The organism is Photobacterium damselae subsp. damselae, from assembly GCF_038086725.1.
GTDB classification, from domain to species: domain Bacteria; phylum Pseudomonadota; class Gammaproteobacteria; order Enterobacterales; family Vibrionaceae; genus Photobacterium; species Photobacterium damselae.
Genome location: NZ_CP146971.1, coordinates 461,371 through 519,041, shown reverse-complemented (window position 1 = coordinate 519,041; position 57,671 = coordinate 461,371). Strand labels below are relative to the sequence as shown.

The window sequence follows — 57,671 nt, the reverse complement described above, 5'->3', positions numbered from 1 at the left end:
TTTTGATCCGTTACGTATGCATCCTCAAGTGAATTTGATGCTGGTGGGAAAAGGAGAGCCTTTACCGCCCTGTGATCTGGTTATTATTCCCGGCACGAAAAACGTTCGTGATGATTTAGCGTATTTAAAAGAGCAAGGGTGGGATCAACAAATTCAACGTCATTTACGTCTGGGTGGTAAATTGATGGGTATTTGTGGCGGTTACCAAATGCTAGGACAAACCATTGCAGATCCCCTCGGTATTGAAGGTAAAGCGGGAGAGAGCCAAGGTTTAGGTTATCTTGATGTCACAACTGTTTTAGAACAAGAAAAGCAGCTAAAACAAGTAAGTGGAACATTAACGCTACCTAACCAAGCGAGCGTACCTGTTCGTGGTTATGAGATCCATGCAGGCGTTACAACCGGGGTTCAAGTTGATGCTCCTATTCAATTAGAAAGCGGCTTAGACGGTCAGTTAGGGGTAGATAACCAAGTATTTGGTACTTATCTTCACGGTATTTTTGAACGCCAAGAAGCGTGTGATGCGATTTTATCTTGGGCTGGACTTGAAGCGACACAAACTCCAGATTTTGATCAGATCCGTGAGCAAGGTATTGATCGTGTTGCTGATACGATTGAGCAGTATTTGGATCTAGAAGCGCTTTGGCCTGAGTGGGATCTGTTTAAAAAATAGTGTAATACCTACCATCTACTGATCTTTATGTTTTCAAAAAAGCCCTTACTACATCAGGCTAAATAACTCACTGTTATTGCTGTAGTAAGGGCAATATCGCGGTGAACGAATCGATTATCTTTGTTCTAGTGGGTAAGAACGATAACTCCACATACCATAGGTTCTAAGGGCGTCTCGATATATCCCTAATAATTCACCTTGGCTTGGTTTTGCCAATTCTTCTAAAGGTTTATCTGGTGCACCAATAGTATCAAACGTGATGTTTTGAGGGCCTGTTTGCCACGATGCTATTTCAAATAGAGTTTGGCCGCGGCGAACGTGACTGGCTGAGCTAATGATTGTTGCATGCTCAATTTTATGTCGAGCCAGTGCGTAGCTGCTGTATAAGGCATTCTCTACTGTGCTGCGGGCGTAGTTATCTTCAATCAGGCGATTTGGGTTGATGCCCTGTTTGATTAACCAATCTGCCATAAGTCGGCCTTCAGTTTGATTATTTTGAGGCACACCGCCTGTTAAAATAATCAGCGAATTTGGCTGTTCTTTGGCAATTTTCAACGTCATATTGAGTCGTTCAATGAGGATATCATTCATCGTCCCATCAGGGTTTAAGGCATACCCCAGTGTGATGATGGCTGTATTACCCGCTTTCGGTTCTTTCATCTCTGATTTTAATGGCGTAGCAACAATACGATCTACAGTTTCAAAAATACGTTGGATATCAGCTGCTTTTCCACTGTCTAGTTGTTCTAATTTCTTTAAGTGTTTATTGGCTGCTTGATTATTACCTTTAAAGTGCTGCCACACAGCAAGGTAAGCATTAGCATCGACATCATCAGGCGCAACAGAGAGTACTTGTTCAAACAGTTCAATGGCACGATCGACATTTTTGTTATAGATCTGAGCGTTTGCAGCTGAAATCAATAAATCGGTTCGATAAGGTTCCAGTTGATAAGCTTGTAATAAACGATCGGTAACAATTTCCATATTACTTGGCATTTTAGCTGTAAACCCAGCGTGAGAAATACGGGCAGGGGACTTAAATGCAGTAACGGCTTGTTCTAACAGTTGATCGACAACTTGACGTTTGCTGACCACTTGGGCGTAGTCTGCAGTACTTTGAACAGCACTTTGAGTTTGAGTGAAAGCAAAAGTTGGGGAGACGTACAGGATGCCGCTTAGGGCTAAAGTAATAAGTTTTTTATTCATAAGGTATAACCAATTATTTTTATAATGCCGCATTACTATAAAAATGAATGGTTACAATTGGTGTGATGTACTGAGGATTTTTACTTCTTAAATATATTTATGAATGAATTTGCAATATCGCTCACAATTTATCGTTCTTAAGATCACTGTTATCGTTATGATTAAAGCAAAAACAATAAGACAGACCCATGTTTGTGCACGTATCTGTCTTATTTAAATAAAGCTTGTATGGTTTCAGTGATTATACGCTTGATGTTTTAAATAACGCTTTTCTAGATAACTAAAGAGAATTGAGAGTGACAAGCATAATACGAGATATGCGAGCCCGACTAAAATCCAAATTTCAAATATGTAGCCAGAAGAGTTGGCTATTTCACTACCGACAAAAGTCAGCTCTTGTATTGAGATCAGAGAAATGATCGAAGAATCTTTAACAATAGAGATAAACTGGCCTGCAAGCGGAGGGATAACAGAGGCAAACGCTTGAGGAAAGATAACATAACGAAAACGTTGTAGGGGTGTTAATCCTAAAGAATCTGCTGCTTCCCACTGTCCCTTTTCAATACTATCAATACCTGAGCGGATAATTTCTGCTATGTACGCAGAGGCCAATAAACCAATGCATAACACCCCAGAAAATAGATTTTCCCATAGGTTAGGAGTGCCAAATAAAAACGTTTGTAAGTCATTAGGCGTGCCGTTGTAGTAACGAAATAGTGTTTCGAGTCCCAGCAGTGGCACTAATTGACTTGAGATAAAGAAATAAAAAATAAAAACAAAAACAAGTGGCGGTATATTACGGATCAATTGAATGTACGCTTGAGCTGGCATCCGAATAAACACCAAAGAGGAGCGTCGAGCAAGTCCAAATAATAACCCTAAAATACCCGCAAAAAGCATTCCCCATAAGCTAATACGAATGGTTGTAGCTACGCCTTGGAAGAAATATGGCAGTTCGCCGTTAGGACCTGCGGTAAAAATAAGCTCAAGCGCTTGATGCCAGTGCCATTGATATTGAATACCAACAGCCGAACGGTAAATAAACCAACCCAAAGCACAGGTGATGAGCAGCAATAAGCTCCAATCGAGTCCATTTAAATTGCGGGGAGACAGGCGAGACAGCACCGAGCGTTGACTCGGCGCTGATGATGTCGATTTGTCTAATTTAGGTAGAGACACAGTTTGTTGAGACAAAATTATTGACCTTCTGCTACCTGGTTTTCCCAATCTAGGGTCTTAAACCAGTAATCATGGCGAGATTGTAGCCAACCATCTTCCGTGCGAAGCATAATCCAGTTATTAAAGAAGTTCAGTAAATCGAATTCACCCTGACGGAGCGCAAAGCCTTCTGAGCCGCGGTTTAGGTTTTCTTTAAACGGAATAAATAGCTTATCTTTGTATTGAATAGCCATTTGTTCAGGTTTTGGTGATGAAGCAAGAACTGCATCAGCATTGCCGTTTAACACTTCTTGAAAGGCTTGGGACTCATCATCAAATTGACGTAGTTTCGCTTTAGGGAAGTATTTTTTTGCTGTTTGGACGGTTACTGCGCCACGACGAACCGCTAATGTAACACTGCGTTTGTTGTAATCAGCTATGGTTGTTTTATCTGCAGCAGATTCTTTACTTGCTGCCAGTTGAACGCCCGAGTGAGCATACGGGACTGTAAACAGAACATTTAAGTTACGCTGTGGGGTAATAGATAGACCACCGATGATAACATCAAATTTTCCAGCAAGTAGAGCTGGGATAATGCCATCCCATGCGGTTGGAATAAATTCGATTTTAAGACCTGCATCTTGTGCAACACGCCGTGCTACATCGACCTCAAAGCCAATCAATTCACCTTGTTTATCTCGCATCGCCCAAGGAACAAAGGTAGATAAACCAACACGCAGTGTGCCTCGTTCTTTAATTTGATCTAAAGCTGTTGGCTGCTGATCGGCAAAAGAGTGAGTTGCAGTAAATAATAATGTAATAGCCGTAAGCCAGCTGGCGAGTATTTTTTTCATTGTACTTTCTCCATGTTTATTGTTTTTATAACTAAGTGACTTTTAAGTTAGAGACCTATAATTAAAGGCTTATATTAAAGGTTCAATATGAGCGTCATTTTTGTATATCGCACCTATTTTGCGATAGCGGTGTTAAGTCTGTGTGCCATCCATGCCGCAACAGCAGACAACAATAAGGTAACGCATAGATAAATGGCCGCAACGGTAAACCAAACTTCAAAAGGCATAGCTGTATCGGCGACAATATTTCGGCCTTCGGTGGTGAGATCAAAGATAGCCATAATACTCACAATTGAAGAATTTTTAACGAGCGAGACTGTTTCATTGGTTAGCGGTGGCAATATACGTTTAATCACTTGCGGTAAAATAACAAATCGGTACATCTGCCATTGTGACAAGCCTAAGCTAGCTGCCGCTTCAAATTGACCTTTAGGAATCGCATTTAATCCGGCGCGAAATATTTCAGCAGTGTAAGCGCCTTGAAAAAGTGATAAAGCAAGCACAGCCGTTGTGAATCGCTCTAGATCTAAAATAGGGCCAAGAACAAAATAAAGAATATAGATTTGTACCAATAATGGGGTGTTTCTGATCAGTTCGATATACCCGCGTGCGAGTGCTCGTCCAATAATAGAATCAGATAAACGTAGCAAGGCCGTGATAAGACCTAACCCTAAGGTAAAGATTAAACTTACTGCTGATATTTTTAGGGTAATCAGTAGGCCATCTATTAATTCCCCGCGGTACCACTCGCCATCTTCATGAACAAATAAATACTGAGGAATTTGATGCCATTGCCAGCGATAATTCATTGCATCAGCTCCAGAAGATAAGATCCAGACCAGAACAGCAATAACCAGCCCAATTTGCACTAAAGCGGAGAATGCAGGCTTACAGATTTGCCACCAATTGAGTTTATTGGATTTGGATTTTTGTAATGAGGAATTAGAATGAGTCATCATGGCATCTTTAATAACTTAAGATCTTACGTAAGAACTGTTGAGTTCGAAGATGCTGTGGACGATCAAACAGATCATCTGGAGCGGCGATTTCTAATATTTCCCCTTCATCCATAAAAACTACTCTATCAGCCACTTGGCGGGCAAAACCCATTTCATGAGTAACGCATACCATAGTAATGCCTTCATCAGCCAGTGACTTCATTACATCAAGGACTTCACTGATCATTTCAGGATCCAGCGCCGATGTCGGTTCATCAAACAGTAAAATATCGGGTTTCATGCAGAGTGAGCGGGCAATAGCGACTCGCTGCTGTTGGCCTCCTGATAATTGAGAGGGATATTTATCTGCTTGGTGTGCGATTTGAACTCGGTCAAGAAAATGCAATGCGCGTTGTTCTGCTTCTTTTTTTGTGAGTTTAAGAACTTTTATTGGCGCAAGGGTTAAATTTTCAAGCACCGTCATATGAGGAAAAAGATTAAAGTGTTGAAAAACCATGCCAACTTGGCCACGAATACTATGTAGATGTTGAGGTGTCAATGGTTCTCCAACAACCGTTAAGGTTCCAGAGTCAAATTGTTCAAGGCCATTAATACAGCGGATCAGAGTCGATTTACCCGATCCTGAAGGCCCACATACTACCAACTTTTCACCTTTCTGAATGGATAGGTTTATATTTTTTAAGGCATGGAAATCACCATACCACTTATCAATACTTTCAAAGGCGATAACAGCGTCATTACTACTCAAGACGTTCTCTTTTTATTATTGGCTTATGCATCTATGTTATTGCCTAAAAACAAAAAATACAAAGGCAGTCGAGCTATTTGGTGAAAATTAAAGCATGTTTTATTTATCGATATGTTAAAAAATATCTGGATATATGCTACTGATATCTGTCTGTGGAATATCACATTTGTTCATAATACATGCTGATTTCTTAAAAGTTATACTGGTATTCTAAATGTGCATTATAAGGCTGGTCGTATGTTTTATGTCGAATTATACGATTAAGTAATAATCGTTAATATTTTGTATGGATTGTGGGTGAAAAATGTGAGGTCTAACCAATTAGCGTTTGCACATCAAGCTGATAGACGATAAGTTAACCAAGACCAATGGAGAAATGTATCAAAGTGAAATGATGACCGACACAACTTTGATTATCGAACAGGATAGAACTATGTATAAAACTGATGATGTCCGCATTAGCGAGATCAAACAATTGTTACCACCCGTTGCAATTTTAGAGCGTTTTCCTGCAACTGACCATGCGGCTAAAACAGTTTATGACTCTAGACAAGCTATTCATAAAATTCTTAACGATCAAGATGATCGTCTACTTGTGGTTGTTGGGCCGTGTTCGATTCATGATCCTGACGCTGCGTTAGAGTATGGTAAGAAGTTATTAGCACTACGAGAGCAACTTAAAGGTGAACTCGAAATTGTTATGCGAGTGTATTTTGAGAAGCCTCGTACAACAGTTGGCTGGAAAGGGCTAATCAATGACCCTTATATGGATAACAGTTTCCAACTCAATGATGGATTACGCATTGGCCGTAAGCTGTTATTAGATTTGACGGATATGGGGATGCCAACTGCTGGTGAGTTCCTTGATATGATTACGCCACAATATATGGGCGATCTCATCAGTTGGGGAGCTATTGGTGCGAGGACAACGGAATCGCAAGTACACCGTGAATTGGCTTCAGGTTTGTCATGTCCTGTAGGATTTAAAAATGGTACTGACGGTAATATAAAAATTGCAACTGATGCTATTGGCTCGGCTAGTGCACCACACCATTTTCTATCTGTGACAAAATACGGCCACTCAGCAATTGTATCAACAGCTGGTAATGAAGACTGTCATATTATTCTGCGTGGTGGTAAAGATCCTAATTATAGCGCAGAACATGTTGATGCTATCACTGCACAGCTTGCTAAGGCAGGTCATCGTCAGAAGGTGATGATTGATTTTAGTCACGCCAATAGCTTGAAGCAGTATCAACGCCAGATGTTAGTGGCTGAAGATGTGGGTAGCCAAATAGCGCAAGGGAATAATGCTATTTTTGGGGTAATGATCGAAAGTCATTTAGTTGAAGGACGACAAGATATTATTGATGGTGTTGAGCCTACTTACGGCCAGAGTATTACCGATGCTTGTATTGGCTGGAATGATACAGAAAAAGCATTAACTCAGCTTGCTCAGGATGTAAAAAAACGCAGATCCCTGAAATAATTATTTATTTTTCTAATGCTATAACGCTTTTATAGTATAAAAACTGAGCCTGATGATAACGCTTATTATAAGAATGTCATCAGGCTCTTTTTATGGCGTATATTTTTTACACACTTCTTGATAGACAGATTTTAATAAAAGCATTAAACCTTCATCGGATAGCTCGTCAGGGGTTAATAACGCATTAGTGAGTCGTTCGTGATAGGTTCTTACGACCTCTTTCAATATGATGTCATTACTAAGCTTACAAGATGAGTGTTCCATAGCCGATCATCCAATCAATAAGAAATTATATTCATATTATATTCGATCAATTTTAGAAATACAGACAAATATACGTAATTTATTGTTCTAGATAGATATATTTTGACAATCTATCGTATTTATTTCTTTACACGTATTAATATACTAATTTTGCACTGTTCATTATTTTCTATTGATAAAGATTTATACTGTTGGTTAGTAGGGTGCTATAACCAATGAATATAAGCAGATTTAAGAGGTGAAATATGACGATGCGAAATCACACAATGATCTTCTCGATACTAACTGCGGCAAGTTTATTATCTACACCGTCATTTGCTCGTGATGCTTCTAATCCTTCATTTTCATCACTTATTGCATCGGAACTGACCTCAACCGAGGTGTTTCATCATTCTGTTCGCTCTATTGTTCATCCTACTCTTGGGTATGCCGATTCAACTGCTTTTGCCTGTTTTCAAGAGCAAAGCTTATCGGTGAAGCAATACGAAAAGTTTGTGATAAATCAGTGTGAATCGACTTTGAATGGCACTATGGAAGGGGGATGGTGTCGAGATAAACAAGATTCTCCACTGTTCTTTGTCGAAATTGGCCAAGATGGTTCATACTGTAACAGTGGTCTATCTCGATCTGTGGTTTATATTTTAGAGCCTGTAACAACAAAAAGCTCTCCTAATAGTAATACAGAGACGGGATGGAAAGACGTTTCTCAAGCATTTGGATTTGACCATCATCTCTAGAGCAAGTGTTGTATTTATCGGTGCCATTTGGCTGATCACTATTACTCTTTTTATCGTCTCATTACATGGTACGCATGTTGATGAATACGGGTTATTACCTCGTCATCATTTAAGTAACGCAAATTATCTTATATATCCATTTATTCACGGCTCTTTTAGCCATTTATTAGGTAACTTACTGCCTTTTACCGTATTTGCTCTATTTATTGCGCGAAAAGGGTTGGCTCGCTTGCTCATTGTTTGTTTTCTTTGTTGGGCTGGAGCTACGTTAGGAGTCTGGATCTTTGGCCGTATCAGTTATCATATTGGCTTAAGTGGTATTGTTTATGGTACATGGGCTTACCTACTAAGTTATGCTTTGGTGAAGAAATCTATAAAGTCCGTATTGTTAGCCGTTGTTACATTGATTTTATATGGCTCGATGATATGGGGGATTCTTCCATTACATCCATGGCTCAGTTTTGAAAGCCATTTGTTTGGATTTTTAACTGGCATTCTTGTTGGGTGGTATTATGCTAGTCAAGATAAATTAAAAGATGCTGACGATCATAAGTAAGGAATACGATTATGTTAATTCAATTTAATGCAAGTGTTTGCGGTTCCATTACAATGTTTGGAGAAGTGGGTGAGACCATGATTAAAGCGATGGGCTTTTGTCAAACGATCCCAGGAGCTATTACAGAACTTAATTTAACTGCAGCATTGGAAAACTTGATGAATGCGACGGTTGAAGCAACAGAAAAGGAGCAAAAACTGGCATTATCAGAGGATGAAGAAAATGATGAGGAAGAATCTTTTGTTCCTTTTGCTAATCGAGCTCGACCACTGATTGATATGCTAGAGACCTGCGTAAAAGAAAAATGTCCATTACTGTGGGATAAGGTTTAATAGCCTTCTTTTTGATGTAGCTTCATCTTGTGATCTCTGCTGAAAACATTAGACTATGCCCAACATCACAATAAGATTGAAATCTAATGAATCGTAAGAAAAAAGTTAAACAGACGTTATTGAAAAAGGCTAAGAAGTCGAATGCTAAGATGCACAAGAGTAATAAGCCTAAATATATTTCTAAAGCTGACCGAGAAAAAATGGCTTTAGAAGAGGAGCAAGCTGCAGTTGAGACTCCTATAGAACCATCAGACGTATCTGAATAATTGGTTTAGCTAAATTATGGTTGGGCAGTCTCATCAGTAAGAGGATTGCTCAATCAGCCTATTTTGTAAATATTTGTATAATAAAACACCATCTAGCAATGCTAGAAGCGTATAACTAGAACTCTTATACTTTCCATGTGTCATAATCCCTACGCCTAAATGGGTTTTAAATACTCTAACGCCATATTGATGTACACATGAAGAAAACCACACGTACGCCTTTTCGAGATCATACTGCTGAAGTCCGACTTTTTGGCCGAAGAGCCATTTTCTCTTTCGCGGCAATCATTATTTTAATGGGAGTCTTGATTGGTAACTTGTATCATCTGCAAGTTCAAGACTATAGCGAATATAAAGCTCGCTCAAATGATAACCGCATTAAAATCATTCCTGTTGCACCTAACCGGGGGCGAATTTTTGACCGTAATGGCGTTTTGCTCGCAGAGAATGTACCTATCTATTCCTTGGATCTTTACCCATCAAAAATTAAAGATCTCAAGCAGACATTAGCAGGACTTCAAAAGCTGTTAGGGATAACTGACGAACAAATTGCCGCTTTCTATAAAGAGAAACGTCACACCAGTCACTACAAGCCCGTTACGTTAATTGAGCAGATGACAGAGACGCAAGTGGCCGAATTTTCTGTTAACGAATTCCATTATCCAGGTGTTGATGTTGACGCATATTTAGAACGTTATTACCCATATGGCGCACAATTAACGCACGTACTTGGCTATGTTGCGAAAATTAATGATAGAGATATTCAGCGCCTAAAAGATGAAGGGGTATACAGTAACTACAAAGCAACCCATACGATCGGAAAGTTGGGTGTAGAGCGTTACTATGAAAGTCTTCTGCACGGTAAATCTGGCTATGAAAAAGTCGAAGTGGACAGTCGTGGTCGTGTTGTTCGAACGTTGTCTTATGTTCCTCCTGTATCGGGTAAAGATATTATGCTCAATATCGATCTTGGCCTACAGGAATACGCCAATCAATTACTGACCCAGCAAGTAAAAGATCCTATTACTGGAAAAATGGTAACGAAACCTCGCCGTGGTTCGATTGTTGTTCTTGATCCTAAGGATAACTCGGTGCTGGCTATGGCATCGAGTCCTAGTTACGATCCTAATTTGTTTGTACATGGAATCTCATCTAAAAATTATCGAGCACTATTAAATAACCCTGATCACCCGTTGCTGAACCGAGCCACACTTGGTGTTTATCCTCCAGGCTCTACAGTTAAACCTGAAATTGCAGTAGCGGCATTAACAACTGGGGTAATTACGCCCCAAACGACCTATGATTTCCCTGGCTGGTGGCAGATCCCTAACGCGAAAACCACACGAAAATTCCGTGATGATGTGCGCTGGGGTCATGGTCGCGTAAACATTTATAAAGCCATTGAAGAGTCGGTTGATACTTTCTTCTATCAGGTTGCTTATGATATGGGGATAGACCGATTATCCACTTGGATGAAAAAATTTGGTTATGGTCAACCAACCGGTATTGATATTCGTGAAGAGACCAACGGAAATATGCCAACGAGGGAGTGGAAGCATGCTCGTTTTAAGGTGCCATGGTATCAAGGCGATACGATTCCTGTTGGTATTGGACAAGGCTATTGGACAGCAACACCAATGCAGATTGCAAAAGCCGCGTCAGTTATTGCCGAAAGTGGTGTTGAGCATCGGCCACATCTTCTAAAAGGAATTGTGGAAGAGAATGATAAAGTTGATGATGCAGAGTTTCCTGATTTTCCAAAAGTAGTTGCGCCTAAACAAAATTGGCAGATTGCTCAAGAGGGAATGCATCTGGTAACTGTAAGTGGTACAGCAAGAAGTATATTTAAGAATGTTGCTTATCCTGTTGCTGGTAAAACAGGTACCAGTCAGGTATTTACCTTGGCCGATAACCAGAATTACAACGCGAAAGATATTGCTGAACATCTACGAGATCACGCTTTATTTGTTGGATTTGCTCCTGTTCACAACCCCAAAGTATTAGTTGCAACCGTGCTAGAAAATGGTGGTTGGGGTAAAAATGCGGCGCCACTGGCTAAGAAGATTATGGATTATGTGTTGTTAAAACCAACATTAAATCCAGCATCATCTGATAACACTGCGAACGATAAATCCGTGAAAACAACCACGAGTTGATCCAGTTCACTGTATTTCATGCAATTTATTGTCCTTTCTCATGAAGTAACTACAATGCGCACACGTTTGCGTTGTAGTTACTTTTCATTAGAGGATGTTATGTCAAAGTTGCCTTCATTTACACTACTCAGTTCCCTTCTTATTTCATTAATTCCCATATCTGTTGCTCAAGCTACACCTGTTGAATTTCAAAAAATTCCAGCCGTTATGGAGCAATTTAAACAGGCTGAACTTTATCGTAAAAAGTCGGCGACCTTAGGTCGATTACCATTAGCAACAGAAATTGGTAAACCATTCCCTACTTATGTATCTGATAACAAAGGTGGTTATACTCTTGAAACGGAAAATGTAATCTCAAATAATATTGTGATTGCGAGTATGCCTAAGCCAATTGTTAATAATATTTATAATCAATGGTTAGTACCTAAAAGTACGTGGGTTAAAACATATGGTGAGCTACCGACAGAAACGGAATTTAAGCCATTTCAGCGTATCAAAACAATCAAAGCAATTAAGATTGATGATAGTCTTCTAAAGCTATTGGGAAGTCAGGATGGTAAGACAGCAACTATTCAAGTTAGCTGGGATCCTAAAGGAATGAAGGTTTATAAAGATGGATACTTAGCTGATTATGAATATGGGATTGCACCTGATGAAATGAAAGCTAATTACGAGAAAGTAAAATAATCATAGATATGGATTTAAGGAGAGGTTACCAAGGTAAAACCTCTCCATTATAATCAATAAAAGTTCCGCTCTGTTTCGAGGTTATGCGCTGCAATTGTGTAATGATGGCAGCGGCTGTTTCTGTGCTCGTACGTAATTGGCTCGGTGGAATATTGGCTTGAAAGGGCTCTGAAAGTGAAGTGTTTGTTGTTCCTGGATGGATTGCAAAAATGCATGCATCGGGGATCGTTCTTTGCCATTCAATTGCTATCGTTTTAATGGCCATATTCAGTGCTGCTTTTGAGCAACGATAGCTAATCCATCCACCTAAGTGATTGTCTTCAATACTGCCAACTTTCGCTGATAGAGTACAAAAGCGAGGTGTTGCTGATCGTTTTAAGTGATGTTCGAAATGTTTAGCGATTAATATACTGGGTAAAGCATTCGTTTGGGTCACAGTTAAAAAATGAGAACTATTTAATTGAGATAATGCTTTTTCAGGAACTAAAGCAAGGTCTGTATTATGCAGTAGACCAACAGTATTAATGATGACATCAACTTGAGATAGCGACTGACTCAGTTGTGCTATCTGTGATTCTTTGGTGAGATCCAGTTGAACCCAATGCAGTTGTGGTGAAGATAAATATAACTTGGTGGGATCGGTAAGATGATAGGTTGCCCATATTTGATGCTTAGCTGGCATCATCAATATGTGCTTAATCAGTGCTTGGCCAATGCCTCCTGAGCCTCCGAGTATCAGTATATTCATACTTAGCTTTCCTTTTCCTAACTAATCTAAGTATACCCAAGTAATATCAGGATACGAATCAAGTCTGTTCGTTGTATGAAATAACTCAGGTATAAACTGGAAAGCTAATTTATTATTTTATTTACCTGCAACCTTGGCAGCTAGCAATCCTTGCATTGTGTAGATATTGGTTTTACCGTTAAACTCTAGGCTAATTGGGTCATGCTGACCTGAAATCCATAGCTTAAGTTCAGCATCCATATCAAAGTGACCTTTGGACTCAACAGTAAACATCGTAATTGATTTGTAAGGAATTGAACGATACTCGACTTTCTTACCTGTTAGTCCTTGCTTATCAATCAATAGTAAGCGGTTATCGGTAAGTACGATCATGTCTCGGATCAGTTTATATGCAAGCTCAATAGTCTCATTTGGGCCTAAAATAGGCGCAAGATCTTCAGTTGCTTCGTTAAGATCCATCGCGCCAGCATTGCCGAGTAAAGCGTCAAATAAACCCATACCTGTTTCCCTTTATGATTAATATTGAAATTATACCTAAGCCATTTGTTGGCCCGGTAGTTTACTGTTACTTAATTTTACGCATCTTACAATTAAACATTGTTTTTATAAAGGTGAAACAGTCAAAAGAGTCATTAATATTAAGTCTGCATCTCAGAAATTATTTCTTATGTTTGAAAAGTGAACAAACATTCTTAAATATTAACGCTGAAGTAAGAAAAATAGGCAGAGATATCATTAAAATCAAAGCAATGGCCTCAACATTTAGAAATATAAAAGATTTCAAAACGGTAGGGTTAGCAAGGTCTAACATACAAAACTCCAAACTTGTATTTTTAATGTATGTTAAGGTTTGCTTTCGATAATAGCAAGATTCCTAATTCATAAATGTGTCTAATATATTAAGAATCAGGATTGTTTCTGATACGAACAAAGCGTGCAAATCGAGGTAGTCCTTTATTGGTATAACCATTGAATCGATATTGAATGGTTGAACCGATAGGAGGGGGCGAAATTCTTTGTGTGTCTTTGAAACCTGAGCCAATTTTGAAAATTTGATTATCGATAGTACGAACCCATACTGCTCCAAGCATACCTTGGTATTTACCTTTGCCTTCCTCGTATCCGATAATAACGGCCTCTGCATCTTGATGCTTCTTTAGTTTAAGTAATTGTTTTGTTCGTCCATTGGTGTAGAAATTATTTTTATGATGAAGCATTAGCCCCTCACCAGATTCATTTTCTATAATTTCTAACCATTGCTCTAATTGAGTTAAAGAACTTATTTCTGATTGTTCGACAACGCCAATAAAGGTCGGATCGAACTGCTTACTTATTCGTAAAAGCTCTTGGTAGCGTTCTGAAAATGGAATGGTGAGACTGGGCAAATCAAACAACATATATCGGACTTGCTGCCATTGAATGGAATTGGGTTTAGCATCAAGGACTATCTGACTGAGTTCTTGAAAACGATCTCGTCCTAACCACAGCTCTCCATCAAGTGGTATGGAGGGGAGTTTAGATAAAAACCATGACGGAGCCGATATCGGATTACCTGAGCGGGTTAGCAATTCTTTTCCTGTCCATATAGCTCGGATTCCATCTAATTTTTCCGAGACTAAATAGTCAGTGATCGGGAAATTATTTGTTGTATCGACTTGGCCTTCTAAGGCAATTAGAGCCGTTAAGTGTTCAATCGTGAAACTACTGGCTTTCATGGAGTCAAGCTCTGTCGTAAATGCAGAGGTACTAAAAAGTAGACTGATAGAAGCTGCAACCGCGGTTAGTTGGTTTGTATGATGTAGCAAGGACATAGTCAGTGAGTCTTAATCAATTTGAATGGTATGGCAGCATACAAAATTGATATAGCTAACACATGAACTTGATGCTATTGATTGAGTTATGAAACACAAATATGAATTTTAATTCGGAACGTTGCGTAAATCATGTGATATTTTTCTCATATATCCTATGCATCTGGAGAGTGTTAATAAAAGACTGTTTTAAACTCATAATATTGCTTAATTTAAGTTACAATTTTATCAATTTTTGACTTAATATCGATATCACACATTAGTATGCAATCAATAAATACCCATCCTCCCCATCACCGAATCTCCTCATTTTTAAAACAAAAGAACATCTCATTATCAGCAAAAGTCTATTTAGTTGATGTTATGAGTTACATGGCATTAGGGCTTTTCTCCTCATTACTGATCGGTTCTATTTTTAACTCAATTGGGGTGAAATTTGATATTCCTTTGTTTACCGATACATTGTGGCCTCTAGCCAAGCAAATGACGGGACCCGCAATTGGAGTGGCTGTTGCGTATGCACTTCAAGCTCCGCCATTAGTACTATTTTCAAGTGTTATCAGTGGTGCTGCAGGGGCAATGTTAGGTGGTCCAGTTGGTGCTTATGTGGCGGCTTTAATTGCAGCTGAAAGCGGTAAATTAGTTGCTGGTTCAACTAAGATTGATATTTTGATTACACCTGCGGTTACCATTATTACGGGTATTTTAGTGGGTAACTTCATTGGTCCTCATGTTAATTGGTTGATGTCGTCTTTAGGTGATTTAATTATGGCGGCAACTCAACTTCAGCCTATAGTAATGGGGGCTCTGGTTGCGGTATTGATGGGGATGGCGTTAACGTTACCAATCAGCAGTGCAGCTATTGCAATTATGTTGAGTTTGAATGGTATTTCAGCTGGTGCTGCAACAGTTGGTTGTGCAACACAGATGGTCGGCTTTGCTGTGATGAGTTTTCGTGAAAATGGTTGGGGTGGGTTAGTTGCTCAAGGACTTGGAACATCGATGCTGCAAATGCCAAATATCATTCGAAATTATAAAATTTGGCTGCCTACTATTATAACTTCCGCAATTCTTGGTCCTATTGCTACTACTGTTTTTGAGTTACAAAATACACCACTAGGAGCCGGAATGGGGACCTCTGGTTTTGTCGGACAGATTCAAACCGTGATTGCAATGGATAATACACCGGCCTTTACTCTGTATAGCTTGATCTTATTAATGCACTTTATTTTACCTGCAACTCTTACCCTATTTTTTGCTGAGGTTATGCGCAATAAAGGGTGGATAAAGTCAGGTGATCTAACATTAACGTTGAAATAGCCAGTTAGTGATTTTTTTTTACCATCTGTATGGTTGTGGATGACGGCGGATTGGAGCAAAGAAAGAAAGCTTCAGCCTGACGTTTATCTGCAACAAAGGTAAAGGGATGATCCAATTCTGCTAACTGTAATCGTGTTTTAAATCCATTTCGTTTGAAACTTGACAAGAACTCATCTAATGCATTGTTTTTATTAACCAATGTTGTTTGATAGATAGCATTGGTGTCACTTAATCGTTTGTATAAATTGTGATCGGCCAGATAGGTTTTTTCTGCGTAGGATGCTGTATTACCTATAGTTGATGAACTCAGTAACGATCGCTTAGGTGGATTGACATTTTCTTGATGATAAATACGTATCTTATAATCAGAGGTTTTGTTGGTGGTAATGGTCAGAACAGTATTTTTTTGATGCTGTTCTTCTTGAATATTTAGACGGCAAAGCGTGTCATCAGAGTGAAATGATGAATTTTCTAACAGCGGCAAAGAAAACGCAGAAACAGTCAATAGTATTAAAGATGAGATCATTATTTTATGCCTTTATTTAATCTGCAACGTATTTTGCAAGTTGTTGCAATGTGCCATACAAAAATAGTATTTGCGGGTTCAACCGATACCAAAGTTCTTAGGTATAAAAGGCTATGCACACACTGTGCCGATAAAATGAAGGATTTCTTCTTATATTTTCCGATAGCATGAAGTCTGTTAGAATATTTTAAATATCAGATTATTAGTAAAAATATACTCATGGGTAAGGATTAGGTCATGAAAGACTCATTAAAGAACTGGATGTTACCCCTTTTGGTCGGTGTGTTATTGGGTAGTGGTAGTGCTTCTGGTTATTTTTTATATCAGCAGCAAGGTCATGACGCTCATAGCCAAAAATTAGAACAACAAATTCAGCTAGAGCAACAAAAACAGTTGCAACAACAGCAAGAATTTACGGCAGATCTTGCAAATAAAACATCACAATTCGAGCAACTAGTTGCCAAGCTTAATGATGAGTTAAAAGAGCAAAAAGAGTCTAGTGATAGAGAGTTAGCTAAGTTGCAGCAAAAAATCACTTCGTTACAACAATCGACACAAAAATTAACGGTGACAAAAAAGAAACTTGATACGCGAGTAGTACAATTAAAAACAGAAACCAAGCAGCAACAGCATGTTATATCTAACTCTCAAGCTCTGTTTACTGAAAAAGCCAATTTACAGGGTGAGTTAACACAAATTAAAAGCCAAATTACTCAGTTAAAAGGCCCTTTGGCAAAACAGAAGAAAGCGTGTGATGAGTTTAAATCAGGAACAAGCTGGAACTGGGTATCGCAAGCTGATTGCGACAAATATAATACGATGAATAAAGAAGTGGTCGCTTTAGAGCAGAAGTCTACATTAATCTCTAATCGCCTTGAACAGCTTGAAAAGTTGACAAAATAACGCTGTTTCTTTCATGGTTGTTATCAGTAAAGCGGGCCAGTTAAGTCCGCTTTTTTGTGACTTCAATGGCAGTATTTTAGTCAAGTAGGTGACAGGCTATTCTTTACCATCTAAAAGATTACGGTCTAGTTTTAAGTTTGGTATGGCAGGATGTCAGAGAAAAAAACACGGCAGTTAATTCAACTCTTTTATCGTGAGACTGAGCGCGTTAGGTTAATCGATTTAGATAATTTACCTGAGCTTGATGTTAAGCATCAAGATTATATGAATCAATGGTTAGAATCTAAGCGAAACTTTTCATTAGAAGAAGTTTATCAACAAGTTTGGTTGAAAACCTGCAGTGCAGGATACATCACTGAGCTATACCTTCATGCCGATGGCTCTGTTGATGAATATACTTTGTTTAATCGGCTTCATACACAAGGGTACTGGCAGCTTGTTGATGGGGTGATTGAAGTAACCATTTATAAGAATGACAATACATATCAGTTTGCCATTATTGCCAATCAATTTTCGAATATTCACTCAGCAATAGAGTATAAGAATCAACAGTTACATTCTTATCTTAAAGTTGCTCAGATAAAGCCTATTTGATCATCGCATAATGGCTTGTTTAATTGATGGAATTGATATCTGAAATTCAGTAGACTGATGAAAATTTGTCTACTGAATTATCAAGGATTGATTACATGAGCAGTATTAAGCGTGTCGCTATTGTGGGGGGAACTCACGGTAATGAATTTAGCGGTATTTATCTGTTAAAAAAATGGCAACAACAGCCTCAGTCTATCTCTCGTCCATCATTTTGTTCTGAAATGGTGTTTGCAAACCCTAAAGCTCATCAAGAAAATAAACGCTATTTGGATCACGATCTTAATCGTCAATTTGGCTTGGCTGATCTCAATAACCCAGATTTAATCAGTTATGAGCAGTGCCGCGCAAAGGCCATGAATCAGCAGTTAGGGCCTAAAGGAAACGCTCAGACCGATTTTATTATTGATCTTCATAATACAACCAGCAACATGGGACCATCTTTGATTTTACTTCAGTCCGACGAGTTTAATCGTAAGATGGGGGCCTATGTAAAATGCAAAATGCCAGAGGCTGTCGTTGAATTTGAAGATTACTCATCAGTAGATGAACATCATTTTGTAAGCTCAATAGCAAAACAAGGTGTCATTATTGAAGTTGGGCCTCAACCTCAATCCGTTATTCGACAAGATATTCTCGATTGGATGGAGGCGTTGACTCAACACGTTTTAGACTATGTTCATTTAAGCAACATTAATGCACTGCCTGAGTTGCCTGACACTTATGAAGCATTCCAATACAGTGAAACATTAACACTGCCTGTTAATGAAAAAGGTGAGCGGATTGGCATGGTCCATAAAGATGTTCAGGATGCCGATTTTAAACCTATCTATAATGGCTCTGCTATTTTTACGCTGTTTAATGGTGAGATCATTACCTGGGATGGGGATTACGAAGCTTACCCTCATTTCATTAACGAGGCCGCTTATTATGATAATAACCTTGCGATGTCTTTAGCACGAAAAATCACAGTAAAGACATCCGATGAATAACTAAGTCGTGTGTTTTAGGTGAACTCTTTACGGTAACGAGCCTTGTATATCAGAGTTTTGGAAATTACTTGAATATACATCACCGTAAAGAGTTCGTTTATTAGGAAAGGCCATTTAGGTATTGTGATAACACAATGATGGCTTGTTAGGCGGCTTTTACGATAACAATAGGGTAGTCGTTCATAGGTATAATCTCTGACTCAACCTCAAAAATGTCTTGAATCAATTGTGTAGTAATGATCTCTTTAGGAGCTCCAAATTGAGCTAGCTGACCTTGGTTGAGCGCTGCAACTTTATCTGAGTATTGAATAGCGAGATTTAAATCGTGAACAACCATCAAGACACAGGCTTGGTGATGTTTAGCGTATTTTCTGACATAACTCAGTAGCTTTAACTGATTTTTCATATCTAATGCTGATGTCGGCTCATCTAGAATTAACACTTTAGGCTGGTTAATAACGGCTTGGGCTAATCCTACCATTTGGCTTTCACCACCAGACAATTCAGTACATGTCTTATTGGCTAAGTGTAAAATATCCATCTCATCTAGTAATTGAAGTGCGCGTTCAGCACTATTAGATTGAACAAATAAAGAATTTGAGTGGACGTTTAGTGCCGTGATAAGTAACTCAATAACGGTAATTGCGGCATGAATTCGATGATCTTGTGGCAGATATCCAATTTGTTTAGTATCAAGAGGCTGATTTTGCCATGATATCTTTGATGTTAATAAATTTTTTGGATGGGTCAGATGCTTCAATAGCGTAGACTTACCAGCTCCATTTTTACCGATTAAAGTAACAACTTCACCACAACATATATTGGGTAATGTGAAGTTATCTAAAACGCGGTGTTGTCCATAGATAACGGTAATATTATTAATGGCTAGGCTCATGAAAATTTTCCTCCTTTCTTTATGATTAAAAAGATAAAGAATGGAATACCAACAAAAGACATCACCACTGTAAGCGGTAATATGATTCCAGGCATAATGGCTTTACTGGCAATGGACGCTAGCTCAAGTAAGACTGCACCAATTAAACAGGAAGCTGGAAGAAAGAAACGTTGATCTTCACCTAGTATCATTCGTGCAATATGAGGAGCGACAAGGCCAACAAAACCGACCGCACCAACAAAAGAGACAGAAAGGGCGGTGATAACAGAAACTAGTACAAGTGTTTTGATACGAAGCCGCCGTACATTGATCCCCATTGTCTCTGCTCGTTCATTGCCAATTTTTAGCGTAGAGAGCTTCCAAGAGTCTTTCATCATTAAAAAAATTACGATAGGAAGAACAATCGCTAACGTTATAATTTTCCCCCAGCTACCGCGATCGAGTGAACCCATATGCCAGAATACTAAGGTCTGGAGCTGAGTCTCACTTGCAATATATTGCATCATGGTAAGCAAGCTGTCATAAGCGAACATAACCGCAACGCCAAACAACATAACCCCTTCAATTGAGATTCGTTTTACGGTCGATATTCCCGCAATAAGAAATGTTGTACCTAAACACATGATGAAAGCCATGAAAGCGACTTGATATTGGCTAGGTATCCATGGGATTGCGATAACATTAGTAATAATAAGAGATGCCCCAAAACTGGCAGCAGCTGATATTCCGAAAGTATATGGATCGGCTAATGGGTTATGAAGTGTTGTCTGCATTTGTGCCCCCGCGAGCGCTAAGGCTGCGCCAACTAAAGGAGCCATCAGCGACATTGGCATTCTGATATCCCACACAATAATACGACTAGCGATAGAACTCGACGTCGGATGAAACAGCGCAGAAAGCACTTGATGCAATGTTAGACCTTGAGAGCCAATAAGAATATCGGTAATTAAGAACACTATACTCATAACAAAGAAGGCAGCCAGTGCCACCTTCTTGTTACGATTCCGAGCCTGGTGCACTTTTAGCGCATCGGTAATCGCTGTCACTGATTCATTGCCTCAATGTTATTTTGACCAAATACACCAGAAACCTTGCGATTGGCAAACTTCTGATTCATTTCAATGAAGGTTTTACTAGGATCTAAATTGGTAAATTGAGTTGGATGAATCCATTTTGCAAAATACTCTAGAGCAACAAGGTTATATGGTGAATTGTAAAATGGCATGTAGATAGAGTAGATATTGTTCGTTTGATACGCCTTCACTGCTGGCATCCAGTTTCTATCCATAAGCGTTTTTGTTGCTTGCGCTATAGCTTGGTGATTAACCGGTGAGTAACCAAGTGGAATCCCTCCTGTCGGCTTTCCTTTTTTATCAAGCCAGCCTGTTGTTTGCATAATGTATACGTCTGGTTGGCTTGCTATCACTGTTTCTGGTGACATTTTTCCAGTAACCGCACCATGAAGGGGCTGAGTTGCGATATTCTTTGCTTTGAGGAAAGGGATATAAGCCCCCATATTGCCAGCTGCGAATGTTTGGCAACAGGAATTATCGTAACCTGCTGCTCGTTCAATAAAGACGTTTTTCTGCTCTTCAGATTTAGTTAGATCTGCCAATGCGTGCTTAATATTATTTAGATGTTTTTGATAGTACTGGGTAAAAGCTTCGCCTTGTTTTTCTTTGTTAAGAGCAATAGCCAGATCAGATACTGACTGAACAGTATTTCTAAGTGGGTCTTCGCGAAAATCTATCGCTAATACAGCAATACCTGCTTGTTGAAGTTTCTTTAATAATCCTTTGTCTTGAGCCAGTTTAATATTAGAGAGATCAACCACAAAAAGATCAGGCTTTGGCTTTAGATTAATAAATCGTTCCGCATCAAATTCCCCTGATTTGATCTTGCCAATCACCGGTAGCGAGCTTAGAGATGGAAAGTCTTTTAAATAACTCTTATACATACTTGGTGCTGACATTTTCATATCATCACGCCAAGCCACTAAATGTTTTGCTGCATCTTTTTGATACATGATTTCTAAAAGAGGGAACACTCGCCCTGTAGATAGAGCAATATGTTCAGGCTGATGATCAATCGTCACTTGTCGACCAGATACATCGGTAATAGTAACAGGATACTGAGTTGCCAATGCAGAAAAAGAGCTAATAAGAGTCGTAAGCGCAAGGGCTGTTGTTGAGCACTTCATGTGGTTTGTCTCCATTATGATTATGGCTCGCAATACTAGTGATAATTATTATCAAAAAGAAGAGGTGTATCTGAAATGTAAGATTTAAGCTATGATCTGATAATGAGGATTGTTCTCATTCGTGAGAGTATAAATAGTTATGAACAGGCATGAAAAAATCGATGGTTAAAACGGTTTACACAATGACATTTTAGTAATAACTTACCAAGAAATAGCATCAATAATGAATGTTATTAAATGAATATTATAATTAAGTAACACTATACCCAAGTAACCTCAAGGTGCGAGGTTCAGCGAGAATAATTTGGTTTACAGGCAAGGCAACGATTTGAAGATCTAGTGGCTCTAAATTAAAAATCGTTAACGCAGTATGTGAAGCAAATTAACTCGCCCTTTGGGAGCGTGTCACAGACACAATTTCATCGTCAAACAATTTGGAAATAGCGAGCTATTACACTGCATTGTTTGTCTTGAACTTGAATCAGTGACAACGCTCTGAATCCTGCATCTTGAAGTCACTTGGGTATATGTCTTTAAGGAAGTTTTTGTGTCATTTATCATTTCGATGGTGATTTACATGCAGCAGAATTTAGCTCACAAAGCTGATTACCGTCTTGCTGTTGAATTTGAAGCTCAATCAGGTATTCCTGCCTATGGAGTTAATGAGCAGAATCGTAAGGAAATATTAGAGTCTGCTTTAAAGCATACGCAGATTCAGAGTGAAGATGATTTTGAGAAAGTTGTTCTCTGGCTTGCATCCGGAGAGCATTTAGAAGAACAGCAACTTGCTTTTGATTTTATTGCTCGATTTTCTGATGTGTATCAACAGAAAATGTTAAGTATGTATCCTAAGTTATTACTGGATTCCTCATCTGAGTTTGTTGAGAGAAGTGTAGTTGGCTTGTTGTCTGAAACAGAATTAGTAGCTATTAAGCATGTACCTTCAGATTTTTATTCAGATCAAGCTTATCAATATTTTTGCTTTCTTATTAAATGGCTAAATTGTTTATCAAAGCAAGAAAGTAAAATAACAAATGAAGTGATGCAATTAATTGATAGAGTGGAAGAAAAGGATCATTTAGCCAATCAATTAGTATTTGAAACTAAAGCGTATAATAGAACGATTATGCGATTACAAGATAAGATCAACTTGATGTTATCAACGGTAGCTAAAGCTAGACTCAATGAAATTGAGCTATTTTCGAACGAAACAACTTGAGTAAATACAAAAAAGAGCTGAATTATATCCAGCTCTTTTGTTATCTCATAACGAACAATTTAATACGCAATTAGAAATACAAACGAATTACTGACTCAGCAACACAACCAGGGCGGCGGCAGCCTTCAATTTCCACCGTGATTTCTTGTACAATCTCAAGACCACGTTTAATTGGCGTGACGGATTGAATCTTAGTGCGAGCTCGAACGTTTGACCCTTCTTTTACAGGGTATGGAAAACGTACCTGATTCAAACCATAGTTAACCGTCATTTTAGCTGTTGGAAACTTTTGAGTCTCAGGATCAACACTATCAGTTAATACAGATAGTAGAGAAAGCGTTAAGAAGCCATGTGCAATGGTTGTTTTAAACGGTGACTCCTGCTGTGCACGTTCTGGATCTGTGTGAATCCATTGATGATCATCGGTAACGTCAGCAAACTGATTAATACGAGACTGATCTACCGTTAGCCAATTACCAACATGGATTTCTTCACCTAAAGTATCTAGAAGTTCATTCATCAACTTTTCGGCTTCAGGATGCAGCTCAATTTGGACTGTTTCTTGGATCACTTCACCATTAGAAACAAACTTAAAGTTATGCTCTTTGGCCCAATTTGCCAGTTGGCTATTATTTGCCTTATTGAGAAACTCAATCCAGTAATCGCGGATAGATGGTGATAGCCAATCTTTAAACTCAAACTGATGTCGCGCAAGATCTTCACGCTTTTGCTTGATGAATTCGACTACTTTCATGAATTTGACCTTTATTTAAAAATAACATTCGTCTTATGGCGATATGAGTATTGTAACGATAATCCAGACCAATAAAAATATTTTTGTGTTTTAGATCTCATTTCAAAACAGGTCGGATTTGTTGATTTCACTATTTTTCAACAACTTAACGATTTATAAAAATAGTGTTAAAATTCTATTTTCTAACGTTGTTGCACAAAAAATAGCATATATATATAAATTTTGCATTGTTTTTTATTTTAAAAAATAGAAAACTCAAGTTTTGAAGCTAAATTTGGCTTTTGATTGATATTTTTCCTAGAAACCAAAATAACTCAATGAATAATAACGGATTTATTTGCCATTTTAATATTTTTAGCTTACAGGTGTACGCTGATTAGGTTGATGAATAAGGAATTAAGAATAGACCTTGAATGGGGAAGTATAAATCAGATTATGCTATGGATGTAAAAGGAGAGAATCATGGGCTCTGAAGTAACTCAAGAGCCCATTGAAAGCTTATTGGATATCTTTTGCCATCATCATACGATTTAGCATCGGAGCGGTAACAGCCATAATGATCGCTATCACTAATGTAAACAGACCAATATTTTGGAATACCTCTGTATAAAGAGGCAGTGTTTCTAATGGATTCGTCACATTACCTTTAACCGCAGTAAAAGAGGCAACGTAACCGCCAATGATAAAGGATGCCGCTTGAGTTAAGAACCATGCGCCCATAGTAAATCCCATTAGACGTTGTGGAACTAAACTGGCAACCATCGCAAGGCCTAAACCACTGATCAGTAGCTCTCCAACACTTTGGAAGAAATAGGTAGCAACAACCCACCAGATAGCCACTTTACCATTTGGATCGGCAAACCACATTCCCGCAGCTGCAACGGCTAAAAAGCCTAGTGCACACAAAAACATACCCAGTGTAAATTTAACTGGCATGGTAAAGTCTCGGCCTTTATTACCAAAAGAGGTATAAAGATAAGCCAAGATGGGGCTACAAATGACCACCCAAAATGGATTTAGAGCTTGTAAGCTTACCGGGTTTAAATGAATACCAAATAAATCTGTACGGACATTATAGATCGCAAAGAAATTAAGTGATGTAGGCATCTGTGCGTATAAAACATAAAACACAATAGCTTGTAGCATCAGCACAAAAGCAACTAACATTTTTTGTCTAGTCGCGCCTTTTGCTTTGAAACACTCATATAAGAAGAAGGTCACTACAGCAACACCAATAATGGCGAGTACTGTATTTGCCCAAAAAACATTACGTAGAAGCCAAGCGCAGAAAAATGTGGCGCATACTGTGCCAAGGATAACGACAAACAGACTTTTTATTTTTAGGGGCTGAGAGTCTGGAAATGAACCTATTCCTGCGACCGTTGAGCGAAATAGGGCATAACTAATAAGACTGGCAATTAAGCCTAAACCACAAATCACAAATGCTGTTGTGTAACCAAAATGCTCAGCAATAACCGGTGTTAAAGAGAGCGAAACCAGTGAGCCGATATTGATGGCCATATAATATAGGGTAAACGCACCATCAAGACGACTATCGCCATGTTCATAACACTTAGACAATAAACTCGATGGGTTTGCTTTAAACAGGCCGTTACCAACCGCTATTGCACCAAGAGCATAGAAAATAAAGTGTTTGTGCAAAATGGAAAAACCCATTAAGAAATAGCCTGAAGCTAAAACAATTGCACCTAATACCATTGTTCGTTTTGTGCCAAGAATATGGTCTCCAACGTATCCACCAACAGATACAAGGCCATAAACCAGGGCGGCAAATGCGCCAAACGTAACAAACGATTCCTGTTGAGTGAAACCTAATTGTTTAACAAAATAGACGGCAAGGATACCTTGCACACCGTAATAGCCAAATCGTTCCCATAACTCGATGAAAAAAATCATCTTAAATGGTTTTGGCTGATCAAAAATACTCACATTCGTTTTCATCGCAGTATTCAATCTCTTCCACATTAAGGTTTGTATTAAACCCCTATTTTTTCTAAAGTAAAGGTTATCGTTTGCTATTCCGTATATTAAATGCGTTTCTAGCATTTTGTGTTTAATTACTAATCAGTTTTTCTTATGTTCTTTGAGCATAGCTTATACAAAGATATCAACAATAAGTGGTTTAATAATCTGTTTATACCCAAGTAATTTCTCATCTTGGGAAACTTGGGTATATAGATTCGCTGGTATCACTAATCGCTCATCTTGTTATATGATAAATGCTTATTTTCAACAGAGTGATACTCTTCACGGCAATATATTAATTTGAGTGCATAATAACGTTTTCTTATTATGGATGAGTGAGATGTTATGGCTGAGAACAGACCTCAAATCATGTTGTCGGTTAAAGATGCAAATCGACTTGAAGCATTATTAGAAAGTTTATCTGATGATGTCGTTACTAAAAAAGGGCTTGAAGAAGAGCTTGATCGTGCGGTTATTGTCGATGATGAGATGTTACCGAATGAGGTCGTGACAATGAACTCAACGGTTCAATTTAAAATCTCGTCTTCTAAAGAAGTTTTTTGTCTCAAGCTTGTCTTTCCAAAGGATATGGATGAGAAAGGAAAAACAATCTCTATTTTATCACCGGTTGGCAGTGCGCTATTAGGACTTGCTATAAATGATGAAATTGAATGGCCTGCACCCAATAGCAAACTGATCAAAGTAAAAATCTTGGATGTGATTAAAGAAGAAGTTGCTACTATTTAATTTGATGCTAACGATCTAATCTAAAAAGTTGATTCGGTCTATAAAGAATAAAGAAAAACCGCCTGTTAGATAATATAACAGGCGGTTTTATGATTTTGATAGACTTGCTCAGTCACTAAGTTAGATTATTTGAATCTTATTCGCTTGCCGCTGCAAACTCAGTGAGCAATTCTTTTTGGCGTTCAGTTAAATTAGTCGGAGTTTCAATAACAAGTTCAGCAATTAAGTCACCAGTATGACCTTTACGATCGGTGACCCCTTTACCTGTTAGTTTAAATTTACGACCAGCTTGTGTACCTGCTGGAATAGTTAAATTAAAGCGACTGTCGAGAGTTTGAACTTCAACTTTACCACCGAGAGTGGCGGTAACAAAGTCTGTTTTTACTTTGGTATGAAGGTTATTACCATGACGCGTAAATCGTAGGTGAGGGCGAACTGTAATTTCAATTAAAATATCACCAGCCGGGCCACCATTAATACCTGGTTCACCTTTGCCACCTAATCGAATCTGCTCACCATCTTTGATTCCCATTGGGATCTTGATGTTAAGTTTCTTCGTAGACTGAACATTACCTTCATAGGTTGGAATATCGATAACACGGCTCGTACCTTTTATCGCATCTTCGAAATCCACTTCCATTTTGTAGTGGAGATCGTTGCCTTTGCGTGGACGATTGCCAAAACCACCAAAGCCGCCGCCACCACCAAAGTGGCCTCCACGTGCTTTCGAGAACATATCACCGAAAGCGCCACCAAAAATATCTTCGAAATCTGCGTAGTTGCCGTATTGCTGGTGGCCTTCATAGCCATTACCACCCATACCACCACGTTCAAACGCTTGGTGACCAAATTGATCGTAGGCTGCGCGTTTTTCTTTATCTGTTAGGATCTCGTAGGCTTCTTTAACTTCTTTAAACTTGTCTGCAGCAGATGGATCATCAGGGTTTTTATCTGGATGATATTTCATTGCTAGCTTTTTATAAGCTTTTTTGATCTCTTTTTCAGATGCATTTTTGGTGAGACCAAGCACTTCATAAAAATCTCGTTTCGACATGACTATACCTCTGGCATGTACAACAGAATAAGGGCGTAAAAGAGTGATCCCTTTACGCCCATTAAATATGAATCGATGGAACCACCGTTTCTTTCCCTAACTAAGCGATAGTAGGGAAGAAACCGATGTCTACTTTATTTCATCTCTTCAAATTCTGCATCAATCACGTCATCATCTTTAGCCTTTTGGCCGGCGTCCGTACCTGATTGTGCTTGAGAACTTGCTTGAGCCTGTTCCATCACTTTCTGCATTGCTGCAGTGAGAGTTTGTGTTGCGTTATCAATGCGAGCTTTATCATCGCTTGATTTTGCTTCTTCAAGCTCTTTAATTGCATTTTCTACTGACGTTTTCACATCGGCAGCCAGATTATCACCTGCTTCATCGATTTGTTTACGAGCAGTATGAATTAAATGGTCTGCTTGGTTACGAGCGGTAACTAACTCTTCGAATTTTTTATCCGCTTCTTTGTTAGCTTCTGCTTCTTGCACCATTTTTTCAATTTCTGCTTCTGATAAACCACTAGATGCTTGGATAGTGATTTTCTGCTCTTTACCGGTTGCTTTATCTTTTGCTGATACATTTAGAATACCATCAGCATCAAGGTCAAATGTTACTTCAATTTGAGCCATTCCGCGAGGACCAGCTTGAATTCCTTCTAAGTTGAACTGACCAAGAGATTTGTTATTCATCGCTTGTTTACGTTCACCTTGTAACACATGAATTGTTACCGCGGTTTGGTTATCTTCCGCTGTTGAGAATACTTGATTCGCTTTTGTTGGAATGGTTGTATTTTTCTCAATCAACTTAGTCATTACACCACCCATGGTTTCAATACCAAGAGATAGTGGAGTAACATCTAGGAGTAGAACGTCTTTAACATCACCAGCAAGTACACCGCCTTGAACTGCAGCACCCATCGCAACTGCTTCATCTGGGTTCACATCTTTACGAGGTTCTTTACCAAAGAATTCAGTTACTTTAGCCTGAACTAATGGCATACGTGTTTGACCACCAACTAAGATAACATCGGTAATATCGTTTGCCGTTAAGTTTGCATCTTCTAATGCTGCTTTTAATGGATCCAAAGTACGTTGAACAAGGTCTTCAACTAATGACTCTAATTTCGCACGAGTCATTTTAATGTTCATGTGTTTTGGACCCGTTGCATCCGCGGTGATGTAAGGTAAGTTCACATCAGTTTGTTGCGCTGAAGATAGCTCAATTTTAGCTTTCTCTGCCGCTTCTTTTACACGTTGCATAGCAAGCGGATCGTTACGAAGATCGATACCTTGATCTTTCTTAAACTCATCAACTAGATAGTTAATAACACGGTTATCGAAGTCCTCACCACCTAAGTGGGTATCACCGTTGGTTGCTAATACTTCAAAGGTCTTTTCACCTTCAACTTCGTCGATTTCAATAATTGAGATATCAAAAGTACCACCACCTAGGTCATAAACAGCAATAGTGCGATCGCCACCTTTTTTATCTAAGCCGTAAGCTAATGCAGCAGCAGTTGGTTCGTTAATAATACGTTTAACATCCAGACCTGCGATACGACCCGCATCTTTTGTTGCCTGACGCTGGGCATCATTGAAGTATGCAGGAACAGTAATAACAGCACCGGTTACAGGTTCACCTAAATACTCTTCCGCTGTTTTTTTCATTTTTTTCAATACTTCAGCGGAGATTTGTGGTGCTGCTAGTTTTTGACCTTTTGCTTCAACCCATGCATCACCATTGTCTGCTTTAACAATGTGATAAGGCATAATTTTAAGGTCACGTTGTACTTCTTCATCTTCAAAACGACGACCAATCAAACGCTTAATAGCAAATAGCGTATTTTCTGGGTTAGTAATTGCCTGACGTTTGGCTGGTTGACCAACTAAGGTTTCAGTATCTGTATAACCAATAACAGATGGGGTGGTACGCTCGCCTTCTGCGTTTTCAATAACACGGGCTGTATCACCATCTAATACCGCAACACAAGAGTTAGTTGTACCTAGATCAATACCGATAATTTTACTCATAATTCTTTTCCTTCTTACTTACGCTGATACCGTGTTTTTCTATTAGTACCAGCGCAATAAAATTCTTACGCCCTAGGGCAATGCTGTTTGTCTGGCTGTGGATTAGTCACACAGCCAAGGCTTTATTAATAGGTAATTTGTTACGCTTTTTGACCAATTTCGATCTTTCGCGGTTGGGCTTTTTCAATTTGCTCACGTTCAAGGTCGATATGAAGTAGACCATTTTCCAAGTGTGCGCCTAGTACTTTTACATTATCGGCAAGTTGGAATTTACGTTCGAAATTACGTTCAGCAATACCTTGGTAAATAAAGTTCTTTTTCTCATCAGATGATTGCTCACCTGCAACAATCAGCATGTTCTCTTCTTGAGTAATATCCAGTTGATCTTCAGAAAAACCCGCTACTGCCATTGTGATACAGTAATGGTGCTCATCTTTTTGCTCGATATTATATGGAGGGAAACCGCCTGACTGTGATTTCTTAATGCTAGATTCGATCTGATTGAATAAGCGGTCGAAACCAATCGCACTACGGTATAAAGGTGTTAAATCTACGTTTCTCATAAATACTATCCTCATTAATAAGCAATAGTCTTAGTTCATCATCTCATGTGACAAAACTAAGTGGCATCTAAAGTTCAATACAGTTGAAGATCATCAGATACCGTTTTGTTGCTCCACTTGAACTTCCCTAATAAGGCAAAGAATGTGGAACGATGAATTCCATTTGGCAATTCATGTAATTAATATATGCTTCCGTAATTTATAGGTCAATACCTTCAAGCTATTTTTTTCATGTTTTTTTATCCGTTTTTCATAAATCAATGATTACAAAAAAGAAAAAAACATAAAAATTTAAAACAATGTTCTTTAATTAGCTCGGTAACAACATAGCAATAAACGAAAATTGCGCTATCTGCATAGATTAAAAAGCATAATATCGCTTAGTAATAGATAGGGGCGGTGTTTGGAATTTCAAGGATAAATCATAAAAAATTTACCTTATCTATCTTATAGCTAGAGATGTTCTAAGATTAAAATATGTGACTGAGGCGCTAACCAAGGATGGGGAGGGGCAAATATGTTCAAGAAATTGATGCCATTTGGGATTGTATTGCTCTCTATTGCCATCGCGACACTGTTAATTATTGCCAAGCCAGAGCCAAAACAAAAAGAACCAGAACAACTCATTCCGACCTTAGAAGTCGTCCAAGTTATTAAGCAGGATGTTCCTATTACTATTCGAGCTTATGGTGTTGTAGAGCCCAGTCGCAGCGCTGATCTTGTCTCAGAATTAAAAGGAACGGTTAACTGGTTATCACCGAAATTCGAAGTCGGCCAGTTTGTTAAGCAAGGTGAAGTTTTGCTAACTTTAACCGATGGTGACTATCAAGCGGACTTGATGCAGGCGAAGGCGTCACTTGCTCAAGCAGAAGCGAGCTTAACCGAAGAGATAGCAAGAGGAGAGGTTGCGAGAAAAACATTACGAAATACTCAAAATACCAATGCACTAGGTTTACGAATTCCTCAGAGGCAACAAGAAGAAGCCAATGTTGAATATGCTAAGGCGGCCGTTGCGCGAGCTGAGCGTAATATTGCCAAATCTCAGATAAGGGCACCGTTTTCTGGCTTAATCAGTCAGAAGCGAATACATATTGGCAGCTATATCAATGTGGGCACACAAGTCGGTGAGTTGTTGGGAACAAAAATAGCGCACATTCGATTAGCCATTACCCCAGAATCTTTTTCTTTATTACCTACACCTTGGCCAGAACGTTACCTCGTCACATTAACAACCGAAGTTGCCAGTCATATTCATCATTATTGGCAAGGTGAGTTAATTCGTAGTGAAGGCGTCATTGATAAAAATAGTCGTATGGTCTATCTGCTTGCAGAAGTGCATGACCCTTATCAATTAGAAAAGCAAAGTCCTAACTCGTTGTCTGCTCAGCCTTTGCAATTTGGCACATTTGTTTCAGCTCAAATTAGGGGGAAGACAATACCTAACGTTATCAAACTTCCTCGACATGTAGTTCGTAATCGTACTGTTATTACTATCGATGAAAACAGCAAAGCAAAGCATCAGGCCGTTACGGTTGCAAGAGAAGATCTTAATTACGCCTATATTACAGATGGATTAAAGGATGCAGAGGTTGTTTCGCTAATACGACCAGAGCAAATTGTGGATGGTCTGAAAGTGAATGTGGTGGAAAGCCAAAGTTTTGATCCTAGCATTAACGTCTCTATTGAAGCCGCTTCCGGTAAGTTAGTGCCATCTCTTAATAGTGAGCCACCAAACCAAGAGGTGGTCAAATGAACAGAACATCAAGAGGCTTGATTGCTTGGTTTACCTATAATCATGTGGCTGCCAATCTCTTAATGTTGATTGTTATGGTGGGTGGGGTTATATCAATTGGCTTGATCAATAAAGAAATCTTTCCCTCGTTTGCTCTTAATCGAATCTCTATTACGACCGTCTATTCTGGAGCTGCGCCAGAGGAGATTGAAAAAACAATTAACGGCAAGATTGAGCAGACATTAATAGGGTTAAATGGCATAAAGCGGATGACATCACGCGCAATTGAATCTCAAGGCGTTGTCGTGTTGGAGTTAGAAAAAAATACGGATATTGATGATATCTATCAGAAAGTAAAACAGAGAGTCGATGCGATCACGACGTTTCCATTAGATATCGAACCCCCCATTGTCCTAAAAGATGAGTTTTTAAGTAACGTCATCTATTTATCTGTTTATGGCGATGCTTCTGATAGACAACTAAAAGAATTCGCAAAGCAGCTAAAAGATTCATTGCTATTAAATACCAGTGCAACCAATGCAGAAATTTCAGGTGTTAAAGACTACGAAATAGCAATTGAAATAAATGAATATCAACGTCGAAAACATAATCTTACGCTAAGCCAAATAGCAAAGGCCATTGAACAGCAATCTATTGATTTACCAAGTGGCTCGATTAAAGCTCTCGATGGTGATCTGCTGGTACGAGCAAAAGGGCAGCGCAAATTAGGCGATCAATTCTCTGATGTAGTTGTGAAATACAATGGGGATGGTTCTCGGGTCTATCTTACTGATATCGCAACAATTTCGGATGGTTTTGCAGAGCAAGTGATATTAAATCGCTTTAATCAACAACAAGCAGCAGTTATTCAAATAAGAAACTTAACCTCGGAAGATGCTTCTCAAATTGCTAAAGAAGTTAGTCAGTTTGCAAAAGATGAACAAGCAAAATTACCCGAGGGTATCTACATTGATTCATGGGCGGATATGTCTCATTACCTGGAAGGGCGTCTTAATATGATGCTGTCCAATATGCTATATGGCGGCATACTCGTATTTCTTATTTTAGCGTTATTTTTAGAATTAAGATTGGCTTTTTGGGTCATACTTGGGCTGCCTTTTTGTTTTCTTGGTACCTTGTTGTTAATGCCATTTGAGGGAATAGGCGTATCGATTAATTTAATCTCTCTGTTTGGCTTTATCTTAGTATTGGGTATTGTGGTGGATGATGCCATTGTTGTTGGAGAGAGTGTTTATGCCGAGGTTGAAAAGCGAGGTAATTCAATAGAAACCGTCATTAAAGGGGCAAAACGAGTCGCTATTCCGGCTACGTTCGGTGTACTCACAACCATTGCTGCTTTTCTCCCTATGTTATTGTCTGATAACCCGAGAACAGAGTTTTTTAAATCTATTGGTTGGGTGGTTGTTCTCTGTTTAATTTTTTCATTAATTGAATCGAAATGGATTTTACCCGCTCATTTAGCTCGTTCAAAACTGGTTGATAATACACAAAATAAGGGACGACTTTCACAATGGAAGTTCCAATTTAATCAGCGAGTTTCTCTTTTTATCGACCGTGATTACCGACGGTTTATACGCTTTTGTCTAAGCCACAAATACAGCGTGCTAGCGACGTTTATCGGTGTGCTAATCATCGCATTATCATTAGTTTACAGTGGCCAGTTACGTTGGGTCTTTTTTCCTAAGTTGCCGTCGGATTATATTCAGGTCATGGTCGATATGGAGCGTTCAAGCTCAGAGCAACAGAATAAACGCGTTGCTCTTCAGTTAGAACAAGCGCTATATCAAGTCGATGAACATTATCAGACCGAGTTAGGTTTGTCTGTCGTTAAGCATAGCTTTTTAAATATGAGTGATGATTCAACGATGTTTGTGCTGGTGGAGCTTGAAAAAGGGGAGAATTTACCCGTTAGCAGTTTCGATATTTTAGAACAGTGGAAGAGCGCTATTCCCCCTTTAGTTGGAGTGAAAAAGATTCGTTATGAAGCTTCTATTGGACGTTCAACAGGAGATATCCAGTTTAGTTTGAAAGGAAAGGAATTACGCCAACTCCAACAAGCCGCTCAAGCATTAAAATATGAAATCTCAATGTTTGATGGCACGTATAACATTGAAGATGATCTTGCGAGCCAAAATCAAGAAGCTATTTTAAAGTTAAAACCGATAGGGCAAGCATTGGGGTTAACATTGGCAGATGTTGCGACACAAGTTCGTCATGCTTTCTACGGCTATGAAGTTGATCGCGTTCTACGAGATAAAGAAGAAGTAAAAGTGATGGTTCGTGCGCCTAAAATGGAGAGAACCAGTTTAGGATATTTACAACGCCTGTTTATTTTACTACCTAATGGCAATCAAGTTCCTTTTTCAGAGGTTGCATCTGTTGAGTTGGAGCCAGCGTTTACTCAAGTGAATCGCGTTAATAGTGAACGAGCTGTCGTTGTGAGTGCCAATGTTTTTAAAAACGAAGCCTCGCCAAGCCACATTGTAAAAACATTAAAGCAAGAAGTCATGCCTCGTCTTAAGAATCAATATCCTAATGTTTCGTTCGATCTCGATGGGGAAGCTAAAGATGAACAAGATACACAAAGCTCATTAGCTAGAGATGCGGTGATTGCACTATTTACAATTTATGCGCTAATGGCAATTCCTCTGCGTTCTTATGTTCAACCTTTAATCATCATGTCAGTGATCCCATTTGGCATTATTGGTGCTATCGCGGGTCATTATTTTGCTGGGTTAACGCTAAATTTACTGAGTGTATTTGGCATTCTTGCTTTGGCAGGAGTAGTCGTAAATGATTCTTTGGTTCTGGTAACTTTTATTAATAGAGCAAGAGAACAAGGAATAAAGATAGAGCAAGCAGTTGAAGAAGCTGGGTGCCACCGTTTTCGCGCTATTGTATTAACATCACTTACGACATTTTGTGGTTTGGCTCCAATTTTATTGGAAAAAAGTCTTCAGGCACAAATCGTGATTCCAATGGCAACATCACTGGCATTTGGTATTTTGTTTGCGACAGTTGTTACGCTCGTACTAGTTCCATCGCTGTATTTGATTTTAGTTGATATTAATCGTTGGGGGAAGTTAAGAAGACTTTACACAACATAAGAAAAAGGAGTGTTCAAAACACTCCTTTATATTGTACTTATGCTCTAACTGTAAAATTAGAACGTATCGTCATCGTCTCCGAAGCCACTATCGTCGCCACCGAAGAAGCTATCGTCTCCGCCACCAAACCCATTGTTAGCAAAGGTATCGTCATCACCAAAACCAGAGTTATCTGTGAAGCCGTTATCACCACCAAAGCCGGTATCAGAACCGAAACCACTGTCACCAAAACCGCTGTCGCCAAAGCCACCAGAGAAGCTGTTATTTGCAGTATCGTCTAAGAAGCTTCCGCTATTCGAATTATCATCAAATGCAGGATTTTCAAAATCGTTATCATTGGATGATGTATCGCTATTTTGAGCAGTGTCTTGCTGAGCTGCATCAGCATTATCTGGTGCCGTATTTTGATTGTTATCATCAACAACAACCGTTTCTTCTGGTGTTGCCGTATCCTTATTATCAAACAGCATATCGCTAATTAGATGACCTGCAACCATACCTGCGGCAACGCCTGCTGCTGTTTGCATAAACCCACCAAAAGCGCTCGGTTGACGAACGGGTGGTTGTGGTGGTTGAGGCGCAGCTTGAGAACCTCCAAACATACGGCTGAATGTGCCACGATTATTTTGTTCTTTGTAATACTCTGAGTTCTTTTGTAGATACTCATTCTGTTCTTTTAAGTTCTTCAGAGCCATTTCCTGAACAAGAACGGCTTGAGTTAATTTGTAGATCACATCTGGCTGTGAGGCAATCTCAGTGTTAATTACTGCTTCTGCTTCGCTATCCTTTTTATTATTTGGGCTCTGCTTGAGTTTGTTGGCAACACTCAGAATCAGTTCTTTTTCTTGTGGAGTCATGGTTAATTACCTTCTCAATACCCCAATAACGAGGCTTTTCATCATCATATAGCTTAGCTTATAACGCCAAACTTTTAGTATTTAATACCTAATTCGCATTAATTGCACTTGATTATTGAATGAAACCTGAATATGGCACTTATATTGCTTATTTCTATATCAAATGAGCGAAAATTAAAACATCAGGTATTGTTTGTTAGACTGGGGAACAATCTGTGCCACAGGATAGGTTATAACGGCTATTACAATCTGTAACTTAAAGTAATTAAATGTTTTTTAAGGGAAAGAGGGAAAATGTAAATAAAGTACTGAGGTTAGCATTTAAATGATGATGTTACATTTAGTTTTCATGAAATTGATATATGCTATCAAAAAAGAAAAAACACGATAAATTAATTACTTAAAACCAATAGTAAATGTTTTACAGTAGAAAAAACTGAAATGACATTGATGATTTATGCAACAAGGAATGAAGCAAAATGAATGGGTAGTAAAGACAGTGGACAGTATATTACATACTCACGAAGAGATTGAATGCCACTTAAGTTATGATGAATCTTCAGGGATTTATGTTGCAACTTATCTTGGCTTTATTATGAAGAGTGCTTTTCAGCCCATAATCCATTTAGATGGTAGCTTGATGGGGTATGAAGCTTTACTACGAGTTTATGATGAACAGACTTTTGTAAGATGTGATACAGAACAATTTGTAAAATCTCCTTTTCTTTCTTGCAATGCTCGTCTTAATATCGATACATTAGCTCGAGTGTTACATCTTAAAAACTTTTTCCTCCACATTGCCGAGGGTCATCTATTTCTTAATACCAACCCAGATGCTGTTATTGATTCTGTATCAGTCGATTATTTTAACCAATTTATTCATTGTCGTATTCAGCCAATGGGTACTGCAATCGATCAGATTTATCTTGAACTTCTTGAGTACAAATGCAGTAGCGATCAAGCCCTAACAACATCGATACAAGATCTTAGCAAAAATGGATTTAAGATCGCCTTAGATGATTACGGTTGCAAAGCATCTTCAGAGATCCGTGCGCGTAATGTTAGGCCTGATATTATTAAAATGGATCGTTCCTTATTGGCTCAGTATATGGTTGGAGTGCAAGAGCCGCTATTGAAAGCGATTAGGGTCGCTCGTGAATTAAATGCAGAAGTATTACTAGAAGGGGTCGAAGATTTTAATTTTTATCTCAAAGCAAGAGATTTAGACGTAAATTATCTGCAGGGATACTTTATTGGCCGTCCTGAGCTTGTTCATTATTTATCTCGGCCATTTGAGTTCTTTGATAAAGATTAGGATTAACTATTTGATTTATATCGATATTATATTTATTTAATTATGATATAAGAAACGCGCATATTTTATCCTTCCAATTTGGTATAACATTTTATGTCGACAAAATTTGCTCAACATATAATAAGGATAGCTAATGACTAATCAGTATGTACCACCTCAAGTATGGGCTCCTGACACGAATAATGGAGGACAGTGGGCAAGTATTAACCGTCCTATTTCTGGGGCAACGCATCAAAGAGAACTGCCTGTAGGAGATCATCCAATCCAGCTTTACTCAATGGGGACGCCTAATGGTCAAAAAGTGACAATTATGTTGGAAGAGCTTTTAGCTAAAGGTTTTGCTAATGCTGAATACGATGCTCATTTGATTAAAATAGGAGATGGAGACCAATTCTCATCGGGCTTTGTTGAGATTAACCCTAATTCAAAAATTCCTGCTTTAGTTGACCAATCTGTATCTCCAGCGATCAACATTTTCGAATCTGGTTCCATTCTTTTATACCTTGCCGAGAAGTTTGGCTGTTTTATACCACAAGAGATTGCAGCGAAAACAACGGTTATGAACTGGTTGTTTTGGTTGCAAGGTTCTGCGCCTTATTTAGGTGGTGGCTTTGGTCATTTTTATGCCTATGCCCCAGAAAAGTTTGAATACCCAATTAATCGATTTACCATGGAAACTAAACGTCAACTCGATGTATTGGATAAGCAGTTGGCTAAGCACCGTTATATTGCTGGGGATGAATACAGTATTGCTGATATGGCTATTTGGCCGTGGTATGGAAATCTAGTACTGGGACGCCTATATGATGCAGCCAAGTTTTTAGATGTTGAGGGGTATGTTCATCTTCAGCGTTGGGCTAAAGAGATTGATGCTCGACCAGCGGTTGCAAGAGGGCGGATCGTCAACCGAGCATGGGGTGAAGCGTGGGAACAAGTCCCAGAGCGCCACTGTGCAGATGATATTGATAATATTATGAAATTAAAGCCTTAATTATCTAAATTCAGTTCTAAGCCAGCTTCAGTTTTTTAGCTGGCTTTTCCTGCCTTTGTAAACAATGTAAATCCAATACTAATACGAACTATTATCAATTAGATTACGCTCTGTTATTTACTCAGTGTGTACAGTTGCATGGTGCTTCGTTCCAAGGGCGTTCAGAGTTGGGCGCGTCGATTACATATCTATATTTCAATGGCACTACTTTTTGTTGTGCTGTTTTTCTCGATTACGGGCATTACGCTAAATCGTCCTGATTGGTTTGTCAGTAATAAGCCTACAGTGACAGAGCAAGTGCTTTCTATTCCCTCTGAGGTTGTTTTCGTTAGTGATTCATTTAAGCCAAATCAAGAGGGTATTTTACGCTATTTGCAACAACATGCTGATATTGCAGGTCATCCTTCCGCTCTCGATTCTTATATTGAAAGTGAAGATGGAGAGTTAATTGAAGCTGAGATCTCGTTTGACTATAAGGGACCTGGGTTTAGCTCTTCTGTGTTTATTGAACCTTTAACTCAAAATGTACGAATTGAAACTACGCATTATGGCTTAGTTGCAGTGTTGAATGATTTACACAAAGGTCGCAATACAGGGGAAATATGGAAGTGGTTTATCGATATCACTGCTTTGTTGATGGTTGTGTTTGTTCTAACGGGAGTCTGTCTTTTACTTCCAAAGAGAAAGAGTCTTCAGCTAGCACTTAAGTGGACGGCTTTCGGTAGTGTTATTTCTCTAGCTGTGTTCTTTTTTTTCGTACCGTAATCATGATGAATAAATTTGATATGAAAACGTTAACTCAATTTTTTGGTGCAGGCTTATTACTTTGTGGATCAATGTCACTGAGTGCATCTCCTTTACCTGCTCAAGCAAAGTTGGCTGTTGAATTTGAACTGCCATCCATTGAAACCAGTATGTATGCCCGTCCTTATGTTGCGGTTTGGATTGAAAATGACCAACGACAGCCTGTTCGAACTATGCAATTGTGGGTTGGTAAGGATGAATGGTTAAAAGATTTACGCAGCTGGTGGCGTAAAGTGGGTCGTAATGATCGTGAGCTTGTTGATGCGGTAACTTCGGCAACACGACCAGCAGGCCAGTACCGATTTAGTTGGGATGGGCTTGATGATAAAGGTCAGCGTCTCGACCAAGGTGAGTACACCTTTTATGTTGAAGTGGTTCGTGAACATGGTGGCCGAAATTATTTACGTCAAAAAATCACATTAGCTGACCAAGAACAGAAATATCAATTAGCACCGACCCAAGAAACAGGGTCAATTTCTCTACATTACACAACGCAATAATGCCCATTTTACGGATTGAAATTATGACTTATAACAAACCTTTAAAAGCTTTGTCGTTGGCTTGCTTAATGGCTTCGGGCCTTGCATTGTCTACTGCTGCGACCGCTCATCCTCGTTGGGTATTACCATCTCATTTTACTGTTTCAAAAGAAGGCGGTGATTGGCTAACGTTCGATGTGACCGCATCCCATGGTACTTTTGTCTTTGATAAACCAGCAGGCAGTGAGAGTGCAGAGGTCATTATGCCTGATGGACGTAAAGAGCGCCCAAATTTTGTCGTTCGTGGTAAACGTCGTTCAATGTTCGACTTTTTCTTTGTTGAAGAAGGAACGCATAAAGTTCAGATCAATCAAGTTCCAACCTATTACACTCAGTATAAAGCGGGCCGTCGAGACACAGTGAAGTGGGTGAAGGCTAATAAAGCAGAGCGTGACAATATCTTACCGAACAAATCTCGTGACGTTGTAACGCAAGTGAGTTTTACACGTGCAGAGACTTACATCAATGTCGGTAAACCTTCTGTTAAAGCGATGGAATTGGATGGCCAGCTACTGGAAATGAAGCCACTTGTTCATCCTGCCGATATTATTGAAGGTGAGCCAGTTACGTTCCAATTTTATTTTAATGGAAAGCCTCAAGCCGGAGTTACTGCGGAAATTACTCGCGAAGGAACGCTATACCGAAATCATCAAGAACAGATGGACGTTATCAGTGATGCAGAAGGTAAAGTGACATTTACTCCTTCTATGGCAGGTCGTTATTTGATGAAGGCTAATTACAAAGGGGAACTAGCAAATAACCCGTTAGCCGATACGGTTAGTGCCAATGTTCATTTCACCTTTGAAACCCAATTAAATTAAGGGGGGGAAATGAAACATAAAATTATAACAACTGCGATTCTCGTTTCTGGTTTAAGTATATCGGCTCCAGTTTTGGCTCATTTTCCTCTCATGCAGTGCTGGTTTGAAGCTAAAAATGTAGTGTGTCAGGCTGGGTATAGTGATGGCAGTACTGCCGTTGATTATGATGTGGATATGTTTGATTACGACGATAATTTGATTGCAAAAGTAAAAACAGACAAAGGATCTCGTGCCGTATTTACTCACCCTGAGACGGATTTCTATTTGGTCTTTGATGCGGGCCATGAAAACCCTGTTGAAGTTGATGTTGTCGAGATCAAAGAAAAATGATCACACAATCGGTTCGCTCAGATAATGGCGGTCGAGAAGGTAAGTGGGTGGCATTATCGATTGCCACCATCTTAGCAGTATCGGCTTTACTGTTGCCATATCATCAGGCAGCACAAGAAGAACAGCTTTTAGCGGCTCATCAACAAGCGGTAGCAGATCTTAATACAGAAAATATTGCTATGGTTGCAGAGCTTAGGCTCGCTCATGAAGAAATTCGTAACCTATATACGGATAATCAAATAGATAGCGCATCTTCTAAGCTAGCCTTGTGGCCAGATCTTAAAGGACTCGAAGCGCTTTGGCTTGCTCCTTTTGTTCAAGATCAAAGCTGGGAACGCAAAGGTAAGCATCAATGGGAAAAAGTCACTGATTCTGTTTATTTCGGTATGAATACCCTGCAAAAGGGGGCGAACTCCGTAGTGTTAATATCTGAATATGAAGAGCCAGAGATTTGGTTTGCCCAAGATTTTGATAATGCGATAACAGCCACCTCTTTATCGAGTTTTACCGACCTCAAAACAATCCGAACTAAATTGATTGCTGATAACTGGCAGCAGGTTGTATTTGATTCTCACTCTGCCTCACATCAACATTAGGTTTGCATATTTATGAAGAAATATTTTTTACTGTTGGCTAGTTTTTTAATCGGGATATTCAATGCACATTTTGCCCTAGCTAGCGATAATAAACTGACTATTGGCATTACACTTCAGCCATATTACAGCTACGTTAAAGCGGTAGTCGGCGATAAGGCGACAATTTTACCTTTAGTTGATGCCGGATTTAATCCTCACAATTATCAACCTCAGCCCAATGATCTACGTCGTTTGAAAGAGATGGATGTGATTGTAGTTAATGGGATTGGTCATGATGATTTTGCGTTAAAAGTTATTAAAGCCGCTAATCGTTCAGATCTTAAGGTTATTGAAGCAAATAAAGAGGTTCCACTACTGCCTGCAATGGGTCAATCTGTTGGCCAAGGTGCAGTGAATCCTCATACCTTTGTTGGGTTATCTACCACAATCCAAAAGGTATATACCATTGCCAGCGAACTGTCGAAAATAGATCCTAATAACGCACGTTTTTATCGAGCTAATGCAAGACAATATGCGGCAACATTTCGCAAAATGAAACATGTCGCGATGCAATCATTAGGGGAGTTAAATACAGCTGGAATGACAGTGGCGACCACACATAATGCATATGGTTACCTACTACAAGAATTTGGTGTTGATGTGGCAGCAGTAATTGAGCCTGCCCATGGTGTAGAGCCAAGCGCGAGCCAACTGCAAGAGACAATTGAAAAGATTCAGCGTTCTGGTATCGATGTTCTTTTTTATGAACTTAATATGCCAAATCGTTACGTTGATACCATCGAAAAAGCAACAGGTGTGAAGTTGTATCGTTTTTCTCATATGACTCATGGACCTTACCAGGCTGAGAAAGTCAAAGTCGAGATGCAAGAAAATATTAATACCCTTATGGCGGCGATGAAGTTTGCAGCCACGAAAACGACTGCGGTTACTCCATAATGAAAAAAGTCACTACTTCATCGGTATTGGGGCCGAGTATCGAGTTAAAAAATCTTAACTTACATTATGGTGAAAATACGATTTTAACTGACATCAATCATCGTTTTTCAGCTGGTGAGTGCCATGTCGTGATGGGACCAAATGGCGGCGGAAAAACATCATTATTGCGCTCAATTTTAGGACTTACACCATTTTCGGGACAAATTGATATTCAGTGGGCTTCACAAGAATTGGCAAATAAGTCAGGGGTTATTGGCTATGTACCTCAAAAAGCCATGTTTGAAGCCAGTTTACCGTTAACTGTAATGGATTTTATCTTATTAAATCAGACTCGTTTTCCGTTATTTTGGCGTAAGCGAGGCAAAGAGCAGCAAAATGCATTGGCGCAATTAGAGCGTGTTGGCATGGCATCTCGCGCTGACCGTCGCATGGGACAGCTGTCTGGTGGTGAACAACAGCGAGTGTTATTTGCTCAGGCACTTTTAGATGATCCTGCGCTGTTAGTACTCGATGAGCCAACGACTGGCATGGATGAACAAGGTGTTCGTTACCTTGAAAGCCTAATTAAAGAGTGTGTGAAAGAGGGAAAAACAGTATTAGCTGTGCATCATGATGTAACTGCCGTTCGTCGCTTAGATGCCCATGTTCATGTTGTTAACCGCATCTTAGTAGATTCAGGTCGTCATCAAGATATTTTAGTTCCTGAAAAAATTGAGCGTATTTTTAATCACTATACCAGTTCACCTATGAATAGTTCTTTTAATTCATCAACTTCCAATAAGGTTGCGTAATGGAAATAATACGTCATTGGGCACAATTAGGTGTTGATGCTGGTTGGCTAAGTGAGAGTTTTTCTTATGCCTTTATGGTGAATGCCATTGTTGCTGCGCTTTTGTTAGGGCCATTACTTGGCGGTCTAGGTACGTTAGTTATAGCTAAACGCTTGGCCTTTTTTTCAGAAGCTGTAGGTCATGCTGCTTTAACCGGTATTGCTCTTGGTGTTTTACTCGGCGAGCCACCAGATAATCCGTTTATTGGGTTATTTAGTTTTTGTATGATCTTTGCTCTTTTATTGCATTTCGTGCGAAACCGAACCAACGTGCCTTACGATACTTTAGTTGGAGTTTTTTTAGCTTTGGCGCTCGCTGTTGGTGCCGCATTGCTAATGTATGTTGCACGCAAAATTAATATACATATGCTTGAAAATGTCCTGTTTGGTTCTATTTTAACCGTTACAGATCAGGATTTAATGATACTTGCAGTCAGTTGCGCCATTATCGTTGTGTTACTTATTCCGACCTTTAATCGAATCTTACTGACTTGTATTAGCCCTGATATTGCCCGAGTTCGAGGTCATGCAACGCATTTCTATGATTATCTTTTTGTCATGATGATCACCTTAGTCACGATTGCTGCGGTAAAAATTATTGGTGCAGTATTAGTTGGGGCGTTACTGCTAATTCCTGGTGCAACAGCCCGATTAATGACCAAAAATATGGGAAGTTTTGTACTACTTTCAGCACTGCTAGCGACAATCAGTTGCTTAGTCGGAACCGTGTTACCAATGGAGCTTAAACTACCTGTTCCATCAGGGGCATCGATTATTATTATTTCTGCGCTGTTTTTCTTAATGGCAACCTGTTATCGCATTATTCGCAAAGGATAATTTATGAAAAAGTTTACTCTGTCATTAACTCGAACGGTTGCGATGACAACTGTAGCCTGTTCTGCATTAATGGTATCAGTACAAACCCACGCTGCTGATATATTGACTGCGACACCAGTGACCTATTTATTGGCTAGCGAACTCACACAATCAACGCCACTGACGACAGACTATTTGCCACCTAAGCGCTACGGTGTGACAAGGTTGCCAAATTGGTTTGCATCGAAAGGTGATGTGTTATCGCAACAAGCAGCAAAGAAGGCTCAAGTTGCCGTCACTATTCAAGCTATTTGGCCACAAGACCCACTTTATGTTTATGCTCGTCAGGGTAACATTCGTTTAGTTGAAGTTGATGCATCACAAGCAATCTCTCCAAGAGCTCAAGGTGTTGCAGCTTTAATGTTAGATTCTGGCGAGATCTCACCTTATGCATGGTTAAACCCAACAAATATTTCTCGTATGGCTGCGATAGTTTCTGAAGACCTGCAGAAAGTGTGGCCCGAGCATGCAAAAATCATTGAGAAAAATCAGCAAGACTTAATGATTGAAGTGAGAAAGTTGATTAATCAGCAACAAAATACACTGATGGAAGCGGGAATTGATTCGGTGATATTACTATCGAGTGAGTTGGAAGATTTTGCTTCAGGTAATCAATTATTTGTTGTCGACCGTTTAACTAAACCTGAATTGGAATGGAATAACGAGGATATTCAGCAGTTACAAACGTTACTTACGGATGACCCAAATACTTGGTTATTAACTTCTAAGCGATTAAGTAAAAAAATAAAAGATCTTTTACCTAAAGAGACGAAGATCCTAACGATTGATAGTATTGATCGTTGGGGAGGAAAGGGTATCGATAAAGAAAATCCTTTAGAGCGTTGGTATGTTGAGTTACCAATATCAGCTTAAAAAAGATACCGAATAGACAAGAAACCGCAGCTGAGTTAGCCTCAACTGCGGTTTTTTATTATTTAGCAAAGGAGAAATTTACGGCCTCATATCACATAAATCGAAAAATTTTATCGATATGATGGATATTCCTTTTTGGATATACCCAAGTAACCTCGCATTTTGAAATCACATGGGTATATAAGGTGCAATTTAATAGCTTTAAGGAACCTAAATATTCTGTGAGGTGCTACATTTACCAGTAGGTGATTTATTTATCATATCAAGAGGGTAGGTTTATGCTAGGAGAGAACCATTCATTAGTTCACGAGTTTCCCGATTACATTGATACAATTTCCCATCTCAATCAGACTGATACAGCATTTGCTAAGCAGTCGAAGCTTTATGATAATCTGGATAATGAGATTAGAAAATTAGAGCTTCGGGGGTCACCTATTGATGACCATGAAATGAATCTTATGAAAGCAGAACGAGCAGAGTTAAAAGATCGCCTTTACCAAACGATTATTTCAGCACAGAAGTAAAAAGTAGCGGCTTATTTTTCGTTACTTGAGAGCAAAGCAATGAGGCTCTTAAGATTAAACTAAGAGCCTCAGTGATATGTCAGTTTTTAATACAAGCAAAAATGGCGTTACCGGATTGCTTATCCCAAGGAATGATCTTGTTGTAATCATGCTCAAGGATATGAACTTCAAAGTACGGTTCAAGTAGTGCTTTTAATTCTGGAAAACTTACCGCTACCATCGGATGTTGGTCTTGCCATACTTCCGTTACATTTTCTGTTGTTTTCTCAATGCTTAACTGCAAAGACTGCCTTTCACCTTCACCACAATAGTTCCAACCCGACTGAAAGGTGAAATTGCTATTCTCGAACTCTGCCGAATGACGCATAAAAGAACGGTTATCAATTTTAGTTTTATCAACAGCATTAAAGCAGAACATGCCATTATCATTAAGAGCTGCATGAACACTAGCGATACATTCTTTTAGCTTTGCAATACCATCATTATAGTGGATAGAGTATAAGAAGCAGGTAATCAAGTCTTGCTGTTCATCCAGCTTAAAATCACACATGTTTTGTAGTGTGAAGTTTGCATCTGGACAACGGATTTGAGCCATATCTAGCATAGGTTGGTTAATATCGAGCCCCCAGCTTTGATATCCCCAGCTGGTCAAATGCTCTATATGAGGTCCAGTACCACAAGCAAGATCTAAATGTTTAGTACCTGAGTTGCCAAATAGTTGATGGATTCTGCGGATATTATAACTTTGCTCATAGTAGTTAATATCTGCACACATTAGGTCGTAGTAACCAGAAAGATCGGTGTATAAAGCGTTATATGACATCGATTGTTTATTTTAGATATGGTTTAAGAATAAAGAGCGCGCATCATATAGTAAAGCTCAAAAATAGCGAATGGTTTTTAGGTATAAAAATCAAATACAGGTCATATTTTTTCAATTATTACTAATGATTTAATTTATTTATCGTGAAGAGTTAATTATTTCATTGCTAGGGTTATATTCTATTAATGAATCTATTTGACATGAAATTGATTTTCGTTTTAGTCAAAGTTATTAAAATAGAATAGACTATATCTGAGTTATATTTAATTAATGATTTTATCTCTATTGTGAAAAATTAAGAACAGTATTTCAGAATGTTTTTTAATTGATTTTTAATTTTTTAAGATTATTATGAACACTATTCTATAGCGGATATATCATACAAATATGACATTTAAGAAGTTTTTTACTCAGTTACTGGTTGGTGTGAGTTTATTAGGTTCTGCAACACTTGCTCACGCTGATGATCAATTTACTCTTGGTCGTACCATTTTATTAGAGCATGGAAATCTGGCGGCTAAAATTCCCGTGCCTGCTTGTCGTTATACTAATGCGATTAAAGTTAAAGCAGAGCGTGATGTTCGTTTACGTAAAGTTGTCGTTCATTTTCAGAACGGCGAAAAGCAAACTGTTAAATTTTATCGTGATCTAGATAAAAATGAAAAAACAGCATGGCGTTATTTTGGCTTCCGTCGTTGTGTAACAAGCCTTGATGTCTATGGTAACTCAGAGCGTACCACTGGTGGTATCCGTGTTTACGGTCGTAAAAAAGACTAATATTCAAACTTGTATTTAGTTTTATCAGAGGCAGAGATTGATTCTCTGCCTTTTTGTTATGTTTATCTTACATAAGCACTAGATTACTTAGATTTCACGGTTAGTTAGAGGGTACTTTAAGGTATAATATATGCTTGAGTAACGATATATTACTTGAATATCGAATTTGTTATACCTTTATTGGTACCCATTATACCGTGATTTATTATGAAATATGTTGTGTTTTTGTTGCTGATTATAATATCTTACCTTCTAGCTTTGGGGCTAGATTGTAACGAATATTCGATGCTCTTTTCCGTTAGTTCTTTATTTTTATCCCTTTATCTATTATCAGCGAATAATATTGTAAAATACGGTGTAGTTTTTCCTCTTTTTATCCTTCCTATTTTTTATTTTTCATCTGGGATGCAATATGGGCACCCCAATTTAGGTGTAATTGCTTCTGTTATGGAAACAAATAATCAGGAAATGTTTGAGTTTCTAGGTGATATTCCTGTAATAAACTTGATATTGAACTTATTGTTATTTGTTTTATTTATTTTCTATTTGGTTAAAATTAAAACAGAGTCGAGTAAGTTGAAAATAGCTCTGGGTTTAGTTGTATTAATTTTTTCGCCTATATATGCTTTCTATCATCATATCTATATTAGTGGTGGACACTATATTAAAGAACATCGAAGTCTATTAGCGAGTGAGACGCAAGCACCTAACTGGCAGATTCTTTCTGTTCAACCTAAATATAGAAACTATGTTGTTATCATAGGGGAAAGCATGAGAAAAGATTACCTCTCTGCTTATGGTTACCCCATTGATACCACTCCATTTCTACGGCAAACGAAAGGCCTGCTGGTGGATGGGTATATTTCGACTGCACCTAATACAGCTATTTCTTTGCCTAGAACATTAGCGATAAGTGATGGTCTTCATATTCAACCTGCCGATAATTTTATTACACTGGCTAACAAAGCTGGATTTGAGACCGTTTGGATTTCTAATCAAGGTTTCCTAGGTAAGTATGACACTGCGATTTCTTCTATCGCTGTTAGGAGTGACAAAAAGTTTTTCTTAAAAAAGGGGGGATTTAATAGTTCTGACCATTATGATTCGGAATTATTACCTATCTTCACTGAGCAGCTGGCCCAAAAATCAGAGAAACCAAGATTGTTTGTACTGCATTTAATGGGGTCTCATCCTAAGTTTTGTGATCGTATAAAGCAGGATATTTATCATCTAAAAGATAAACAGCTTTCATGCTATCTATCGAGCTATCATGAAACAGACCATCTAATAGCCCAGGTCGTGAATGATCTAAAGGCGACTCAACAAAGTTTTTCTCTTGTTTATTTTTCGGATCATGGACTTAATGATCATATTAAAGGTCCTGGTTCTAAATTAACTCACGGTAATCAGTTTCGCTCTAACTATGAAGTTCCATTTGTAAGGATATCTAGTGATGATAAGCGCCATCATGTATTGAAAAAAACGATTAGTGCCTATTATTTTCTGCCGTTTTTCTCTCGTTGGATAGGCGTCGAGACTCGGCAACTCAAGCCGTTTAGCTGGAAGCAAGCAGGGAAAAATGTCCGTGTATTCAATTGGAGTAAGATGATTCCTATTAGTCAGTTGAAAGCAGATCCTGCTGATATTGTTAGTCAGAAGTCGTAGTTTACGAGTAAAAAAAAGCTGAGGTTGTGGAGGCCTCAGCTTTTTTTGTGACTTATTTTTGGTGTTGCTGGTTAACTTGCCAATACTTGTGGTTTGCGGCGTACACTTGCAAGCAGCATATAAATAGCAGTAGCCAGTAATACAATAAAGAAGAAATCCATTAATCCGTTTGGTTGTGCCATAAACTGATTTGCGCCGATAGGGCCTAGTGCAGAACCTACACTGTAGCTAAATAACATCACCTGTGTTGCAGCGACAATTTGTGAGGATTCTAATTTGTCGCACGCTAACGTAATTGCAATTGGATAAAGGGCAAAAGAAGACATACCCAATAGCGCCAATGCTGTGATTAGAATATAAAAATCACTGGATAGGTGAGTGATACCCATAGCAAACACACCAAGCAGAGATGCTAGCGCAAGCAAGACAGTTTTACTCATACGAGTTGATAGTTGACCAACAATAGGTTGGATAACCATACCACCTAAGATAATTGCAGCCATTAAAACGCCAACTTGTTCGGTATTTAATTGGCTTTGTTTTAGTGCTAGAGGCATTAATCCGTAGATAGTACCCATAACGACACCAGATGTAATACAACCAATAATTGCCGCTTTGCTGAGACGACTAATTTGTTTCAAAGTTAGCGGTTTATGTTCTGTGCAACTAGGCTGACCTTGACGAACAAAAAGAGGCGGTAGAATAGCTATAAAGAGTAGGCCAAGAATCACACTAAATGGGCCAAATCCTTGAGTACCAAAGATACCTACAGCAAGCTGACCAATCGTTGTACCACCATATAGTGATGTCATATAGATACCCAGACGGCGAGCACGTTCTTTTGCGCTATCACCAATAAGTAACCATGACTCGACAACAACAAAAATACCTGCAACCGCCATACCTGCAATTAAGCGTGCAAATAACCAAAGATCTTTGTTAGGAAACATTGGTAGAGCAACAACGGTAAGTGCTAGTAAACTTAAAAACACAATGAAAGAGATACGGTGACCGATTCTCGCAATGATCGGTTCGATCATCATTGAGCCTATTAGCAGACCAACGTAATAACTACTTGCTAACCAACTTGCATAGCTTGAATCGATTTTAAAGCTTGCAAGTGAAAGCGGCACAAGGCTCATTAAGTAGCCTGATGCAACAGCAAAAATAGTTAGGCCAGCAACTGGCACGAAGATTCCGTTACTTTTACGGCAATCTAAAGTAGTGGTCTGTGTCACTACCGTATCTCCACAAATAAGAGTCATAAATAATAGATATAAACGAAGACAACCCAAACCTGATGCTTTTTTAAAAGAATAAAAAACAACACAGTTTAGGTTATTCAAATCTATCGTTGAGAGTTGGTTTTCGATTGAAAACAGGTGGAATATGACGCTAAAAAAAACATTAGTAAAATGAGAAAAACTAATCCGAAATGCGGTTTTGATTCATTTTATTAATGAAAGCAGAAGATTAATTAGAGCTAATTGTATTGTTATGCTTGTTAGTATTATGCTTTTTTATATTTATCTTTGTTTTTCAGTTGTTTATTCTTGTTTGTTATCATTATAAAACATTGTTTTAAAGTAAAATAGTTAGAGTTATAAACGATGATTTTCTAGCAGAAGCGGCTAAGAAAAGAAAAAATTTATCGTCATAATAAAATTAGATGTGACAGTAGCTCGTAGAATGATTAGCTAAAGTATAAAACTCCAAATAATATGAATTTATCATACCAATTCATAATCCATTCATCTTCTATTGTTATTATATTTTTAAAATTCTGCTTTGAGTTAATATAAATGACTGAACAACCTTTTTTCCCTAAGCTTCATCTCGCTTAATTCACTGGTCATTAGCATTTGCTATTCTTTTTATGCTTTTAACCGTTATCCTAAGATCGACATGGCTAGATAAAAATAGTATGGCGGCTATGATTCAATCAGGGTTGAGTAGTGATAATTTAACGATCACCTCTCAACAAGCGATAACTATTGCTAAGTCAATTCGTAATGAGATGTTTCAGTGGCATTTCATTGTTGGGTATGTCGTTGGCTTGTTATTAGTGGCAAGAGCGTACTATTCAAAAAAAGTGGGCGTTTTTATGCCATCACCGTTTAAAAAGAATACTATTCACGATCGGTTACAAGGCTTGCTCTATATCGCATTTTACTTCTTTATTGCTGCGATTGTAGTAACAGGTTTAGCTATTCATTTTCTTGGTCATGACTTTATTTGGTATGCTCAATTTAAGAGCTTCCATAAATTATCATGGTGGGGAATCTTAGGCTTTATGGTAATCCATATTGGTGGTGTGATTGTCGCAAATGGTAAGCATAATCGAAATACTATTACCAAAATGGTTAATGGTTAATGGTTAACTTAATGTCTTCAACCCGAATTTTCTAATTTAGATACAAAAGAGTTACTTAGACGTATATGCCTAAGTAACTCTTTTTTATGGCAATTAGTTTACACGGGTAAATCGTGATAAATAGCGACCATCTTTAGCAAAAAAGACAATTTCTTTTGTAGTTTCATTATCATTTCTATGTATTCGGATCTTGTTATCAATGCCTTGGGCAAAGAGAGTATTTCTATTTTGAACCATTAGAGGGATACGAAATTGACTGACTTTTGCCACCAGCTCTCCGTCTTGATATACCACTTGTAATGGTACACCTAAACTGTCCATGTAATTACCGATAACATCAACATCATCTTGCCATGGTGCCAAATGCTTGATTGGAGGCATAACCTTATGGATAGGCAATTGCTTATTAAGCAGACGCACGAGGTCAATACTAAATAGCTCAGTATTGGTGTTGCTGAAGTTACTCAGGGCTACAATGGTCATTTGAGATTTAGGCTCATACATCAAAATAGATTTAAAACCATCAATATGTCCACTATGAGTATAGAAATCGGTTTGGCCGATCTCTTTAGCAAATAAGCCATATTGATGTTGATACATTTTATCTAAGCTTTCTTGGCTAATAACTTGCCCACTAGCAAGGGCTCGACTCCATACCAGTAAATCTCGGCTGGTAGAAATCAGCTCACCGGCAGACCAAGCGCAACCTGTTGGAGTAATATGAGCGTTCAGCAACCCAGAAAGTTCATAAGACTTAGCTAACTGAAAAGATAGGGTTAACTTCATTGAACTGTCTTTCATGCCTAGAGGCCGAAGAAATTGCTCTGTAATATATTCGTGATAAGGGAGTCCTGATGCTTTTTCAATGATCCTACCTAATAAATAGTAGCCGTTGTTACTGTAGTTAAACATGAGGGCCGGAGGGTAGGTTTTAGAGCTGCTGATAATAGGATTTATTAAGCTATTTCTACTACAAGATTGAGTTGCATCGTTCCAGTTAAAATCACGACCAATTCCCGCTGTATGATTCATCAACATACCAATCGTAATCTGTTTACTTCGACTCAAATTAGGAAAATAACGTGATATTGGCGTATCAATAGAGAGTTTTTTCTGTTCGTTGAGTTTTAGTATAGCAGCAGCGGTAAGTTGCTTTGTAATATCCCCAACTTTAAAGAGATTATTCTTTTCTATTGGACGTTGCATTTGAACATCAGCATAGCCAACAGCTTGCTCAAATAAGATCTCATTTTCTTGGGCTATGATGACGTTACCACTAAAGCGGCCGTACTTGTTTTGATGTGTTAAATATTCAGATAAAGCTTGATTTGTCGCTGCATCCAGTGGAGTGGCGTAAGAATTAACGCTGGTAAGTACACAAAGAGACAGTGCACATAATCCGATTAAGCGTTTCATGGTTCCCTCAAATTTATAAATCCATTCCGCCAGCAATATAACACTTGTATTTGTAGTGATATTTAATGAGCTGAAAACAAAATAAATAAATGCGAATAATCGTATAAATATGATTAGTCATGTTGTATTTGTTGCATAAAAAATTAGAGAGACTTAAAAGAGCCTTACAAATAAACTGGAATGTTTTGCTTGAAATATAAACAAATCATAGAGATTCGATATGTATTTAAGGTTATATCGCTTGCCAGATTCATATATAATGTGGCGAATAAAAACATTGCTACAATAAAGATCTTGTTGTGATGTGGTGCTATTAACCGTTGAGGTCTGTTTTCTGTGTTAACCGATTATGAATTAACTGCGCTTTTATTAAGTTTGAAAATAGCAGGCGTAGCTATTGTTTTTAGCTTGCCTATGGGCATTTTTTTAGCTTGGTTATTAGCGAGAAAACAGTTTATTGGTAAAAGTGTTCTTGATGGTATTATCCATCTCCCATTAGTCTTGCCTCCAGTGGTTATCGGATATTTACTCTTAATTTCTATGGGGCGCCAAGGTTTTATGGGTAAGTACCTGTATGAGTGGTTTGGGTTCACCTTCAGCTTTAGTTGGCGAGGAGCTGCACTTGCGGTCGCCGTCGTTTCTTTTCCTTTAATGGTTCGTTCTATTCGTTTAGCGATTGAAGGGGTTGATCAGAAACTGGAGCAAGCAGCAAGAACATTAGGTGCAACGCCTCTTAAAGTATTTTTTACTATCACATTACCATTAACGATTCCGGGAATATTAACCGGAGCTCTACTGGCGTTTGCTCGTGCGCTTGGTGAGTTTGGTGCAACCATTACTTTTGTCTCTAATATTCCGGGTCAAACCCAAACGATACCTCTTGCAATGTACTCTTTTATTGAAACCCCAGGAGCAGAAGAGCAGGCTGGGCGTTTATGCGTGATTGCCATTGTGATAGCTCTCTCTTCTCTGTTTGCATCTGAATGGCTAACCCGATTAGCTCGTCGTCGTTTGGAGGCTAGATAATGAATAAGAATGTAACTAGCTTACAAATTAAGATAAAACAACAGTTAGGCGATTTAGCATTAGACGTTGCTGTGAACCTTCCTTTATCGGGAATTACTGCAATTTTTGGCCGTTCAGGAGCGGGTAAAACATCGTTTATTAATGTGCTAAGTGGTTTAACACAACCTGATGAAGGGGCTATTCATCTCGGCTCTCACTGCTTAGTCGATACGGCGAGAAAGGTCTGTCTGCCACCAGAAAAACGCAATATTGGTTATGTATTTCAAGACGCGCGTTTATTTCCTCACTATACGGTAAAGGGGAACTTGAACTACGGTTGCCAAGAAAAAGATCCTAATCACTTTAATGATGTCGTTAAACTATTAGGTATTGAGACCTTATTAAATCGCTATCCTGCATCTCTGTCTGGTGGTGAGAAACAGCGAGTTGCAATTGGTCGAGCACTATTAACCAAACCTGATATGCTGTTAATGGATGAGCCATTAGCGTCACTAGATCTCCCTCGGAAACAAGAGCTTATGCCATATTTAGAACAATTGGCAAAGCAGGTTAATATTCCAATTGTTTATGTTACGCACAGTCTCGATGAAATCCTACGATTGGCTGATCATATGGTGATGCTCAATCAAGGAAAGGTTGTCGCTTCTGGTCATGTTAATTCTGTTTGGGGCTCTCCTGAAATGCGCCCTTGGTTACCGCCGAAAGAACAAAGTTCGTTAATCAGTGCTCGAGTAAACTACAATCATCCTAATTACGCTTTAACGCAAGTGATGTTGAGCCATAATGCTTTTTTATGGGTGAGCCGTTTATCTTTACATCGAGGAGAGTGGGTTCGTGTCCGTATCTATTCTAATGATGTCTCAATCACCCGAGCAAAGCCACAACAAACCAGTATTCGAAATATTCTGCGGGCCCGTGTTGATAAGATCCATCATGCGGAAGATGAAAGGGTGGAAGTAAAACTCCGAGTAGGTGAAACGCATTTATGGGCCAATATTACTCTGTGGGCCATTGACGAGCTGCAATTACAAGTCGGTGATGAGGTTTATGCACAAATTAAAGGGGTGAGTGTAACTAAAGATGATTTAGCCTAATAAACACTTTAAATCACTTATGTTTAAGCTTACACCTTAATATCACTAAGTAATAATGGATGAAAAAATAGCGCTAAGAGTTTTAGGTCTTAGCGCTATTTTTATAGTCCGGATTTGATAGTTCAAATAACCGAATTGAAGAGGTTATGACGTTGATTCTTGAGTGTCATGGGAGACACAAGGCATCAGTTTATGCAAGATGATATGCGTTGCCCATATGGCAATAGACGTTAAGATTACGGCTACAACAATAGAGCTAAAACGATACAGTATCGAGAAAAATGCATCTTTTTGCTCTGGAACCAAAGAGGTTGTTAATGGGACAGAAAGTGCTGACATGGCAGAAAATGCAATACTAGATTTAATACTTCCTTGCGCCAACCAAACACAGAAAAATCCTGCTGCAATGGTATAGGCCATCCAGAATAAAAGCCCATTATCAATCCACGTATATAATCCGAGTTGAATTATCATACCAGCACAACACCCAAGAAATGTACCAATGATACGAATTTTGGCTGCCCCCATACTTCCTATTAGCGTCATTGGGGTTAAAACAATAAAGATAGACGCTTGAGCTGATAGAGAATCACTCAGATCACCAAATTGAAAAACCAAGTAAGCAATCATTGCAACGGTCCATCCCATTGCGGCTTGACGAACCATACCATATTCATCTTTGGTCACTTCATTATTTACCGTAACAGGTTGCGGGGTCGTGCACTCTGGCTCGGGAAACAAAAAGTAGGCTAAAGCAGTAATGGGTGCCGTTGCTAAACCACACATCCAAAGGTTAATACTAAACTCTTCAATATCAAAGAAGTTATAACTGGCGAAGTTTAATAAAATAGAGCCAATTAATAAGCCAGTGAAACCAAATAGATAGGTGCTTTTATGCTGCATAGCGACACATTTAAATAGCATCATAATTGCAACGGCCGTGGTCATCAACAATGGATAAGGTTGGAAGAAGCCAACAAGTAAGCTGACTTGAACCGTGACCCATACAATCCCTAAAACCAACTGAACATGCAGTGGTGTACTCCATCTGTCTGCTTGTACTAGCACAAACATAGGCAATAAGGCGGCAAAAAAACCGTATGACCAGCCGAAGATCATACTAACGGCTAGCCCCATTGAACAGCCAAACCAAATCCGCATTGTTTTCATGTCGGACTCCTTATGCTCTATTGATTAGTAGATGTAGTGGAATACACTCGCAATCCAAATTTCAGCAGAAGCCATAAATTGCCAAATTGGATTTTCAGTTGGATAAATAACAACTGTTGCCCGAGAGCCTACAAATAATTGTTTTGGCATTGGTTCTTCGCTTACTAAATTGACACGAATTCGTTGAGCATCACGAACCCAACGGTTATTGACTTCAACTGTGGTTAATTGGCCATTTGGATTTTGTTGTGCAGAAGAGACACCAAAGTCACGGCTGGCAATTTTGAAATCAAATACTTCGCCTGGTAGAGCATCATAAGTAACGTATGCGGCAGATTTATCATTAATAAGTGCGGTCGCTTTTTCACGAAAATCAGCTGATACCCACATGTTATCTGTCGGTATAAAAGTCAGAATCGGTTTATTGGCACTCGCCATCGTACCTTCATCTAGCTGCATATTGGTGATAACACCATTACTAGGTGCTTTAACTTGAGTATGCGATAAGTCTAATTCTGCTTGCTTTAAAGCATTCTCAGCGGCATGGACCATGGTACTGTTGCCAGGAGTTGAGCCTAGCTTTGCTTGAATAACGAGCAATTGTTGTTTAGCTGCTGCAAGGTTAGAACGTGTTACTTTATCTTGGGCAAAAGCATTGTCACGCATGGACTGTGAAACTAAATTTTTATTAGCTAACTTTTGGATTCGATTATATTCACGATTAGCATTGTTATAAGCTGCTTGCGCTGTGGCAATTTGAGCTTTGGCTGCGTCGGCTTGGGCATATAGCGCCGTTTCTTGTTCGTGAGCTTGGGCTAAGTTTACTTTCGCGCGCTCTACAGCAATCTGATATTTACTGTCATCTATAGTAAATAATAGTTCGCCTTTTTTAACATCCTGATTATTTTTAACTTTTACCGATGTTACATTGCCTGATACTTCTGGGGCTATCTGTACAACATAGCCATGAACACGACTTTCAGTAGTTAAGGGTGCATGGCGATCAGCAACGATGATGTATGCTAAAAAGATTAAAAACAAAATGATAAGACATCGCATCCAACGGCGGAAAGCAGATTCTGCAGTTTGCATAATTAACTCGATTGATAGAGAAAAACATTCCGAACATTATAGAAATTGCTGACTCGATTAAATAGAATGACAAATACAACATATAAGACCTAAAAGTAGGACAATGAAAGTATCATTTGATGATTTGTATCTATTTATGCTGACTGTTCGCCACGGTGGGATCAGTTCTGCTGCGAAAGCGTATTCGATGCAACGTTCAAAGGTAAGTCGGCGATTACAAGAATTAGAAAAATCGATTGGTTGTCAGTTACTTATTCGTACAACACGTCATATTGAATTAACTGAAAATGGTCGAGCATTGTATGAACAAATCAGTCAACCCTTAACATCTGTCAATCAAGCGGTGAATCTATTAGAGAGTCGGCAAAAGGAGCTTCAGGGGGTTTTGCGAGTTGCTGTTCCTGCGGCATTAATCACATCCAGTATGTTTTCTGCACTTATTGAACGTTATGCGCAAGACTTTCCTGGTGTTGCTCTTGAAATAGAACAAAGACAAGACAGTGTTGATTTAAAAAGGGAAAATATTGATCTTCAATTAATTCCAAATAATATCAAAGTGGTTAATTTAGATTATGTTCAACAAACTTTATTACCTTTTCCTTGTGTATTAGTCGCTTCGCCAAACTATCTAGTCTCTAAACCCGAACCAAAACATTTTG

At 38.7% G+C, this 57,671-nt stretch carries 58 protein-coding genes (2 of these 58 only partly in view); 34 read left to right on the top strand and 24 right to left on the bottom strand.

The features are described 5' to 3' along the window. Positions 1–673, top strand: partial view of a cobyric acid synthase gene (locus WAX86_RS17145; protein WP_068969421.1) — the final stretch only. It extends 806 nt beyond the left edge of the window; only the last 673 of its 1,479 coding nucleotides appear in the window; the start codon falls outside the window, past its left edge; its stop codon occupies positions 671–673. Positions 674–787: 114 nt separating this feature from the next. Here WAX86_RS17145 and WAX86_RS17140 read toward each other — a convergent pair whose 3' ends face one another. The 5 genes from WAX86_RS17140 to WAX86_RS17120 all read right to left on the bottom strand — a co-directional run bounded on the left by WAX86_RS17140 (position 788) and on the right by WAX86_RS17120 (position 5,598). After that, on the bottom strand, positions 788–1,879 hold the full coding sequence (locus WAX86_RS17140; RefSeq protein WP_065171880.1) for a YdcF family protein: 1,092 nt from the start codon (positions 1,877–1,879) through the stop codon (positions 788–790). Between the two features lie 234 nt (positions 1,880–2,113). Beyond that, a complete protein-coding gene (locus WAX86_RS17135; protein WP_176715274.1) occupies positions 2,114–3,004 on the bottom strand; it encodes an amino acid ABC transporter permease in 891 nt (296 codons plus the stop codon). 71 nt (positions 3,005–3,075) lie between these two features. Continuing rightward, complete coding sequence (locus WAX86_RS17130) at positions 3,076–3,891, bottom strand: transporter substrate-binding domain-containing protein (protein WP_341489759.1); 816 nt, start codon at positions 3,889–3,891, stop codon at positions 3,076–3,078. 113 nt (positions 3,892–4,004) lie between these two features. After that, a complete protein-coding gene (locus tag WAX86_RS17125) occupies positions 4,005–4,847 on the bottom strand; it encodes an amino acid ABC transporter permease (protein WP_341489801.1) in 843 nt (280 codons plus the stop codon). 10 nt (positions 4,848–4,857) lie between these two features. Continuing rightward, the gene (locus tag WAX86_RS17120; protein WP_005305182.1) at positions 4,858–5,598 is read right to left on the bottom strand and encodes an amino acid ABC transporter ATP-binding protein; all 741 of its coding nucleotides are present in this window, start codon (positions 5,596–5,598) and stop codon (positions 4,858–4,860) included. Positions 5,599–6,031: 433 nt separating this feature from the next. On the opposite strand from WAX86_RS17120, the gene aroG reads away from it, so the two are divergent. Then, on the top strand, positions 6,032–7,087 hold the full coding sequence (gene aroG, locus WAX86_RS17115; RefSeq protein WP_065171981.1) for a 3-deoxy-7-phosphoheptulonate synthase AroG: 1,056 nt from the start codon (positions 6,032–6,034) through the stop codon (positions 7,085–7,087). A gap of 90 nt (positions 7,088–7,177) precedes the next feature. Here aroG and WAX86_RS17110 read toward each other — a convergent pair whose 3' ends face one another. Beyond that, the gene (locus WAX86_RS17110) at positions 7,178–7,351 is read right to left on the bottom strand and encodes a hypothetical protein (RefSeq protein ID WP_153274591.1); all 174 of its coding nucleotides are present in this window, start codon (positions 7,349–7,351) and stop codon (positions 7,178–7,180) included. Positions 7,352–7,596: 245 nt separating this feature from the next. Here WAX86_RS17110 and WAX86_RS17105 point away from each other — a divergent pair, with 245 nt between their 5' ends. The 6 genes from WAX86_RS17105 (at position 7,597) to WAX86_RS17080 (ending at position 12,085) form a co-directional block, all read left to right on the top strand. Then, on the top strand, positions 7,597–8,088 hold the full coding sequence (locus WAX86_RS17105) for a hypothetical protein (protein WP_341489758.1): 492 nt from the start codon (positions 7,597–7,599) through the stop codon (positions 8,086–8,088). Beyond that, positions 8,072–8,644 carry a rhomboid family intramembrane serine protease gene (locus tag WAX86_RS17100; protein WP_217906982.1) on the top strand — a complete coding sequence of 191 codons (573 nt, stop codon included), beginning with the start codon at positions 8,072–8,074 and terminating at the stop codon, positions 8,642–8,644. Before WAX86_RS17105 ends, WAX86_RS17100 begins: the two co-directional genes overlap by 17 nt. A gap of 11 nt (positions 8,645–8,655) precedes the next feature. After that, positions 8,656–8,976: a DUF1840 domain-containing protein gene (locus tag WAX86_RS17095; RefSeq protein WP_065171876.1), complete on the top strand. Its 321-nt coding sequence runs from the start codon at positions 8,656–8,658 to the stop codon at positions 8,974–8,976. 86 nt (positions 8,977–9,062) lie between these two features. Beyond that, positions 9,063–9,242 carry a DUF2986 domain-containing protein gene (locus WAX86_RS17090; protein WP_005305171.1) on the top strand — a complete coding sequence of 60 codons (180 nt, stop codon included), beginning with the start codon at positions 9,063–9,065 and terminating at the stop codon, positions 9,240–9,242. Between the two features lie 197 nt (positions 9,243–9,439). After that, entirely contained in the window at positions 9,440–11,398 is a 1,959-nt protein-coding gene (gene mrdA / locus WAX86_RS17085) for a penicillin-binding protein 2 (protein WP_065171875.1), read from the top strand. Between the two features lie 99 nt (positions 11,399–11,497). Continuing rightward, positions 11,498–12,085, top strand: a complete 588-nt coding sequence (locus tag WAX86_RS17080; protein ID WP_148109186.1) for a hypothetical protein — start codon at positions 11,498–11,500, stop codon at positions 12,083–12,085. Positions 12,086–12,110: 25 nt separating this feature from the next. Here the strand turns inward: WAX86_RS17080 and WAX86_RS17075 are convergent, their stop codons facing one another. The 3 genes from WAX86_RS17075 to WAX86_RS17065 all read right to left on the bottom strand — a co-directional run bounded on the left by WAX86_RS17075 (position 12,111) and on the right by WAX86_RS17065 (position 14,644). After that, a complete protein-coding gene (locus tag WAX86_RS17075; protein ID WP_341489757.1) occupies positions 12,111–12,833 on the bottom strand; it encodes an SDR family NAD(P)-dependent oxidoreductase in 723 nt (240 codons plus the stop codon). A 117-nt stretch (positions 12,834–12,950) separates the two neighbouring features. After that, positions 12,951–13,331, bottom strand: coding sequence for a PH domain-containing protein (locus tag WAX86_RS17070; protein WP_044179926.1), 381 nt, complete (start codon positions 13,329–13,331; stop codon positions 12,951–12,953). Positions 13,332–13,732: 401 nt separating this feature from the next. After that, positions 13,733–14,644 (bottom strand): DNA ligase, encoded by a 912-nt coding sequence (locus tag WAX86_RS17065; protein ID WP_237035890.1) that lies wholly within the window; start codon positions 14,642–14,644, stop codon positions 13,733–13,735. A gap of 372 nt (positions 14,645–15,016) precedes the next feature. On the opposite strand from WAX86_RS17065, the gene WAX86_RS17060 reads away from it, so the two are divergent. Further along, positions 15,017–15,964: a PTS transporter subunit IIC gene (locus tag WAX86_RS17060; protein ID WP_227876054.1), complete on the top strand. Its 948-nt coding sequence runs from the start codon at positions 15,017–15,019 to the stop codon at positions 15,962–15,964. Positions 15,965–15,968: 4 nt separating this feature from the next. Here WAX86_RS17060 and WAX86_RS17055 read toward each other — a convergent pair whose 3' ends face one another. Then, a complete protein-coding gene (locus tag WAX86_RS17055; protein ID WP_341489756.1) occupies positions 15,969–16,490 on the bottom strand; it encodes a hypothetical protein in 522 nt (173 codons plus the stop codon). 237 nt (positions 16,491–16,727) lie between these two features. Here WAX86_RS17055 and WAX86_RS17050 point away from each other — a divergent pair, with 237 nt between their 5' ends. The 3 genes from WAX86_RS17050 to WAX86_RS17040 all read left to right on the top strand — a co-directional run bounded on the left by WAX86_RS17050 (position 16,728) and on the right by WAX86_RS17040 (position 18,976). Then, positions 16,728–17,393, top strand: coding sequence for a hypothetical protein (locus WAX86_RS17050; RefSeq protein WP_068969410.1), 666 nt, complete (start codon positions 16,728–16,730; stop codon positions 17,391–17,393). Positions 17,394–17,543: 150 nt separating this feature from the next. Beyond that, entirely contained in the window at positions 17,544–17,987 is a 444-nt protein-coding gene (locus tag WAX86_RS17045; protein ID WP_341489755.1) for a hypothetical protein, read from the top strand. 95 nt (positions 17,988–18,082) lie between these two features. Continuing rightward, positions 18,083–18,976: an aspartoacylase gene (locus WAX86_RS17040; protein WP_237030593.1), complete on the top strand. Its 894-nt coding sequence runs from the start codon at positions 18,083–18,085 to the stop codon at positions 18,974–18,976. A 145-nt stretch (positions 18,977–19,121) separates the two neighbouring features. Here WAX86_RS17040 and WAX86_RS17035 read toward each other — a convergent pair whose 3' ends face one another. Genes WAX86_RS17035 through WAX86_RS17025 form a run of 3 tightly spaced genes read right to left on the bottom strand, consistent with a single transcriptional unit; the run spans position 19,122 to position 22,071 of the window. Further along, complete coding sequence (locus tag WAX86_RS17035; RefSeq protein ID WP_068969408.1) at positions 19,122–19,871, bottom strand: ABC transporter ATP-binding protein; 750 nt, start codon at positions 19,869–19,871, stop codon at positions 19,122–19,124. After that, complete coding sequence (locus tag WAX86_RS17030) at positions 19,868–20,917, bottom strand: iron ABC transporter permease (protein WP_341489754.1); 1,050 nt, start codon at positions 20,915–20,917, stop codon at positions 19,868–19,870. Before WAX86_RS17030 ends, WAX86_RS17035 begins: the two co-directional genes overlap by 4 nt. Further along, positions 20,914–22,071, bottom strand: coding sequence for a cobalamin ABC transporter substrate-binding protein (locus WAX86_RS17025; protein WP_341489753.1), 1,158 nt, complete (start codon positions 22,069–22,071; stop codon positions 20,914–20,916). The genes WAX86_RS17030 and WAX86_RS17025 overlap by 4 nt, the downstream gene beginning before the upstream one ends. A gap of 577 nt (positions 22,072–22,648) precedes the next feature. Between WAX86_RS17025 and WAX86_RS17020 the strand changes: the two genes are divergently transcribed. After that, positions 22,649–23,290 (top strand): hypothetical protein, encoded by a 642-nt coding sequence (locus tag WAX86_RS17020; RefSeq protein ID WP_341489752.1) that lies wholly within the window; start codon positions 22,649–22,651, stop codon positions 23,288–23,290. A gap of 70 nt (positions 23,291–23,360) precedes the next feature. On the opposite strand, the gene WAX86_RS17015 is transcribed toward WAX86_RS17020, so the two are convergent. Further along, a complete protein-coding gene (locus tag WAX86_RS17015; RefSeq protein WP_044180081.1) occupies positions 23,361–24,044 on the bottom strand; it encodes a MaoC family dehydratase in 684 nt (227 codons plus the stop codon). A 498-nt stretch (positions 24,045–24,542) separates the two neighbouring features. Beyond that, positions 24,543–26,006 (bottom strand): oligopeptide:H+ symporter, encoded by a 1,464-nt coding sequence (locus WAX86_RS17010; RefSeq protein ID WP_065171864.1) that lies wholly within the window; start codon positions 26,004–26,006, stop codon positions 24,543–24,545. Between the two features lie 369 nt (positions 26,007–26,375). On the opposite strand from WAX86_RS17010, the gene rnk reads away from it, so the two are divergent. Continuing rightward, positions 26,376–26,777, top strand: coding sequence for a nucleoside diphosphate kinase regulator (rnk, locus tag WAX86_RS17005; RefSeq protein WP_065171863.1), 402 nt, complete (start codon positions 26,376–26,378; stop codon positions 26,775–26,777). Between the two features lie 136 nt (positions 26,778–26,913). On the opposite strand, the gene WAX86_RS17000 is transcribed toward rnk, so the two are convergent. The 3 genes from WAX86_RS17000 to WAX86_RS16990 all read right to left on the bottom strand — a co-directional run bounded on the left by WAX86_RS17000 (position 26,914) and on the right by WAX86_RS16990 (position 30,424). Continuing rightward, the gene (locus tag WAX86_RS17000; RefSeq protein WP_069530520.1) at positions 26,914–27,831 is read right to left on the bottom strand and encodes a DnaJ C-terminal domain-containing protein; all 918 of its coding nucleotides are present in this window, start codon (positions 27,829–27,831) and stop codon (positions 26,914–26,916) included. Positions 27,832–27,965: 134 nt separating this feature from the next. Continuing rightward, positions 27,966–29,861 carry a molecular chaperone DnaK gene (gene dnaK, locus WAX86_RS16995; protein WP_341489751.1) on the bottom strand — a complete coding sequence of 632 codons (1,896 nt, stop codon included), beginning with the start codon at positions 29,859–29,861 and terminating at the stop codon, positions 27,966–27,968. Between the two features lie 140 nt (positions 29,862–30,001). Further along, on the bottom strand, positions 30,002–30,424 hold the full coding sequence (locus WAX86_RS16990) for an Hsp20 family protein (protein WP_005305122.1): 423 nt from the start codon (positions 30,422–30,424) through the stop codon (positions 30,002–30,004). 517 nt (positions 30,425–30,941) lie between these two features. Here WAX86_RS16990 and WAX86_RS16985 point away from each other — a divergent pair. Both WAX86_RS16985 and WAX86_RS16980 read left to right on the top strand, forming a co-directional pair. Beyond that, positions 30,942–32,177 (top strand): efflux RND transporter periplasmic adaptor subunit, encoded by a 1,236-nt coding sequence (locus WAX86_RS16985; protein ID WP_341489750.1) that lies wholly within the window; start codon positions 30,942–30,944, stop codon positions 32,175–32,177. After that, complete coding sequence (locus WAX86_RS16980; protein WP_341489749.1) at positions 32,174–35,284, top strand: efflux RND transporter permease subunit; 3,111 nt, start codon at positions 32,174–32,176, stop codon at positions 35,282–35,284. Before WAX86_RS16985 ends, WAX86_RS16980 begins: the two co-directional genes overlap by 4 nt. 56 nt (positions 35,285–35,340) lie before the next feature. Here the strand turns inward: WAX86_RS16980 and WAX86_RS16975 are convergent, their stop codons facing one another. Then, positions 35,341–36,141, bottom strand: coding sequence for a DUF2076 family protein (locus WAX86_RS16975; RefSeq protein WP_068969400.1), 801 nt, complete (start codon positions 36,139–36,141; stop codon positions 35,341–35,343). A 457-nt stretch (positions 36,142–36,598) separates the two neighbouring features. Here WAX86_RS16975 and WAX86_RS16970 point away from each other — a divergent pair, with 457 nt between their 5' ends. The 12 genes from WAX86_RS16970 (at position 36,599) to WAX86_RS16915 (ending at position 45,575) form a co-directional block, all read left to right on the top strand. Further along, positions 36,599–37,456 (top strand): EAL domain-containing protein, encoded by an 858-nt coding sequence (locus WAX86_RS16970; protein WP_341489748.1) that lies wholly within the window; start codon positions 36,599–36,601, stop codon positions 37,454–37,456. A 133-nt stretch (positions 37,457–37,589) separates the two neighbouring features. Next, positions 37,590–38,447: a glutathione-dependent disulfide-bond oxidoreductase gene (yghU, locus tag WAX86_RS16965; RefSeq protein WP_341489747.1), complete on the top strand. Its 858-nt coding sequence runs from the start codon at positions 37,590–37,592 to the stop codon at positions 38,445–38,447. Between the two features lie 138 nt (positions 38,448–38,585). After that, entirely contained in the window at positions 38,586–39,212 is a 627-nt protein-coding gene (locus WAX86_RS16960) for a PepSY-associated TM helix domain-containing protein (protein ID WP_341489746.1), read from the top strand. A gap of 20 nt (positions 39,213–39,232) precedes the next feature. After that, positions 39,233–39,751: a DUF2271 domain-containing protein gene (locus WAX86_RS16955; protein ID WP_376788121.1), complete on the top strand. Its 519-nt coding sequence runs from the start codon at positions 39,233–39,235 to the stop codon at positions 39,749–39,751. Between the two features lie 23 nt (positions 39,752–39,774). Continuing rightward, positions 39,775–40,611 carry a DUF4198 domain-containing protein gene (locus tag WAX86_RS16950; RefSeq protein WP_106223555.1) on the top strand — a complete coding sequence of 279 codons (837 nt, stop codon included), beginning with the start codon at positions 39,775–39,777 and terminating at the stop codon, positions 40,609–40,611. 9 nt (positions 40,612–40,620) lie between these two features. Next, positions 40,621–40,941, top strand: coding sequence for a hypothetical protein (locus WAX86_RS16945; protein WP_106223554.1), 321 nt, complete (start codon positions 40,621–40,623; stop codon positions 40,939–40,941). Then, complete coding sequence (locus WAX86_RS16940; protein WP_341489745.1) at positions 40,938–41,537, top strand: DUF6162 family protein; 600 nt, start codon at positions 40,938–40,940, stop codon at positions 41,535–41,537. Before WAX86_RS16945 ends, WAX86_RS16940 begins: the two co-directional genes overlap by 4 nt. A gap of 12 nt (positions 41,538–41,549) precedes the next feature. Next, complete coding sequence (locus WAX86_RS16935; RefSeq protein ID WP_065171850.1) at positions 41,550–42,473, top strand: metal ABC transporter solute-binding protein, Zn/Mn family; 924 nt, start codon at positions 41,550–41,552, stop codon at positions 42,471–42,473. After that, on the top strand, positions 42,473–43,264 hold the full coding sequence (locus tag WAX86_RS16930; RefSeq protein WP_005305084.1) for a metal ABC transporter ATP-binding protein: 792 nt from the start codon (positions 42,473–42,475) through the stop codon (positions 43,262–43,264). Before WAX86_RS16935 ends, WAX86_RS16930 begins: the two co-directional genes overlap by 1 nt. Then, positions 43,264–44,139: a metal ABC transporter permease gene (locus WAX86_RS16925; protein WP_005305081.1), complete on the top strand. Its 876-nt coding sequence runs from the start codon at positions 43,264–43,266 to the stop codon at positions 44,137–44,139. The genes WAX86_RS16930 and WAX86_RS16925 overlap by 1 nt, the downstream gene beginning before the upstream one ends. 3 nt (positions 44,140–44,142) lie before the next feature. Beyond that, on the top strand, positions 44,143–45,051 hold the full coding sequence (locus WAX86_RS16920) for a metal ABC transporter solute-binding protein, Zn/Mn family (protein WP_341489744.1): 909 nt from the start codon (positions 44,143–44,145) through the stop codon (positions 45,049–45,051). A gap of 278 nt (positions 45,052–45,329) precedes the next feature. After that, positions 45,330–45,575 carry a YdcH family protein gene (locus WAX86_RS16915; RefSeq protein WP_036765661.1) on the top strand — a complete coding sequence of 82 codons (246 nt, stop codon included), beginning with the start codon at positions 45,330–45,332 and terminating at the stop codon, positions 45,573–45,575. Between the two features lie 79 nt (positions 45,576–45,654). Here the strand turns inward: WAX86_RS16915 and WAX86_RS16910 are convergent, their stop codons facing one another. Further along, positions 45,655–46,398: a class I SAM-dependent methyltransferase gene (locus WAX86_RS16910; RefSeq protein WP_341489743.1), complete on the bottom strand. Its 744-nt coding sequence runs from the start codon at positions 46,396–46,398 to the stop codon at positions 45,655–45,657. A gap of 387 nt (positions 46,399–46,785) precedes the next feature. Between WAX86_RS16910 and WAX86_RS16905 the strand changes: the two genes are divergently transcribed. Continuing rightward, the gene (locus tag WAX86_RS16905; RefSeq protein WP_065171848.1) at positions 46,786–47,175 is read left to right on the top strand and encodes a DUF2541 family protein; all 390 of its coding nucleotides are present in this window, start codon (positions 46,786–46,788) and stop codon (positions 47,173–47,175) included. A 207-nt stretch (positions 47,176–47,382) separates the two neighbouring features. Next, entirely contained in the window at positions 47,383–48,840 is a 1,458-nt protein-coding gene (locus tag WAX86_RS16900; RefSeq protein ID WP_341489742.1) for a phosphoethanolamine transferase, read from the top strand. Between the two features lie 71 nt (positions 48,841–48,911). On the opposite strand, the gene WAX86_RS16895 is transcribed toward WAX86_RS16900, so the two are convergent. Then, on the bottom strand, positions 48,912–50,078 hold the full coding sequence (locus WAX86_RS16895; RefSeq protein WP_341489741.1) for an MFS transporter: 1,167 nt from the start codon (positions 50,076–50,078) through the stop codon (positions 48,912–48,914). Positions 50,079–50,716: 638 nt separating this feature from the next. Here WAX86_RS16895 and WAX86_RS16890 point away from each other — a divergent pair. Next, positions 50,717–51,214 carry a cytochrome b/b6 domain-containing protein gene (locus WAX86_RS16890; RefSeq protein WP_075985215.1) on the top strand — a complete coding sequence of 166 codons (498 nt, stop codon included), beginning with the start codon at positions 50,717–50,719 and terminating at the stop codon, positions 51,212–51,214. Between the two features lie 93 nt (positions 51,215–51,307). On the opposite strand, the gene WAX86_RS16885 is transcribed toward WAX86_RS16890, so the two are convergent. Then, entirely contained in the window at positions 51,308–52,630 is a 1,323-nt protein-coding gene (locus WAX86_RS16885; protein WP_341489740.1) for a serine hydrolase domain-containing protein, read from the bottom strand. 336 nt (positions 52,631–52,966) lie between these two features. Between WAX86_RS16885 and modB the strand changes: the two genes are divergently transcribed. Further along, positions 52,967–53,656 carry a molybdate ABC transporter permease subunit gene (gene modB, locus WAX86_RS16880; protein ID WP_065171844.1) on the top strand — a complete coding sequence of 230 codons (690 nt, stop codon included), beginning with the start codon at positions 52,967–52,969 and terminating at the stop codon, positions 53,654–53,656. Further along, on the top strand, positions 53,656–54,750 hold the full coding sequence (gene modC / locus WAX86_RS16875; RefSeq protein WP_341489739.1) for a molybdenum ABC transporter ATP-binding protein ModC: 1,095 nt from the start codon (positions 53,656–53,658) through the stop codon (positions 54,748–54,750). Before modB ends, modC begins: the two co-directional genes overlap by 1 nt. Positions 54,751–54,894: 144 nt before the next feature. On the opposite strand, the gene WAX86_RS16870 is transcribed toward modC, so the two are convergent. Further along, positions 54,895–55,920: a DUF2955 domain-containing protein gene (locus WAX86_RS16870; protein WP_341489738.1), complete on the bottom strand. Its 1,026-nt coding sequence runs from the start codon at positions 55,918–55,920 to the stop codon at positions 54,895–54,897. Positions 55,921–55,944: 24 nt separating this feature from the next. Continuing rightward, positions 55,945–57,012, bottom strand: a complete 1,068-nt coding sequence (locus tag WAX86_RS16865) for an HlyD family secretion protein (RefSeq protein WP_237030580.1) — start codon at positions 57,010–57,012, stop codon at positions 55,945–55,947. Positions 57,013–57,115: 103 nt separating this feature from the next. Between WAX86_RS16865 and WAX86_RS16860 the strand changes: the two genes are divergently transcribed. Then, positions 57,116–57,671, top strand: partial view of a LysR family transcriptional regulator gene (locus WAX86_RS16860; RefSeq protein ID WP_068969386.1) — the 5' portion only. The gene runs 323 nt beyond the window's last position; the window shows 556 of its 879 coding nt (coding positions 1–556); its start codon is at positions 57,116–57,118; its stop codon lies off the right edge, out of view.

Excerpts from the sequence above, each read along its gene's own strand:
- WAX86_RS17025 (WP_341489753.1), bottom strand. The coding sequence starts at position 22,071 with ATGAAGTGCTCAACAACAGCCCTTGCGCTTACGACTCTTATTAGCTCT.
- WAX86_RS16990 (WP_005305122.1), bottom strand. The coding sequence starts at position 30,424 with ATGAGAAACGTAGATTTAACACCTTTATACCGTAGTGCGATTGGTTTC.
- WAX86_RS16945 (WP_106223554.1), top strand. The coding sequence starts at position 40,621 with ATGAAACATAAAATTATAACAACTGCGATTCTCGTTTCTGGTTTAAGT.
- WAX86_RS17015 (WP_044180081.1), bottom strand. The coding sequence starts at position 24,044 with ATGAAAGTAGTCGAATTCATCAAGCAAAAGCGTGAAGATCTTGCGCGA.
- WAX86_RS16865 (WP_237030580.1), bottom strand. The coding sequence starts at position 57,012 with ATGCAAACTGCAGAATCTGCTTTCCGCCGTTGGATGCGATGTCTTATC.
- WAX86_RS16985 (WP_341489750.1), top strand. The coding sequence starts at position 30,942 with ATGTTCAAGAAATTGATGCCATTTGGGATTGTATTGCTCTCTATTGCC.
- WAX86_RS16970 (WP_341489748.1), top strand. The coding sequence starts at position 36,599 with ATGCAACAAGGAATGAAGCAAAATGAATGGGTAGTAAAGACAGTGGAC.
- rnk (WP_065171863.1), top strand. The coding sequence starts at position 26,376 with ATGGCTGAGAACAGACCTCAAATCATGTTGTCGGTTAAAGATGCAAAT.
- WAX86_RS16950 (WP_106223555.1), top strand. The coding sequence starts at position 39,775 with ATGACTTATAACAAACCTTTAAAAGCTTTGTCGTTGGCTTGCTTAATG.
- WAX86_RS16940 (WP_341489745.1), top strand. The coding sequence starts at position 40,938 with ATGATCACACAATCGGTTCGCTCAGATAATGGCGGTCGAGAAGGTAAG.
- WAX86_RS17070 (WP_044179926.1), bottom strand. The coding sequence starts at position 13,331 with ATGGGTTTATTTGACGCTTTACTCGGCAATGCTGGCGCGATGGATCTT.
- WAX86_RS17010 (WP_065171864.1), bottom strand. The coding sequence starts at position 26,006 with ATGAAAACGAATGTGAGTATTTTTGATCAGCCAAAACCATTTAAGATG.
- WAX86_RS17080 (WP_148109186.1), top strand. The coding sequence starts at position 11,498 with ATGTCAAAGTTGCCTTCATTTACACTACTCAGTTCCCTTCTTATTTCA.
- aroG (WP_065171981.1), top strand. The coding sequence starts at position 6,032 with ATGTATAAAACTGATGATGTCCGCATTAGCGAGATCAAACAATTGTTA.
- mrdA (WP_065171875.1), top strand. The coding sequence starts at position 9,440 with ATGAAGAAAACCACACGTACGCCTTTTCGAGATCATACTGCTGAAGTC.
- WAX86_RS17060 (WP_227876054.1), top strand. The coding sequence starts at position 15,017 with ATGGCATTAGGGCTTTTCTCCTCATTACTGATCGGTTCTATTTTTAAC.
- WAX86_RS17065 (WP_237035890.1), bottom strand. The coding sequence starts at position 14,644 with ATGTCCTTGCTACATCATACAAACCAACTAACCGCGGTTGCAGCTTCT.
- yghU (WP_341489747.1), top strand. The coding sequence starts at position 37,590 with ATGACTAATCAGTATGTACCACCTCAAGTATGGGCTCCTGACACGAAT.
- WAX86_RS16870 (WP_341489738.1), bottom strand. The coding sequence starts at position 55,920 with ATGAAAACAATGCGGATTTGGTTTGGCTGTTCAATGGGGCTAGCCGTT.
- WAX86_RS16975 (WP_068969400.1), bottom strand. The coding sequence starts at position 36,141 with ATGACTCCACAAGAAAAAGAACTGATTCTGAGTGTTGCCAACAAACTC.
- WAX86_RS17140 (WP_065171880.1), bottom strand. The coding sequence starts at position 1,879 with ATGAATAAAAAACTTATTACTTTAGCCCTAAGCGGCATCCTGTACGTC.
- WAX86_RS17020 (WP_341489752.1), top strand. The coding sequence starts at position 22,649 with ATGCAGCAGAATTTAGCTCACAAAGCTGATTACCGTCTTGCTGTTGAA.
- WAX86_RS17125 (WP_341489801.1), bottom strand. The coding sequence starts at position 4,847 with ATGACTCATTCTAATTCCTCATTACAAAAATCCAAATCCAATAAACTC.
- WAX86_RS17110 (WP_153274591.1), bottom strand. The coding sequence starts at position 7,351 with ATGGAACACTCATCTTGTAAGCTTAGTAATGACATCATATTGAAAGAG.
- WAX86_RS17055 (WP_341489756.1), bottom strand. The coding sequence starts at position 16,490 with ATGATCTCATCTTTAATACTATTGACTGTTTCTGCGTTTTCTTTGCCG.
- WAX86_RS16920 (WP_341489744.1), top strand. The coding sequence starts at position 44,143 with ATGAAAAAGTTTACTCTGTCATTAACTCGAACGGTTGCGATGACAACT.
- WAX86_RS17090 (WP_005305171.1), top strand. The coding sequence starts at position 9,063 with ATGAATCGTAAGAAAAAAGTTAAACAGACGTTATTGAAAAAGGCTAAG.
- WAX86_RS17035 (WP_068969408.1), bottom strand. The coding sequence starts at position 19,871 with ATGAGCCTAGCCATTAATAATATTACCGTTATCTATGGACAACACCGC.
- WAX86_RS16910 (WP_341489743.1), bottom strand. The coding sequence starts at position 46,398 with ATGTCATATAACGCTTTATACACCGATCTTTCTGGTTACTACGACCTA.
- WAX86_RS17130 (WP_341489759.1), bottom strand. The coding sequence starts at position 3,891 with ATGAAAAAAATACTCGCCAGCTGGCTTACGGCTATTACATTATTATTT.
- WAX86_RS16935 (WP_065171850.1), top strand. The coding sequence starts at position 41,550 with ATGAAGAAATATTTTTTACTGTTGGCTAGTTTTTTAATCGGGATATTC.
- WAX86_RS17105 (WP_341489758.1), top strand. The coding sequence starts at position 7,597 with ATGACGATGCGAAATCACACAATGATCTTCTCGATACTAACTGCGGCA.
- WAX86_RS17075 (WP_341489757.1), bottom strand. The coding sequence starts at position 12,833 with ATGAATATACTGATACTCGGAGGCTCAGGAGGCATTGGCCAAGCACTG.
- modC (WP_341489739.1), top strand. The coding sequence starts at position 53,656 with ATGAATAAGAATGTAACTAGCTTACAAATTAAGATAAAACAACAGTTA.
- WAX86_RS16900 (WP_341489742.1), top strand. The coding sequence starts at position 47,383 with ATGAAATATGTTGTGTTTTTGTTGCTGATTATAATATCTTACCTTCTA.
- WAX86_RS17095 (WP_065171876.1), top strand. The coding sequence starts at position 8,656 with ATGTTAATTCAATTTAATGCAAGTGTTTGCGGTTCCATTACAATGTTT.
- WAX86_RS16930 (WP_005305084.1), top strand. The coding sequence starts at position 42,473 with ATGAAAAAAGTCACTACTTCATCGGTATTGGGGCCGAGTATCGAGTTA.
- WAX86_RS16980 (WP_341489749.1), top strand. The coding sequence starts at position 32,174 with ATGAACAGAACATCAAGAGGCTTGATTGCTTGGTTTACCTATAATCAT.
- WAX86_RS16960 (WP_341489746.1), top strand. The coding sequence starts at position 38,586 with ATGGTGCTTCGTTCCAAGGGCGTTCAGAGTTGGGCGCGTCGATTACAT.
- dnaK (WP_341489751.1), bottom strand. The coding sequence starts at position 29,861 with ATGAGTAAAATTATCGGTATTGATCTAGGTACAACTAACTCTTGTGTT.
- WAX86_RS16905 (WP_065171848.1), top strand. The coding sequence starts at position 46,786 with ATGACATTTAAGAAGTTTTTTACTCAGTTACTGGTTGGTGTGAGTTTA.
- WAX86_RS16885 (WP_341489740.1), bottom strand. The coding sequence starts at position 52,630 with ATGAAACGCTTAATCGGATTATGTGCACTGTCTCTTTGTGTACTTACC.
- WAX86_RS16890 (WP_075985215.1), top strand. The coding sequence starts at position 50,717 with ATGCTTTTAACCGTTATCCTAAGATCGACATGGCTAGATAAAAATAGT.
- WAX86_RS17045 (WP_341489755.1), top strand. The coding sequence starts at position 17,544 with ATGTCAGAGAAAAAAACACGGCAGTTAATTCAACTCTTTTATCGTGAG.
- WAX86_RS17050 (WP_068969410.1), top strand. The coding sequence starts at position 16,728 with ATGAAAGACTCATTAAAGAACTGGATGTTACCCCTTTTGGTCGGTGTG.
- WAX86_RS17040 (WP_237030593.1), top strand. The coding sequence starts at position 18,083 with ATGAGCAGTATTAAGCGTGTCGCTATTGTGGGGGGAACTCACGGTAAT.
- WAX86_RS16955 (WP_376788121.1), top strand. The coding sequence starts at position 39,233 with ATGAAAACGTTAACTCAATTTTTTGGTGCAGGCTTATTACTTTGTGGA.
- WAX86_RS16915 (WP_036765661.1), top strand. The coding sequence starts at position 45,330 with ATGCTAGGAGAGAACCATTCATTAGTTCACGAGTTTCCCGATTACATT.
- WAX86_RS17000 (WP_069530520.1), bottom strand. The coding sequence starts at position 27,831 with ATGTCGAAACGAGATTTTTATGAAGTGCTTGGTCTCACCAAAAATGCA.
- WAX86_RS16925 (WP_005305081.1), top strand. The coding sequence starts at position 43,264 with ATGGAAATAATACGTCATTGGGCACAATTAGGTGTTGATGCTGGTTGG.